Source organism: Leucobacter sp. NPDC058333 (assembly GCF_042726155.1).
Classification (GTDB): domain Bacteria; phylum Actinomycetota; class Actinomycetes; order Actinomycetales; family Microbacteriaceae; genus Leucobacter.
In genome coordinates this window covers 113212-170053 of sequence record NZ_JBHXHV010000003.1, presented here as the reverse complement: position 1 = coordinate 170053, position 56842 = coordinate 113212, and the positions used below count along the sequence as shown (strand labels likewise).

Genomic DNA, 56842 nt, shown 5'->3' with positions numbered 1-56842 from the left:
GGCCCAGTGAAGTCATGGGTTCCAGCCTACTGGCGCGATTCGCGCTACTCCCCCAGCACGCGACGCGTGTAGTCATTCGCGAACACCCGATCCGGATCGAGTGCGGCGCGGGCGGCCGAAAAGTCCGCGAATCGGGGGTAGGCGTCAGCGAGATCGCCGCTGGAGCGGCCGTGCATTTTGCCCCAGTGCGGTCGGCCCTCGTACGCGCGCATAATTGCCTCAACCTCCGTGAAATACGGTTCGGGGTCTTCCCGCCAGTAGCGGTGCACCGCGATATACGCCGACTCGCGCCCATAGGCGGTCGACAACCAGACATCGTCGGCCGCGGCGAAGCGCAGCTCGACCGGAAACGAGATGCGCCAGCGTTTCCGCTCGATCAGGCTGCGCAGCTCGCGCACGGCGGCGGGTAGCGCAGCCGCGGGTATGGCGTACTCCATCTCGCGAAAGTGCACGCGCCGCGGGCTCGTGAAGACCGCGTGCGAATCATCGGTGTACGATCGCGAACCGTAGACCGCCGACGCGAGGCGATTGATTGTCGGGGTGGCACGGGGTACAAGCCACCCCACCCCGCTCACGGCAAGGTGCGCGGCCGATCCCAGCAGCTCGTCTTCAACCCAGTTCCGGATCGCCCGTGGCCGCGCGTGCGGGGCGTGTATCGGCAGGCGAGCGTTCGATTTGGTCGACAACCGATCGGTGTGCGGCCACCAGTACGCTTCCAGGTGATCGACGGCACGAGAGCGGTCGAGCAGATCGTCAATCGCCGCAAACGGTTCTGCGCGTTCGACGGCGTGCAGCAGAAACGCGGGCACACACTGCAGCTCGATCGCCACGAGCACCCCCAGAGCCCCGAGGCCCAAGCGCGCCGCTGGGAGCATCTCGGGGCGCTCGTCCTCCGCTATTCGAGTGATGCGACCGGTACCGTCGACGAGTGTGACCCCGACGATCTGGGTGGCCAGCCCTCCGAACCTCGCCCCGGTGCCGTGGGTACCCGTCGACGTCGCCCCCGCGATTGTCTGCGCGTCGATATCGCCCATGTTTTCGAGGGCGAGCCCGAGTGGCCTGAGTAGCGCGGGAAGATCGCGCAAGCGCGTACCGGCTCCGAGCGTGACGCGTCCACTGGCCGCATCGTGCGCCAGCAACCCAGCGACTCGTGAGACGTCGACGAGCACACCCGACGTCATGGCGATGTCGCTGAAGGAGTGCCCGGCCCCGATCGCCTTCACCGTCGTGCCCGCTGCCGCGGCACGGCGCATCAAGTCGGCCACCTCGGCAGCGTTCGCGGGTGTCTCGACGCTCACTGGGCGGCAGACGGCGCTTCGCCCCCAGTTTCGCACGATCCTGCCGGTCACAGGAACGCCTTCCCCTCGCCGCGATACGTCGGAAGCTCCGCCGCAACCGCCGCGTGATCGCCCCAGTTCCCGTCGACGACGTGCAGCTCATTGACGTGCTCAGAGACCTCCCCGGACTTCGCGTGCCGCAGCCACACGCGGTCGCCCACGCGCAGGCTGTCGGCGGCATCGCCGCGAACCGGCGACTGCACTTCTCCCGCGGCCTCGCGTGTCACAAACTCGAGCCCGGGCGGCCACACCGGAATCGGCAGCCGGTCGACGCCGGGCGGCCCCGATGCGACCCAGCCGCCGCCGAGGAGTGTCGCGATGCGCGGTGCTGGCCGACGTACCACGGAGAGCGCAAAGCCCACGGCTGGAGCAGGCGTGAACGCGGTGTAATGGTCGAAGATGTGCGGCCCGAACAAACCAGATCCAGCAGCGATCTCCGTCACCGACTCATCGAGCCGCGTCGACTCGATTGACCCAGTGCCACCGCTGTTCACGAACTCGAGATCAGCATCAGATGTTCGCAAGATCGAGCGCACGAGCGACACCGCGCGCGACCGGCGCTCGGCCACGTCTGCAATCGACACGCGCTGCATAGCGCGAACCGCCGCCTTCTGAGGCCCAGCGTTTGAGACACCCGCGATTTGCGCCTCGTAGACCATGATGCCCACGAGTGCGAAGCCGGGACGTCCCACGATGGCCGCGGCGAGCTCGCCGAGCGCCGCAGGGTGCCTGATCGGTGACCGGTAGACGCCAACGTGCCCGAGCACGGGCGCGCGCAAGGAAGCATCGAGCTCGACCGCGACGCGAATCTTCGCCCGGCGACTGGGCGGCACCACGGTGTCGACGAGATCGAGCTGGGCGACGTCATCCACCATGATCGTGATCCGCGACGCAAGCTCTTCGTCGGCCGCGAGCTCCGCGAGCGCTCCCCGATCAGCCGTCGGATACGCGATCACGATGTCATCAATCCCGTGTCGCGCAAGCCATATCGCCTCGGTGAGTGTGTAGCCGAGCACCCCAGCAAATCCCGGCAGCGCCAGCACCGCCTCGAGCACCCCACGCACGCGAAGCGACTTGCTCGCCACGCGAATGGGCACGCCCTGCGCTCGCCGCACGAGATCGTGCGCGTTGTGGGCGAGCGCTCCGCGGTGAAGCACTCCGAACGGCGGGTCGAGTTCGGCGGTGGCCCGAGCGATTGCGGGCCAGTATGCGCCGGGATTACCCCACGGTTGCCCGACATCCACAGTCAGATCGATCACTGCACACTCCTTACGTTTCGCACACTCCAGGCGCCCAGTATCGAGCACACCCCACAGACGATAAACAGCGCCGTGAAACCGCCGTTCGCGCCTACGATCAACGCCCCAATCATGGGCGCGAGCGCCTGCGGCACGGCGTTCGCGATGTTCATGATGCCGAGATCCTTGCCGCGAGAAGACGCATCGGGCAGAACCTCGGTCGCGAGCGCCTGATCAACAGCGAGAAAACAGCCGTACCCGAGACCGAGCAGCACCGCTGCGCCACACGCGACCGTGAAATCTGGCCACAGCGCGAGCAGCAACCCGCCGCCCGCCTGCAGCGCTGCGGAGGCCGCGACGAACACCTTCCGCCGCCCCAGAGCGTCAGACAGCCGGCCGCACACGAGCGATGCGATGATCGTCATGACGGTATAGATGAGCGACAACAGCAGCAAATCGTCTTCGGCACCGTCGCGGCCGAGCCCGAACATCAAGAAGTAGAGCAGTAGGCTCGTCCCGAGCGCATTTCCGGTGTTCGTGAGCACGCGCGAGAGCAGCGTCCAGCCGAAATCCGGGTGTTGCCGAGGGCTGATCCAGAATCCCTGAATCACGCGTCGCACACCCCAGGGCTCTCGGTACTCCGGAGCGAGCGGCGGATCGGGCAACCGCAAGGCTGGCACCACCAGTATCACCAGCACTGCAGCGAGCCCCGCGTAGCCGGCAAAGGTGCCGGTGAGCAGCTCAGTGACGAGCAGCAACCCCACGATGAGGCCCACGCCCTGCGGCGCGGACACAAACCCAGAGACGATTCCACGTTGACGAATGGGCACCTGGTCGGCGATCAGAGCGGTGAGGGCCGCCGATAGCGCGCAGAAGCCAGTAATCGCGATCGACCAGCAGACGGCAACCCCAACAAGCGTTGTTTGCACACCAGTGAGGAGCAGGCCGATTGCAAACACCGCGGCGCCAATCGCGATCCATGGCCGGCGGCGGCCGTACCGTGACGTCGTGCGGTCAGAAAGCGCGCCGGTGAGCGGGTATGCAAGCATCGCGCACACGGCCGAGACGCCGCTCACCCCGCCGAACGCCAGCACACTGTCGATCCATCCTTCGGTGTGCACGAGCCGTTCGACCTGGGCGGGCAGCAGCAGCTGCATCGGTGCGAGCTGCGCCATCCAGACGCCGAGCCAGGCGGTCGAGAACACGGCGATCCACCCGGCCGTAACGGCTCGCTGCGGGGAACGCAACGCCTGATTATCCGCGCGCACGGGCTCCGGCGGTCCAGAGGTCGTGCGGCGGCTCATCATGCCTCGCTGACTTCAGGATCGGGTTCGGCCTGCGTCATCAGCGCAGTGACGAGCACTTCGCTCGCGACCGCGGGGACGTCGCCGTGCACGATGCGGGAGATGGTGAGCCCGTCACTCAGAGCAATTACCAGGATGGCGAGCTCCGACACTGGCGCCTTCCAGCGCATCCCCGAGGCTTCCGCTGCAGCGATCAGCAGCTCAGCGACAACCCCCTCGTATTTCAAGTATTGGAGGGCGGCGGCCGGAGATCCGGAACGAGCAGCGTGCAGCGTGAACTCAAGCATGCCGTGTTCGCGACCAGGATGCCGATCAATGGTGGCGAGATACAGGCCGAGACCGTCGCGAAGCACCGTCCCCAGATCGGGGCGGGGGGCTTCGAAACTCGGCGCCGCGAGCGCGCTCATCACGGCCTCCCGCTCCTGCTCGACCACCAGATCAATCACGGCTTCGAGCAGCGCGTCACGGGAAGGGAAGGCGTAGTGCAGGCTCGCGAGGCTCATTCCAGCCTCCGCGACGATTGCGCGAGTGGTGGCGGCCGCGAGACCGTCGCGACTGATGACCACGAGTGCCGCGTCGATCAACGCGCGGCGCCGGGATGCCACTGGAACGCGCATGCCCCTCCTCCGCGAGAATGTGGGTCAACTGTCCCAGAAGCCCGCCGAGAAAGCAAGAGTGGGAGTTCAGGAGCGAGTGCGAGCAGCCCGCGATTCGGGCACCACGAGCGGCGTACCAGTAGCCGGGTCTTCGATCACCCGGCACTTGAGCCCGAAGACGTCGTGGACGAGGTCGACGGTGACGATCTCACGCGGCGGGCCGGCCGCAACGATCTCGCCGTCTCGCATCGCGACGAGGTGCGTCGCGTAGCGCGCCGCGTGGTTCAGATCGTGCAGCACCGCGACGAGCGTGTTGCCCGACGCGTGCAAGTCGGCGAACAGGTCGAGCAGTTCGATCTGGTGGGCAATGTCGAGAAAGGTGGTCGGCTCGTCGAGAAGCAGGATCGGCGTGTGTTGCGCGAGAGCCATCGCCGCCCACACCCGCTGCCGTTGCCCGCCCGAGAGCTCATCGACGAGCCGGCTGCGCAGGTCTTCCACGTTGGTCGCGCGCATCGCCTGTTCGACGGCTTCGAAGTCATCAGTTGACCACTGCCGAATGAAACCCTGATGCGGGTACCTCCCGCGCGCCACGAGGTCTGACACCGTTATGCCCTCGGGGGCGATCGAGCTCTGCGGCAGCAGGCCGATGACGCGCGCCGCCTCCTTTGCGCGGTACGACGAGATCGCTTTCCCATCGAGCACGACACTGCCCGCCGCGGGAGTCAGGAGGCGGGCGAGCGCCCGCAACAGCGTGGACTTGCCGCAGGCGTTCGGGCCGACAATCACCGTGAATGACTGGTCGGGAATCTCCAATGAGAGATCCTTCGAAATTACCCGGCGGTCATATGCGAGCGTGACCCCCTCTGCAGTGAGTCGGGGCGCACTCGGGTCGCCGGGTGCAGGTGCGATGGAGGGCATCTCTATGGTCACAGTTGCTTCCTGGCTTCCTTGATAAGCAGGGCGATTAGATACAGGCCGCCGATCACGACCGTCACAATGCCGACGGGCACGGAGGCTGAGACCACGTGCTGCGCGATCACATCAGCCGCGAGCAGCAGCACCGCACCGACGAGCGCTGACACCCCGATCGGAATGCCCGCGCTCGCCGCAATGCGCCGGGCGATTTGCGGGGCGGAGAGTGCGATGAACGCGATTGGGCCAGTGGCCGCTGTCACGACCGCGATCATCGCTACTCCGATCACGAGCACAGCGAGCCGAGCCGGTTCCGCTCGGACTCCGTGGGCGCGCGCCGCGTCGTCGCCGAGTTCAAGCTGACGCAGTGGCGCGGCTACGAACATCGTGACGACGGCAAGCAGAGCGAGCGGAACGGCCGAAATCATCAGGCGATCCCAACCGACGAGCGAGAGCGATCCCGCACCCCAGATGGAGGCGCTCATCGCCACCTCGGTCTGAGCGCGCAGCAAGAGATAGGAATTTACGCTGTTGAGTGTCGCGGTGATGGCGATGCCCACAATAATGAGGCGGAAACCCTGGACACCTCGCCGCCACGCGAGCGCGTACACGATCACGGCGGTCACGAGCCCTCCGACCAGTGCTCCCATCGACGTCGCGATCAGCCCGCCGCCCACGAGCGTGATCACTACGATCGCCCCGGTGTAGGCGCCCGTCGAGAATCCAATAACGTCGGGGGAACCCAGCGGATTACGCGTGAGAGTCTGGAACAGGGCACCCGACACCGCGAGCGCCGCGCCAAACATAATTGCCGCGAGCACGCGCGGCAGGCGCCACTCGACGACGATCTTGCTGGCGAACCCCTGGTCACTCGTGAGGGCCGCGACAACCTGCGGCAGCGACAGCGGGTAATCTCCGAGGCTGAGTGCGACCAGCGCGACCACGACGATGGCCGCGAAGGACCCGACGCCGACGAGCATCGAGCGCCGGGGCACCAGGATCGACGCCCCCGGTAGCGGGACCCTGATCTTGCCCGCGGGGACCCAGCGCGCGGACGCAGCCGACCGGCCCGTCACAGCGCGCTCGCCCGCTGCCGGCGCACCAGCACGATCAGCACGGGGGCTCCGATGACCGCGGTCACGATACTGACCTGCAACTCCCCTGGTGGCATGATGACTCGGCCGAGCACGTCGGCGGCGAGCAGCAGCACAGGCGCGAGGAGGGCGGAGTACGCGATGATCCAGCGCTGATCTGGGCCCACCAACCACCGCGCAACGTGCGGAATCATCAGGCCTACGAACGCGATGGGCCCCGCCATCGCCGTCGCAGCGCCGCACAACAGTGTGATGGCAACGATGGCGAACACGCGCGTGCGCACTACGCGGGAACCGAGTGACCGCGCAAGATCGTCGCCGAGCGCGACCGCGTTCAACGGACGGCCGAGCAGGATCGCCGCGACGAGCCCGATGATCACGTAGGGCGCGGCGACCGCCATCGTGCTCCACCCCCGGTCCGCGAGCGTGCCAGCTTCCCAGGCGCGCATGGCGTTGTAGCCGCGCGGGTTCGCCAGCACCATGGCAGACGTGATCCCGGTGAGTACCGCACCGAGCGAAACACCGGCGAGCGTGATGCGGGCGGGGCTCACAGTGCCGCGTCCGGCGGAGCCCACGAAGAAGACCACGACCGCGGCGACGAGTGCGCCGCCAAAAGCGAACCAGATGAAATCGGTCGGTGCGGTGACTCCGAAGACCCCAACCGCTATGGCAACGGCAAACGCGGACCCGGCGTTCACGCCAAGGATCCCAGGATCGGCGAGCGGGTTTCGCGTGACGGCCTGGATCAGCGCTCCCCCAACGCCGAGTGCGGCGCCCACCAGAACGCCGAGCACCGTGCGGGGAACGCGCAATTCGAGAACGTCGCGTGCCTCGGCGTTCGAGGCGCCACCGAGCAGTGCCTGCCAGACATCAGCGAAGTCCACATCGCGCGATCCAATCGACAGACTCAGCACGAGCACCCCGACAAACGCGGCGGAGATCGCGACGAATCCGAGCATGCGGCGCCTGCCGAACCCCGCGACGCGCGTCACGGGAGCCGACGCCACACCGGCGCGCACTTGACTGATCACCACAGATGAAGCTTAGGGTGTCCTTAGCTGGATTTCGAAATGCACTGCGATTGAACGGCATAGCTCGCGCCGCGAGAAGACGACACAGTGCCACGGAAAGGACCATCACATGCGGGTCAAGCACCCCCTCATCTCCGCGCTCACGATTGGGGCGCTCAGCGCCCTCGCCCTGACCGGATGCACCGGAGCCTCTTCTGATCACGACGGCGCCGATCCGGGCGCCGCGCAATCGGGCGCCGCAGACGCGAAATTTCCGCAAACTGTTGAGACCGCCTTCGGGGACGTCACGGTGAAGGCAGCGCCGAAACGCATCGTCGCACTCGGGTGGGGCGACGCTGAGACCGCGCTCGCGCTCGGGTATCAGCCCGTCGGAGCGTCCGACTGGCTTGAATTCGGAGGCGATGGGGTCGGCCCGTGGGCCGAAGGGCTGTATGACCAGTCCCCCAAGATCATCGACACGCTTGAGCCGTCGTACGAGGCAATCGCTGCGCTCGATCCCGACCTGATTCTCGACGTGAAGGGAAGCGGCGAAAGCGAACGCAACGCGCGACTCTCGGAAATAGCGCCCACTATCGGAGTGCCGGAAGACGGCAAGAATTACCTCACCGACCAGGAGGAGCAGGTCGAGATGATCTCGACGGCGCTCGGCGTGCCCGATAAGGGAGACGCGCTACTCGACGAAGTCGACGCCGCGTATGAGGCTGCCGCGAAAGCTCACCCCGAGTGGGATGGCAAGACGGTGACCGCTGCAACCAAGACCAGCGAGGGCTGGGGCGCGTATATCGAGGACAGCAATAGAGTCGAGACACTCGAGCGCTACGGCTTCGAGCAGAACCCACAGATCGAGACCCTGCCGCTCAACGCTGAGGGATTCTCGGTGCCGATCTCAAGCGAACAGCTCGACAAGATGGAAGCGGACCTGATTGTAGCCTTTCCGATTTACATCGACACCACCGAAATCACCGACGACGCTCAGTGGAAGAAGCTGAAAGCGGTCAAGGAGGGCCGCAGTATCGTGATCGACGGCGACATCTCGGCCGCTTACTCGCTTGGCTCACCGCAGGCTGCGCTCTACACAGTCGAGCACCTCACGCCGCTCCTCGAACAGGCGCTCCCCGCGACCTAATCGCCACCGCTGCTCGGGAGTTCCGCGCTGGCCGCTGTGGGTGGGCGGTCAGCGCGGGTTTCAAGGTCCATGCGTCGCGCTCCGCACCCGTCACATCTGACGTAGAGCACGAATCCATCAGACGTGAAGTGTCGGGACTCGACGCTCCAGCCATGCTCGTGCGGAGTTGCGGGGGTCGGTTGGGCGTGTGTCGTAGCGTCTGAAATCTTGGGCATATGTCCACTGTGTTGTAATGGCCTTATGCAACTCAACCCTTACGGCGAGTACGCGGTGCTTCTCGCGGCGTCTCTCGCGAACGACTGGCCGCAGGATCGCTCCGGGATTGTGTCGCGCGCACGCGACTTCGGCATGACCGTCGAATTTCCGGAGAACCCGGCCGACCATGCGCGGGTGCGGCGGGTCATCGATGACTGGCTACTCGCGGTCGACGCCGTCGAATCTCGCGAGCGGGCATTGATCCTGAATATGCACATGGCCTCGGCCGCAGCGTACCCGCGGCTCACAGACCACAACGACGAGGGGTGGCACCTGCATTACCGAGCAGACGATGCGCGCGCGCTCTCGCACGTGCTGCTCGCCGTCATCAGCGTGGGCACGGCGCTTCACCTCACGACCCGCGGAATGCACCGTCTGCACCGTTGCGCCGCGGGTGCGGCACCGGGTGACCCCTGCACCGCTGTCGTCGTCGATACAACCCGAAATGGGCGTCAGCAGTACTGCTCAGTGCGCTGCGCCAACCGCGCCGCGGTGCGACGACACCGCGCCAAAGCCCACGACCACTAGCACCGCAGGCCGCGCTGAACGCTGCCGGCAGCGACGAGCAAGCGGCCAGGCATATGTGAACGGGAGAATACGTGGTGGGCGATACCGGACTCGAACCGATGACCTCTTCCGTGTGAAGGAAGCGCGCTACCAACTGCGCCAATCGCCCGTCTGCAGCGAAGTTGAACCCTACGGTTCCGTTTCGTGCCAACCTGAAAGATAATACACGGTTCAGAGTCCCCATTCGCGCCCGACACGGGCCGCGGCAGGTTTCTGCGGTTTCGAGGTTACTCGTTCGGGCGTGTCGTGACGGGCGCCAGGTCGCTGTCGAGATGCTCGTCGAGTTCGGCGCTCACCTCACTGAGTGATGCAAGGTCATCGCGAAGGCCGTTGTACCGATCGATGTCCTTTTGCAGTGACGCCAGGTCTGCATCAAGCCCGGCGCGACGCTGCTGGAGCGCAGCGGATTCGGCCTGCTCGCCGGCTAGATTTTCGACGTACTCATTTCGTTCCACCCGCGCCCGGAACGCATTTGCATCCGCATTAAAGCGATCGACTGCGTCGCCGTAGGCGGCCTTCCGCTTCTCGACGTCATCGCGCAACGCGGTCATCTCATTCTGCAGGGCGTCCGCCTCACTCTGGAGATCGTTGAAGACGGTGTGGTACTTCTCAAAGTCGTCGATCAACGCTGAACGATCCGTGAACCACTGCGCGTAGTGATCTTCCAGCCAACTCGGCAGATCGCGCACCTCTGTGCCGAGCACCGAGTGCAGCTCATTTGCGAACGCCGCGTCAGAGAGGTGCTCGTAGACCACCATGCGCGCTTGTAAATCAGGGTGCGTCGGAGCGAGATCGTCGTAGACGTCGCGCAGGCGGGAGGCGAGCAGCGTGCGATCCCCGTCTTCCAAACGCGAGAAGGTCGCGTGCAGCAGCTCGTGAGCCGCGGTGATCTCAACAATACCGCTGACTCGATCGTCGGTGACATCGAAGAGGTGGATGCGGTCGGAGGTGTAACAGCCGAGCACGTGACCCTGCTCCGAGTGGTCAACTTCCGAGCATTGCGCGTTGAAGTGCTGACTACCGTCGACCGTCGGATGTGTCGCGATGAACACGCGCCGACCCGAGTCGGTCAAGTCGAGATCCTTCACGAGCTCGCTAACGCGCGGTGTCACCTCGTACCCGATTGCCGCGAAGTGATCTTTGATCTCTTGCCGATGCATAACGCCGACTACAGCGAGTGCGACGACCGCGAGGAACACCGTGAAGCCGACCCATCGCTTCACTATCGCTCCCGCGCCTTCCGCCATGGAACCACAGTATCCGGGCGCGCGGTACGGCACGCGAAATGTTGCAACTTCGCCGTGATCATTTGGCACTTCGGGGCGGCGCGCCCGGGATGGCGACACCGATTTGCACCCCTGCCGAGCCTTCCCTATAGTTGTACAGGTCGCGGAAACGCGGCGGAATGCGGATGTAGCGCAGTTGGTAGCGCATCACCTTGCCAAGGTGAGGGTCGCGAGTTCGAGTCTCGTCATCCGCTCTAGGAACCCGGTTAGCTTGAATAAGGCACGCCGGGTGACTTATGGTAACAAAACTACGGTGGCGTGGCCGAGAGGCGAGGCAGCGGCCTGCAAAGCCGTATACACGGGTTCGAATCCCGTCGCCACCTCGTCTACAACTAAATAGCCTGAATAGGCGCGATTGGCGCAGCGGTAGCGCGCTTCCCTGACACGGAAGAGGTCACTGGTTCGATCCCAGTATCGCGCACTCCTGAACACCCTTGAGAAATCGAGGGTGTTCTTTTTTGTGTGTGCCGCTGCGCCTTTCTGCCTCACCGTCAAATCCGCCACTAAGCTCCCACCATCAGGGATCGCGCCGGAGATACGGGCGCTTGCATCATCACAGGGGATGGCATGACGGGTTCAATTCGAGTTTGCGCGAACTCAGCGATTGTGGGCGCGGTTATCGTACTCATCGCCTCGCTCGCCGGTTGCTCAGAGGAGCTCGCTGCGGAGGACCAGATTTTCATCACGAACTCGGCCACCAGTCCGCTCGAACGACTCGGCGCGGATCACGTGCAATTCGTACCCGTGGATGCGCAACTTTCGCTCCCGGAGGTCATGAGTTCGGAGGCGGGTATCGATCACCAGGTGGTCGTGCTGCAGTGCGCGCCGACCGACGACGGCATGACGGTGTTCGGAACAGTGTCGCTGAGTAATTACGAGAATCGCTTGGATTCGGCATCGATTCGCGAGTCGCTCGCCGCATCGATTCCGGGCTGCACGTCACGCGTGTAGACCTTCATGCCAACAGAACCGGCGCCGTGGTCTCGCCCCCGCCTCGCTGCGCCCTCCGCAACAGGTACGTCAGGGCGGTGAGCAGCGGGAACTCGACAAGCATCCCCAACACGATCGCGGCGGTCACCAGTGGTTGATCCGGCAGCGCGATCGCCGTGACGGCCAGCATCAGTGGCGCGTTGCGAGCGGCCGTCGCCATCGTGAGCACGACGCGATCTGCGTACCCGAGGCGGAAGAGACGCGACAGCGCTTCGCTGAGCTCGTAGACCACGAAGAAGAACAGCACCACCGCGAGCAGTACCCGCACGAGCGCGGAGAGGTTCGCGAGCATCGTGCCGATGTGCGCCGCAAACAGGCACAAGATGAGCGATGCGACGATGAACGGGATCGCACGGTCAACGACCGCAATGATCCGATCTTGCCGGAACTTCGCTGCCCGACGCCCAATCCGATGCCCCACCCGGGAAGCAACCCGCGGCGCGCATCGAAGCACCGCCCACAGCGCCCCGCGCAGCACGATCGCGACCGCGGCGGGCAACACGAACCACTGCAGTAGCGCGGGGCCAATCTGAGCGAGGCTCGCCTCGATCTGCGTGCCCGTCAACACACTCAACCACACGGGATACAGCAGGAGCTGCAGCGTGAGCTGAATCGGGATCAACGCTGCACCGGTTGCGGTGTCGCCGCCCGCCATTCGAATGAAGCCGAGAAACCAGTCTGTGCAAGGAAACAGACAGTAGATGAACACCCCGAGCCTGATCGCCTCCTGCGGCACGAGCAACAGCGTCAGCACGTATGCCAGGGCGGGTATGAGCACGAAGTTCGCTCCCAGTGCCAGCAGTACCGTTCGCGGGGCGCGACGGAGCGAACCCCAACCTTCGAACCGAACGGTGAAGAAGAGCGCGCCGACCATAAGCAACACGAGCGGGTCCACACCGTGCGAGAGGCGCTCCCCCGCCTCAGGCACCAACGCGCCGATCAGTGCACCCGCTGCCACCGCAGCAAGCAGCAGGAGGGTCGGCGAGCCCGAGCGAACCAGTGTTCGCAATCGATCACCCATATCGCTCAGCACCCGCACTGTACGTCGCAGCACGAGAGATCGTCCGTGAGCATCCCCGCGCTTCGCCACGCCTCGAGCGCGCTCGTATCTTTACCAGCGCGCTCCCCGATGACTCGGGCAATGTGCGCAAAGCGCTGTCGAAACTTGTAGACGAAGCAGAACTTCAGCCCGCCGTGTCGAATCGCCGGGCCAGACAGGAATAGGCCCGGCGCGATCGTCGACTGGTCGTCTTCATCGAGCTCGGGCCAGCCATCCTCCCGCGTCGAAAACAGGTGTTCAACCGGCCCGAGCCCCGACCCGAATCCTGTCGCGGCAATGGGCATCGTCGAACTCCGGATCGTCTCCCCTGAGTTCAGACGGGTCGCGAACCCGCTATCGGTGCGCTTTACGCCTACGGCGCGATCTTTCACGAGCGTGAGCCGACCGGACGCCAGCGCTTGCTGTAACAAGATGCGCGATCGCGGCGCAAGGCGATATGAGGGGTCCGAACCCCGCCCTGACTCCCACGGGCTCTGGGCGTCGACTACCGTCACCCGCGAGCCGTGCTCAACGTGGTGGCAGGCAATATCGATCCCTGACTCGTAGCCGCCGATCACCACAACGTCGCCGTCCCGCGTCTCCCACGCTTTCCGCGCGCTACTGTGCGCCACAAGCGCGCCCCCGCTGATGCGCGGCGCCAGCGGCTGACCGAACTCGCCACCGGCCCACACCAGAGACCGTGCGAAGGCCGGACCGCGCGCGCTGAGCACTCGGAAGCCGTCACCGTGCCGGGTGACGGAGGTGACCTCGGTGCCGTCGAGAACTGGTACCCGAAAATGTGCCACGACGCTTCGCAGATATTTCGCGTACTCCGCACCCGTCGGGTAATCCACACCGAGGCTGAAGGCCGGCGAGGTCTCGTAGTGCACAGCGTTGAGATCTGTTGCGCCAAAGCCATTTCCCGTAAACGACGGCGTCAGGAAGGTTTGCTCGGGAACCCAATCGAGAAAAGTCTGGCCGACCTGCCCACGCTCCAGTACACCGAAGCTGAGCTGCTTGACGGCTGCAAGCGCCAGTGCGGTGCCCACCCCCGCCGGGCCCGCGCCAATAACAAGGCAGTCGAGAGCGTGCGGCGTATCTGGCGCGGTCGAACCGAAACCTGAGGAGTGTTCGGAGGCAGTGCGTGTGGATCGTGACGGGGAGGATGCCATTTCGGAGAAACCTTCTACGTGTCGCGTGACTCATTGATAACGATTATCAATAGTGTACGCGGAGACGGCTCCAATTTCGCAACCGCTTCACCCCGAAACGCAATTCGGTCCCCCAGTGCACACCAGCGCTGAGGGACCGAAGTTTCGCACGCGTGCGTGCTGGTGAGACCTATTCGTTACCGATGGCGCCGTCCGCGCTATCGCGCGCATCAGCGATCTTCTCGGAAAACTTGCCGCCGGTGATCTTGTCAGCGAAGCCCGCAACACCATCGAGCACCTTGTCGCTGATCTCTTCAGCCTGCTCGCTCTTCGCGACCTCTTGGATCTTTTCGGAGTTCTGGTTCACAAATTCGCCGGCCTTACCAGCGAGATCAGACGCCTTCTTACTCAGGTCTTCGATGCTCATGCCATGTTCCTTTCATCGAAGCGCCCAAGTGGCGCCTCTGCACACATTATGGCCCCACAGGCGATGCCGCGAAAGAGCCAACATCTTTCGCGGGACGCGGACTGTCTCACGCGGTCGCAAACGGCCCTACTCCCCTACCTCGCTGCGGGCAACCCGACGAGGATGCATTGCCTGCACCCGCGGCAGGGCGGAGAATGGCTCTGATCAGGTCTCGAAGATGAGATCGCCCTCGACAGAACGGATGCACCATGGCCCCCATCGGATCGCTGCACAGTGTCGTGTTCGACTGCCCCGAACCGCACACGCTCGCCGAGTTCTACCGCTCGATACTCGGCGGTACGATCGACGCCGAGGGCGACACCTGGGTCAATCTCATCATCGACGGACTCAGCACGAAGCTCGCGTTTCAGCAGTCCCCGAACTTCGTAGCGCCCGTGTGGCCGAGCGACGACGGCGACCAGCAAGCGCATCTCGATGTGCAGGTCGCCGACCTCGATGCCGCCCATCACGAGCTGCAGACACTCGGTGCAGAGCATCTCGAATCACACGACACGTTTCGCGTCTATCTCGACCCGGTGGGCCACCCGTTCTGCACGGTGTCATAGCCCGAGGGTTCAGGTCAGCTCAGGTCAGTCGCCACGCATGCCGTGCTCGCGCGCGACCACGGCCACGGCGGTGACGAAGCGATCCCGATCGAGCACGTGCCCCTCGCGTCGCATGCCCGCGTTCGTCACCCGAAGCACCCGCTCAGTCGCCAGGAAGCTCTCGCGCCCCTCGCGATCCCAGCCACCCGTGCCCACGGACACAAATCCGTCGTGCCGCTTCGTACTGAGATAGCACGCTGCGGTCGTTTGCGCGTCAATGCGAGCAATGATGAGCACCGGCCGATCCTTGCCGCGACCATCGTTTTCGGCGTACGGCACCCAGGTCCATACGATTTCGCCCGGATCGGGATCACCATCAGGATCGGGTTCATAGCTCAGTCGAAGTGAACGAATCTCAGCCGAAGTCAGCTCACGCGTGGCCGAATCGCCGCGTTGGCCCGGGCTCGGCGAGCCGGCACTCGACGCGCCCCGCGGCTGAGTAGTCGAGGACTTCGCAAACGCCGTAATGAACGAGCGCAGAAACCCGCCGACGATGCTCCCCCAGTTCGGCTGTTTCCCTGTCATCGGGCGCTCTCAGCTCGTCGCACACCACTCATGGCACCGGTCACCGCTATACGATTTCGCTTGCGGAGAGCGCATTCAGTCGCGACATGCATCGCAGATACTTCTTGCGATACCCGCCGTCGAGCATGCCGCCGCCGAACACGGTCGTGAGTGGCACACCGGTCGCGCGAATCGGGATCTGCGCGTCGTACACGCGGTCGATGAACGCTACAAAGCGGAGCGCGGATGACTGATCCGTGAGAACGTGCACGTCACGGAGACCGATGCACTGCACGCCGGTGAGCAGGCCGCTGTAGCTCGACGGGTGCACCGTCGCGAGGTGCTCGATGAGCGCGGAGAAGTCGTCGTCGGTCATGCGCTCGTGGGCGGCAGCGACGTCGGCGAGGGCGAACTTGTACTCGTCGTCGCTGAGCGCGACGGCTTCACCCTCGAGATCGCGTTGCCGGTAATCGACGCCGTCGATGCGAATGGTGACGAACCGATCGGACATCGCCTGGATCTCGCGCATAAAGTCTGCGGCGGCGAAGCGGCCCTCGCCGAGTGCATTTGGCGGCGTGTTCGACGTCGCCACGAATTTCGTGCCGGTCGCGGTCAGGTCACCAATGAGGCGCGTCATGAGCATCGTGTCGCCCGGATCATCGAGCTCAAATTCGTCGATGCAGATGAGGCGCGCGCCCTGCAGCACACCGACGGCGCCGTTGTACCCGAGCGCGCCAACGAGGGCGGTGTACTCGATAAAAGTGCCGAAGTACTTTCGCCCGGCCGTCGCGTGCCACGTGGCGGCGAGCAGGTGAGTCTTGCCCACGCCGAACCCACCATCGAGGTAGATGCCCGGCTTCGAAGTCGCGGGAGTCGCCGGCTCTGCCTTCTTCCGCCCAAAACCGAAGAAACCACCGCGTGACACCGCCGCGGGAGGAGCCGCAAAGGCGCGAAGCATTTCTCGCGCCTCATCCTGCGACGGATAGTCGGGATCGGGGCGATACGAGTCGAACGTCGCGCGATCGAACTGTGGCGGTGGTACCAGTGTCGCCACGAGTTCAGTGCCGCTGATCGTGGGGCGCCGACCGACGAGGCTGGCGGTGCTGTGCTGTGTGTCTGAGACCATCGCCGACAGTCTACGCCGCGAGGCGGCTTAGCCGCGCCAGGGCGGGTGCGGCAATGCTCGAGCGAAGGCGCGAGTGACGCCTTCCCAACCCGCGGTGTCGACGTTCCAGAGCTTGACGTGCTCCGCTCCCGGCTGCAACCGGAGCTGCACGAGATCGGGGCGCAGCGCCGCGAGACGCTCTGCACCAGCGGAAGGAACGAAGGTGTCTTGCTGGCTCGCATGAATCAGCACGGGCACGCGCAGCTCAGCCGCGAACGTCTCGGGGTGGAGCTCGTCGATCGGCAACCCGCCCGATTCCCCGGCGCGCACCCACCCGCGCGCAAGCATGCCGACGCCGATCCCCGCGATGGCCCCCGGCACCGATTGCGCCGCGGCGTGATACCGCAGCAGCGCGTTCCAATCGACCGCTGGCGAGTCGAGAATCAGACCATCGATTCGGTCGCGGTGAGCCCCGCGTGTTGCGGCAACGAGACACGCAGTGCCGCCCATTGACCAGCCGACGAGCGTCACGCGCTCAGCGCCGCGGCGCAGCACCTCAGCGATTGCCGCGTCAACGTCCCGGCTCTCGGAGAATCCGACGCCGTACCGCCCACGCACGCCCGGCGGTGCGCCCGGGTCGTTTCGATAGCTAATGATCAAGCTCGTGACGCCGCTCTGCGCGAGCGACGTCACGCCGCGCAGCGTTTCGTGCGGCAACGCGCCGCGGCCGTGTACGTGCACTGCCCAGCGCCGCTTTCGCCGTAGGCGCGGGTACACGATCCAGGCGTCGGCGTCACCGAGGTCTGTTGGGTACGTGACGTGCTCCACCCTGAAGCCCAGCTCCTCTGGCTCGGTGAACCACCAGCCGGTGATGCGCCCGCGGGTTCCTACCGCGAGGTCTCCGCGATCTACCCTCACGAGTTGACGCACTGCCGTGTCGCCTTCCGACGCGAGTACCGCGCCGACTCTGGCGTGCCCAGCACCCTGACCGAAGATGAACGAGTACTTCCCCGGCAGATCGGCGTCAACTCCGTTCAGCCAGATAGCCGGGGAGCCTGCGTAGTCGCCGAGCTCGACCACTGTCACCGGTGATTCGGGTACCGAAGCCGGAGTCACGGCGCGGCGCGCAAGCGCAATCCCGCCAACGAGCGCCCCCGCGGCACCCGCGAGCGCGGCACCCGCGAGTACGCCGACCGCCCCGATCCCGAACGCGCGATTCCACCGTGGCTGCTCCATTCGTGACCGTCCCCTGTTCCCCGCATTGCGGCGTGGCATCTGCATGTTGTTCACAGCAAACTCTAGTGTCGCCAGTGTGATGGCAAGCGTCAGTGGGGCCCCTGTCGACTTCGACACGGCGGCGGAGCAGATCCGCGGTGCGCGGCTGCGTGGGGAACTGGTTTCTCAGGAGATTGCCGCGCCAGAGCGGATCGCACCGCAATCGATCGCGCTCGCGGCTGGCGTTGCCCGCGGCGTTCGGCGCGATGACGCCGCAGACACGGCGCTCGAGTCTCCCTACGGCGCCGGCCGCATCGTGCTCATGCACGATCCCGACGCGTTCGACGAGTGGGGCGGCACGTATCGCATCGTGTGTTTTGCCCAGGCACCGCTCGAACTCGAGATCGGCGTCGACCCCTTTATCTCTGATGTGGCCTGGTCGTGGCTCGTCGACGCCCTTGATTCGCGCGGCGCCGGCTACACCTATCTCTCTGGCACCGCCACAAAAACGCTTTCGACGAGCTTCGGGGCCCTTGAGGCTCGCGGCGATTCCGCCCAGATTGAGTTGCGCGCGTCGTGGACGCCCCGGGGAGACGATTTCGCTCCGCACGCGGAGGCGTGGTCTGAGTTGCTGTGTTTGTTGGCCGGGCTACCGCACGCTGAGGGCATAGACTCCATCGCGGCACGGCGCTCACGCCTGGCCGCGGAAGGGGCATGAACAGCATGACGGTCTCCCAGTCGGAGCTCGATATCCAGTGGACGATGGTGGACGACTCAGACGGTCTCGCTGAAGCAGCCACCGCACTCGCGACAGGCACCGGCCCGGTCGCAGTTGATGCGGAGCGCGCATCCGGCTACACGTACGGCGGCGAAGCGTATCTGGTCCAGGTCCACCGCCAGGGCGCTGGCACGTATCTGATCGACCCAATCAATATTGCCGACTTTCAGCCGCTCCAGCGCGCAATCGCGGACACCGAGTGGATCTTTCACGCGGCATCTCAGGATCTCGCCTGCCTCGCAGCAATTGGCCTCGTGCCGAGCCGCATCTTCGATACCGAACTCGCGACGCGGCTGCTGGGATTTGAACGCGTCGGCCTCGGCTCGATCGTCGAACAGCTGCTCGACATCTCGCTCGAAAAAGCCCACTCGGCCGCGAACTGGTCGCAGCGCCCGCTCCCCGAAGAGTGGCTCGAATACGCGGCGCTCGATGTCGTGTTGCTCCCCGAACTGCGCGACGCCGTCGCTACTGAACTCGACGCACAGCACAAAACCGAATTCGCGCTACAGGAGTTCGAGGCAGTGCGGACAAGGCCAGAGAAGCCGCGCCCCGAGGAGCCCTGGCGAAAGCTGTCTGGCGGGCACGGCCTGAAGACGCCGCGCGCCTTGGCACTGGCCCGCGAACTCTGGGAAGCCCGCGACGCGCTTGCTCGTGAACGGGACGTCGCCCCCGGCCGCTTGATCCCCGATTCATCGATCGTCGCTGCCGCCAGCGCAAATCCCCGCTCAAAGGGCGATCTCGCGCGGATACCGACGTTCAAGGGTCGGGCGAGCAGAACTGAAATCGACCGCTGGTGGGCGGCGATCCTCCGCGGAAAGACGACCGAGGACTTGCCCGGTCAGAAACGTCGCGACCCAGATTCGATTCCGCACCATCGCGGATGGGTGCAACGGCACCCCGACGCTGCCGCGCGATTGGAAGCTGTGCGCCCAGCCATCGAGGCTGAAGCGCAGGCGAGGCACATTCCGCTCGAGAATCTCCTCACGCCCGACACGCTTCGCAGACTCGTGTGGCGCCCGCCGGCCGACCGCTCTGCCGAGGCGATTGCACTCCGTCTCAGCGAGCTCGGCGCACGCGACTGGCAAGTTGGCATCGCTGCACCAATTATTGCCTCGGCTTTTGTAGAACACCCATAAATGTCTCCCCGCGATGTCGGGGAAAATCGGTGCGGTTACTCGGGTGCGGTTTCGCGTGACACTCCGTCTCTCTAGTATGGAAACAACGCAGATCACCAATGCTGATGGAGGCGAAGTGGCCGCAATGAGAGATGTCGTGTTCGTAGACGGAGTCCGCACCCCGTTTGGTCGAGCAGGCGACAAGGGAATATACGCGGGAACGCGTTCAGACGACCTGGCGGTGAAGGCCTTGCAGGGCCTCATTGAGCGCAATCCAGAGCTGCCGCTCGAGCGCATCGATGACGTCGGAATCGCAGCAACAACGCAGCAGGGCGACCAGGGGTTGACACTCGGTCGCACCGTGTCGATGCTCGCGGGCATCCCCGTGACGGTGCCCGGCTTCGCGCTCGATCGAATGTGCGCTGGCGCGCTCACCGTCGCGTCGTTCATGGGCGCCGCGATCGGCGCTGGGCAGTATGACCTCGCGATCGCGGGCGGTGTCGAGCACATGGGCCGCCACCCGATCGGCCTCGATGCAGATCCGAACCCGCGCTTTGTAGCGGAGAAGCTGGTCAGCCCCGACGCCCTCAACATGGGGCTTACGGCTGAACGACTGCACGACCGCTTCCCGTCGCTCACGAAAGAGCGCGCCGACCGGTTCGGAATGCTGAGCCAGCAGAAGGTGCAGGCCGCTTACGACCGCGGTGACATTCAGGCCGATCTCATTCCTGTGGCAACTCGCTCGGAAACCGGCTGGGGCCTCGCGACCGAGGATCAGGGCCGTCGCCCCGAGACGACGATGGCGGGTCTTGCCACGCTCAAGACGCCGTTCCGCCCGCACGGGCGAGTCACGGCCGGTAACGCCTCGCCGCTCACCGACGGCGCGACCGTGTCGCTGCTCGCCGGCGCCGACACCGCGAAAGAGCTCGGACTCTCAGCGAAGATGCGTCTCGTCGGCTTTGGATTCGCGGGAGTTGAACCCGAGGTCATGGGCCTCGGACCAGTGCCTTCGACCGAGAAAGCACTGAAGCGCGCCGGGCTCACAATCGACGACATCGGCCTCTTCGAGTTGAATGAGGCGTTCGCGGTGCAGGTACTCTCGTTTACCGATCACTTCGGTATTGCAGACGAGGATCCGCGCGTGAACCCGTGGGGCGGGGCCATCGCGATCGGGCACCCGCTGGCGGCCTCGGGCGTGCGCCTGATGCTGCAGCTTGCGCGTCAGTTCTCACAGCGCCCCGACGTGCGCTATGGCGTCACCGCCATGTGCGTAGGGCTGGGCCAGGGCGGCACCGCCATCTGGGAGAACCCGCATTTCGACGGCAAGAAGGGCAAGTAGGCCATGACCGACTACCGCAACATCGACTTCTCCCCGCTCATCGCAGCGTCGGAGGACGAGGTCATCACTGAATCGCTCGTGCGCGACGTGACCCTGCCCTCGGGCGGCACTCTCGCACTCATCACGCTCGACAACGGTCGTGATCACACCCGACCGAACACGCTCGGTCCGCGCACCCTGCAGGCGCTCGGCATCGTGCTCGACGAACAGCGCACGCGCGCTGCTGCGGGTGAGATCGTGGCGGTCGCAGTCACGGGCAAGCCGTTCATTTTCGCAGCGGGAGCCGACCTCTCGAAGGTGTCGACGCTCGCCACTGAGGAGAACGCGCGCCTCATGGCGCAGTTTGGGCACTATGTCCTCGGCAAGTTCGGCGAGCTCGGAGTGCCGTCGTTCGCCTTCGTGAACGGCCTGGCGCTCGGCGGCGCAATGGAGATCGCGCTCCACTGCAACTACCGCACGCTCGATTCGTCGGCAGCGGCGCTCGCCTTCCCCGAGGTCTTCCTCGGCATCATCCCCGGCTGGGGCGGCGCGACCATCGTGCCGAACCTGATCGGCATCGAGCAGGCACTCGAGATCATCGTTTCGAATCCGCTGAAGAACAACCGCATGCTGAAGCCGCAACAGGCCTACGACATGGGCTTGTTTGACGCGATGTTCGGCGCTGCGAGCTTCTTGGAGCGATCGATCGGCTGGGCCGACGGCGTCCTGAACGGCTCCGTAAAGGTTGATCGCAAGCACGTTCCGGGCAAACTCGAACGACTCACCAAGTGGCCGGCCGCAATCAAGATTGCGCGCGACACCTTGAAGGCCCGTATCGGCACCGCAGCGAAGGCCCCGTTCATCGCGCTAGACCTGCTGAGCGCGGCGAAAGACAATGACCTCGCGCGCGGCTTCGAGCGCGAAGACGACGCGCTCGCCGAGCTCATATCCGGTGACCAGTTCGCCGCATCGGTGTACGCCTTCGATCTTGTGCAAAAGCGCGCGAAGCGTCCCGCCGGAGCACCCGACAAACAGCTCGCGAAGCCCGTACGCAAGGTCGGCGTCATCGGCGCAGGACTCATGGCCAGCCAGTTCGCGCTGCTCTTCGCCCGCAAGTTGAAGGTCCCGGTGTTGATCACCGACCTCGATCAGTCGCGCGTCGACAAGGGACTCGATTACATCCGCGGCGAGGTCGACAAGATGCTCGAGAAGGGTCGCCTCTCCCCCGACGATGCGAACCAGATCAAAGAGCTCGTGCGTGGTACTACGGATAAGTCTCTCTATGCCGACTGCGACTGGGTCATCGAGGCAGTGTTCGAGGAGCTCGGCGTCAAGCAGCAGGTGTTCGCCGAGATCGAGGCGATCGTGCCCGAGACGACCGTACTTGCCACCAATACCTCCTCGCTCTCCGTCCACGAGATCGGTGAGAAGTTGGCCCACCCAGAGCGTCTCGTGGGCTTCCACTTCTTCAATCCAGTGGCCGTGATGCCCCTTATCGAGGTCGTACGGACGCCCGATACCGACGATTCGACGCTGTCGACCGCTATGGTCGTCGCGAAGAAGCTGGGCAAGAGCGCCGTGATTACGGCTGACCGCCCGGGGTTTGTCGTGAACCGCCTGCTCGCCAAGGTGATGGGCGAGGCGGCGCGCGCACTCGACGAGGGCACGCCACTCCCGGTGGTCGAGCGTGCGTTCGCTCCGATCGGTCTCCCGATGGGCCCGTTCGAACTGATCGATCTCGTGGGTTGGAAGGTCGCTGCCCACGTGCAAGACACGATGGTCGCCGCGTTCCCGGATCGGTTCTACGCCTCCGAGAATCTGCATCGTCTCGCGGATGTCGACGGCCCGCTTATGAAGTCAAAGCTCGGAAAGGTCGAAGACCTCTCGAAGGCCGGGAAGAAGGCCGTCACACTCGGCAAGACCGCGGTGTCCGAGGAAGAGATTCTTCGCCGCGTCGAAGACGAACTCGCCGGTGAGATCAAGATCATGCTCGACGAGGGCGTGGTCGCAGCGGCTGAAGACATCGATCTCTGCCTGATTCTCGGCGCTGGCTGGCCATTCCAGGCAGGCGGCGCGACGCCATACCTCGACCGCTCCGGCGCGAGCGAACGTGCGTTTGGTGGCGCGTTCCACGAGCCGCGGGTCGCTGGCGCTCACTAGCGCTCGAACTCGGCGCTGCACGCGCCAGGCACGCATACGGGGTGGGTCGGATTCAATCCGGCCCACCCCGTATGCGTTGGTCGTCAGCGTGCGTTGGTAGTCAGCGTGCGTTGGTAGTCAGCGTGCGTCAGTCATCAGCGTGCGCCGGCCGCCGGTCGCGCGATCGGCACGCGAGTGCCGCGCACCTGCTCGGCGACCGTAGCCGCGATCTGTTCGGAGGTCAGACCGGCCTCCGCGAGCAACTGAGTTCGCGAGGCGTGGCCCGGAAACTCGTCCGGGGTGCCCAGCTCACTGACGGCGGTATCGACGCCGGCGTCGCGAAGTGCCTGGCGAATGCGGGTGCCAACGCCACCGACGCGGATCCCGTCTTCAATCGTGACGACGAGTCGGTGTGAGCGGGCCGCTTCCACGATCGACCCGGCGACGGGCACCACCCAGCGCGGATCGAGCACCGTTGCCGTAATGCCCTGCTCGGCGAGCTGCGCCGCCGCGTCGAGGGCGGTCCGTGCCATAGGCCCTACCGTAACGAACAGTACATCGACGTAGCTCTGACTGCTTGCGCCGCTGTCTTCTCCCTCGCCGTCGCGCAGCACATCTACCCCGTCCGTGAGACGACGCAGCGCCGGTAGTTCGTCTCCGATCGCCCCCTTAGGATAGCGCAGCACGGTCGGCCCATCGTCAATCGCAACCGCCTCGCCGAGCGCCTCAGCGAGTGTCTGCGCGTCGCGCGGAGCGGCAATGCGAATACCGGGAACAACCTGCAGCGTCGCGAGATCCCAGACGCCGTTGTGACTCGCACCGTCAGGGCCCGTGATGCCCGCCCGATCAAGCACAAACGTCACACCGGCGCGGTGCAGCGCCACGTCCATGAGCAGCTGGTCGAACGCCCGATTCATGAATGTCGCGTAGACCGCGACGACCGGGTGGAGCCCGCCGTACGCGAGCCCGGCAGCGCTCGTGACCGCGTGCTGCTCAGCGATGCCGACGTCGATCACTCGCCCGGGGTGCTTTGCCGCCAGAGCGTCGAGCCCGGTCGGCGCGAGCATCGCAGCGGTGATCGCGATAATGCGGTCGTCGGCCTCGGCGAGTTCGACAATGCGCTCGCGAAACACCGATGTCCAGCTTCGGCCCGCGACGATCTCCAACGGTTCGCCGCTGCCGGGATCAATCTGACCGATTGCGTGGAACTGGTCCGCGAGATCGTTCTCGGCGGGGGCATACCCGCGCCCCTTCTCCGTGATCACGTGCACGAGGGTCGGCCGACCGTACCCCTTCGCCTGTCGCAGCACCTCTTCAAGCGCGCCGAGATCGTGACCGTCTATCGGACCGAGGTACTTGATGTCGAGATTGGCGTACAAATCTTGGTTGTCTGACGCACGACTCACGAACCCGCGCATGGCGCCGCGGGCCGCGCGGTACACGGTGCGCCCCGGATTGCCCAGCCGCGAGAAGAGCTTCTCACTGCCCTCCTGAAGATCGCGGTACGCGCCCTTCGAGCGCACGGAGTTCAGGAAACGCGCCATGCCGCCGATGGTCGGCGCGTACGAGCGCCCGTTGTCGTTCACCACGAGTACGAGATTGCGGTCGTTGTCGTCGGTGATGTTGTTGAGCGCTTCCCAGGTCATGCCGCCCGTGAGCGCACCATCGCCCACCACGGCGACGACGTGTCGGTGCTGCTGGGACGGGTCGCTCTGTGCGCGCCGAGCGAAGGCGCGTGAGATCCCGTCGGCCCAGCTCAGTGAACTCGAGGCGTGGGAGCTCTCCACGATGTCGTGTTCAGACTCCGCCCGCTGCGGGTAACCCGCGAGACCGCCGCGGCTCCTGAGGCCCGAAAAATCCTTGCGCCCGGTGAGCAACTTATGGACGTAACTCTGATGGCCCGTATCAAAGACAATCGGATCACGCGGCGACTGGAACACGCGATGCAGCGCAATCGTCAGCTCAACCACACCCAGGTTGGGCCCGAGATGACCTCCGGTCTGCGAGACCGCCGAGATCAGAAATTCGCGAATTTCGGCAGCAAGCGTTTCGCACTCGTCGGGGGTGAGAGCGTCGAGATCACGCGGGTTTTCAATTCGATCCAGGATCGCCACCCGTGACCTCCATTCCGCTCGACCGGTCAGGTCGAAGCATCCCCACAGTCTACTCGTGGCGTCGGTGCCGAACCCGCGCGGGAAACGACCGCGGGCCCGGGCGCGCAATGCGCCCGGGCCCACGGTCGTGATCCGAACCTTAGACCAGCGAACGCAGCACGTACTGAAGAATGCCACCGTTACGGTAGTAGTCAGCCTCACCCGGGGTGTCGATGCGCACGACGGCGTCGAATGCCGTCTGCGTGCCGTCTTCGCGAGTGGCCGTGACCGAGACAGTGCGCGGCGTCGAACCCTCGTTCAGCGCCGTGATGCCCGAGATATCGAACGTCTCGGTGCCGTCGAGACCGAGGCTGTCGGCGCTCTGCCCCTCGGGGAACTGCAGCGGCAGCACGCCCATGCCGATCAGGTTCGAGCGGTGAATGCGCTCGAAGCTCTCGGTGATGACGGCCTTCACGCCCAGCAGGCGGGTGCCCTTCGCAGCCCAGTCGCGCGATGAGCCCGAGCCGTACTCCTTGCCGCCGAGCACCACGAGCGGAATCTCAGCCGCCTGGTAGTTCTGCGACGCATCGTAGATGTACGACTTCGGCGCGCCCTCCTGCGTGAAGTCGCGGGTGAAGCCACCCTCGACACCCGCGCCGTCGTTCTCGGTGGCGAGCAGCTGGTTGCGCAGACGGATGTTCGCGAACGTACCGCGAATCATCACCTCGTGGTTGCCGCGGCGCGAGCCGTAGGTGTTGAAGTCCTTCGGCGCGATGCCGTTCGCGACGAGGTACTGGCCGGCGGGCGTTTCCGCCCGGAAGCTGCCCGCGGGGCTGATGTGGTCGGTCGTGACCGAGTCGCCGAGCTTCGCGAGCACGCGTGCGCCCGTGATGTCGACCACGGGAGTCGGCTCGAGCTGCATGCCCTCGAAGTAGGGTGCCTTGCGCACGTAGGTCGACTTCTCGTCCCAGGCGAACGTGTTGCCATCGGGGGTCGGCAACGACGTCCAGTGCTCGTCACCGTCGAACACCGTCGCGTACTTCTCGATGAACATGCCCGAATCGATCGACGCGTCGGCGATCTTCTGCACCTCGACCGGGTCCGGCCAGATGTCGCGCAGGAACACGTCGTTACCCGCCTCGTCCTGGCCGAGCGACTGCGTGTCGAAATCGAAGTCCATCGTGCCGGCAAGCGAGTACGCAATGACGAGCGGGGGGCTCGCCAGGTAGTTCATCTTGATGTCCGGGTTGATGCGACCCTCGAAGTTGCGGTTGCCCGAGAGCACCGCGGTGACCGCGAGATCATGTTCATTGACCGCGTTCGAGATCTCCTGGTTGAGGGGGCCCGAATTGCCAATGCAGGTGACGCAGCCGTACCCGACCGTGTAGAAGCCGAGCTTCTCGAGATCGTGGTTGAGGCCCGACTTCTCGTAGTAGTCGGTGACGACCTTGGATCCGGGAGCGAGCGTGGTCTTCACCCACGGCTTCGCCCGAAGGCCGCGTGCTGCTGCGTTGCGGGCGAGCACGCCAGCGGCGAGCATTACCGACGGGTTCGACGTGTTGGTGCACGAGGTGATCGACGCAAGTGTCACCGCGCCGTGGTCGATTTCAAACTCGCGACCCTGCTCGTCCTTGACCTTCGCGGGGTTTGCTGCCTGCGCGTAGTTCTTGAGGTCGGTCTCGAACTGCGCCTTCGAGTTCGTGAGCTCGATGCGATCTTGCGGGCGCTTCGGGCCAGCGATCGACGACACCACGGTGCCGAGATCGAGCTCAAGGTACTCACTGAACTCGGGCTCGCGCGAGGCGTCGTGCCACATGCCCTGAGCCTGCGTGTACGCCTTGATGAGCTCGATCTGCTCTTCGGGGCGGCCGGTGAGGCGGAGGTAGTCGAGCGTGACGTCGTCGACGGGGAACATCGCGGCCGTCGACCCGAATTCGGGACTCATGTTGCCGATAGTGGCGCGGTTCGCGAGCGGAACCGAGCCGACGCCCTCGCCGTAGAACTCAACGAACTTGCCGACAACGCCGTGCTTGCGCAGCATCTGCGTGATGGTGAGCACGACGTCCGTGGCGGTCACGCCGGCCGGAATCTGGCCAGAGAGCTTGAAGCCGACAACGCGCGGGATGAGCATCGAGATGGGCTGGCCGAGCATCGCGGCCTCCGCCTCGATACCGCCGACGCCCCAGCCGAGCACGCCGAGACCGTTCTGCATCGTGGTGTGCGAGTCGGTGCCGACGCACGTGTCGGGGTACGCGAAGACTTCGCCATCGATGTCACGGGTAAACGTGACGCGTGCCAGGTACTCGATGTTGACCTGGTGCACGATGCCGGTTCCGGGCGGAACGACCTTGAACTCGTCGAATGCACCCTGGCCCCAGCGCAGGAACTGGTAGCGCTCGCCATTGCGCTGGTACTCGATTTCGACGTTGCGCGCAGCCGCGTCCGCGGAGCCGTAGACATCGGAGATCACCGAGTGGTCGATAACCATCTCGGCGGGAGCCAGCGGATTGATCTTGTCGGGTGTGCCACCCAGCTCGACGACTGCTTCACGCATGGTCGCGAGGTCAACGACACACGGCACACCGGTGAAGTCCTGCATGATCACGCGGGCCGGCGTGAACTGGATCTCGGTATCCGGCTGAGCTGCGGGATCCCAGTTGCCCAGCGCCTCGATGTGAGCGCGAGTCACATTCGCGCCATCCTCGGTGCGGAGCAGGTTCTCCAGCAGCACCTTCAGGCTGTACGGCAGCCGCTCATGACCGGGGACCTGGTCGATTCGGTAGATCCCGTATTCCTTCTCGCCGACGGCGATGGTGCTCTTCGCTTCGAAGCTGTTGACGGCTCCCATGAGCTCCTCCAATGTGTCTCGATGTCAAGATAATTCTACACCGACTTGAACACACCAATTGTCACCCGGGCGGGGTGTTTTGCCCAGTGTTTACGCCAGATTCGCTCGATGAATCATCTGATGATCCCGGAAGCTTGTTGAGCACCATCCACGTAAAGACGACAACGAGCGCGAAGAGCGGCACTCCCATGACGAGCCTCGCGATGCCCAGCGCGTCGGTCGCGGCGGCCCCGTCTGGTTCGCGAGCTGCGAAGTACAGCGGCACCTGCACGGCAAGTCGAGCGATAAAGAGTCCGCTCCACAGCAGCGTCAGCCACATCGCGACGCGCTTCAACACTCGCTCGCCCCGCCACGCGGTGAGGTTGCCGCGAAGAGCACCCAGCGCAACCCCGATGAGAGGCCATCCAACGGCGACGGAGATCAATAGCGCAAGCGACCATACGATGTTCGTCACAAACCCGGGCACGTAGTAGTCCGCACCGCGGCCCGTAAACAGAGTCGCCGCGACGGCAATTGCCACGCCTGCAGCGCCCGAGAAGACCGAAATCAGTGGTTCACGGCGAACGAGGCGAATAATTACCGCGATGATCGCGAGCGCCGCGGGCGCAATCGCTGAGACGCGAGCATCCCGAGTGATCGTGAAGATCACGAGAAACAGCAGACCGGGGACGAGAGTTTCGGCAATGCCGCGCCAGCCACCGATGGCGTCGAGTACGCCGCGACTGGTGAGCGCCTCCCCCGACATCCCGGCGCGCACGGTGCGACCGAGGGCACCGCCGAACGGTGTCGCCGGCGCCGCAGTTTCACCATTCGTTCCGGCACCGTCGGCCGGCGAGGGTGGAGTCAGCGGAGTCAGCGGAGTCGAGGGCACTGTCGACGCGTCGCTCGAACGGCCCTGCTCGTCGCGGTTGGGGAGCTGCGGAGACTCGCTCACACCGCGAGCGTTTCAGCGGGCGGCGTCTGCCGCTGCCCCTGCACGCCGGCTGGAACCTTCAACGGCAGCAGTTCGCTCGGCGGCATCGGCTGATCGCCGCGCACGACGACGAGTTCACGGAAGAGGTCAAAGACGCGCTCTCGTGACTCGGCGTCTTGGGCGGCCTTGCCCATGATCACGCCGCGCAGCATCCAGCGCGGGCCATCGACCGCGATAAACCGCGCGACTCGGGTGCCCTCCTGGTCAGCGGGAGCGGGCGTCTCGACAAGTAGCTCCGGGCCAAGCACGCCGTCTTCTTCGACAACGGTGCCGCCCTGCGCGGTCATTTGCTTCGTAAGGTCTGCGCGCACACCGGCCCACAGGCCAGTCGTCTTCGGGGCCGCAAATGCCTGCACCTGCAACAGGGACTCGGCGTACTCCAGCGACACGGCAATCACGCGGTTTGCGCGCTCGTCAACCTCGAGGCGAAGCTGCAGTCCCTCACGCGGCGCAACCTTGATGCCGCCGAGGTCAACGTAGGGCCGCATTGCTGGCACCTCTGCCGCGTCAAACGGCCCGGCCGTCTCGCGATCTGCGGGCGCTGACTTCGTCTCGTCGATCTCCGCTGGCGCTGCATCGCTGACGGCGACGTCAGTCGAATCCGGTTCGGTGCTCTGAGTATCTTCGCTCATTGTTTTCTACTCCTTCGTCGCGACCCTCGGGCCGAACTCGTGCGGCGGTGCGCCCGCCACGAAACTTGTTTCTGCTGCGCGCGGCGTTAGCCGCTCACTCCGGTCGAACCGAAGCCACCGGTGCCGCGCTCGCTCGACGGCAGTTCGGAGACTGGCACGAACACCGCCCGCGTCACCGGCATCACGATGAGCTGAGCGATGCGGTCGCCCGGCGCTACCGTAAAGGTCTCGCTGCGATCAGTGTTCAACAGCGTGACCTTAATCTCACCCCGATACCCGGCATCGACGGTTCCGGGCGAGTTTACGACAGTGATGCCGTGTTTCGCGGCCAGACCGCTGCGCGGCACTACGAAGGCCGCATACCCGTCGGGCAAAGCGATGGCCACGCCAGTGCCGACAAGCGCGCGCTCGCCAGGCCCGAGCTCGATTGCTTCCGCAGCGCGCAAGTCGGCGCCAGCGTCATTCGCGTGGGCATAGTTCGGCGGGAACTCCGCCACAATCGGTACGTCAACCACATCAGTCACCCGCACAGGCTAGCGGATTCGGCCGCGGATGCGCTCCGAGTTGCTCACAGATACGCCCCCGCCGCCGTACGGCACTCTCAGATCGCTGGCCACGAGATAATAGAGGCATGACTCGCGACGCCAGCACAACTACGCCTGCAATTGACTACCGCGAGCGGCTACTTCCCGGCGCAAGCCTGTTCATTGCACTGGTGCTCGTGATTCCGGCGGTCGCACTCGTCTTGACCCCGATCAATGCTCAGTGGGCTATTCCGACGGGGATCATCGTGTACGTAATCCTTGCGGCGACGTTTCTGCTCCTGAGCCCATCACTCGTTGTTGCCAACGGCCGGCTCACCGCTGGCCGTGCCGAGATCCCTGTGAGTCAGCTCGGCGAGATCGAACTCTTGGGCGCAGATGAACTCCGTGCCGCGATCGGGCCCGGCTGCGACGCCCGAAACTTCTTGCTGCTGCGCGGCTGGATTCATCGCGGTGTACGGATCGCCAACATCGACCCCGCCGATCCGGCGCCGTTTTGGATCCTGACCACACGCCATCCCAAGAAGCTCGCCGACGCCCTCACTGCCGCGCGCGCAGCGTGAGCGACTGCAGCACCGCGCTGTAACGCACGAACGGCCGCCCCGACATTCCGGGGCGGCCGTTCGTTGAAGCGTCTGAGATGCGAGCTAGTGCGCGCACTCACGACAAATTGGCCCGAGATCCGTCTCGTGGTCAATCTGCGAGCGATGACGCACGAGGAAGCAGCTCACGCAGGTGAACTCATCGTCTTGCTGGGGCAGCACAATAACGTCGAGCTCGACGTCAGAGAGATCGTTGCCCCCGAGATCAAAACTCGGATTATCGGCGTCCTCGGAATCGAGACCAGACGCGCCTTTCGCCGGTCCACGTTCTTTCAACGCCTCGATCGACTCGGCATCTTCTTCAGTCTTGCGCGGGGCGTCGTAATCCGTTGCCATTCTCTCCTACGTTCCCGGGCCGGGTTATCGGCACCTTATCCATCGAGCGGCCATAGTCTGCCTCACGATGCGCTTCCGACGCAAACTGTTCACCACAAAGTTCTCTGAGCGCGAAGTTCTGACCCCTCCCGTTTCGCCACGCGCCGCCTCAATGCCGCCCGCCAGCGTTCGGGTGTGACACGCTGGGTCGCGACTCACGAAGGGATGCGCCGATGGACGAATTGCGCTTTGTGCGCCGAGATGACCGGACGCTGATCGTCGCCAACGATGCCGGCGATGAGTTTCGCTTTGTCGTTGATGACGCGGCTTTAAGTGAGATGCGCCATCTTGCTCGGAAGGAACGCCACCCTGGCAAGGTGGGCCCGCGCGAGATCCAGGCACTCATTCGAGCCGGCAAGACGCGCGCCCAGGTGGCGAGCGAGACCGGCCTCGACGACGTCGACATCGAACGCTACGAGGAGCCGGTGCTCGCCGAGCGCCGGTACATTCTTGAGCGCGCTCACGCGGTTCCCGTGCGCACCGACGCTCATGGCGAAGGCGATCAGACATTCGGCGCGGTCATCGCCGAGCGACTGATCGTGCTCGGTTCAGAGACCAACGAGTGGGCATCGTGGCGCGATGAAGATCGAGGTTGGATGGTGAGCCTCGAGTTCATCTCGCACGACGTCGCACACCGCGCCGTGTGGACGTTCGACCACCGTAAGGCGCTGCTCTCCCCCATCAACCCTGACGCGGTGAACCTCTCGAAGCAGGGTGACGTCGGAGATCGACTGATCCCGAAGCTGCGCGCCGTCGACTCGTCAGAGCAGGTCGGGCGCTTCGACTCGGGAGCGTTCGACGCCGACGGTCTGCCGGCTGGAAACGCCTCTAGCGGTGATGCCGGCGAAGCTGAAACTCACGACCAGGCCACCGCGGGTGACACTCAGCGCGAGGACCAGATTGCCGCCCCCGCGGATCCAAACGCCGAGTTTGCGCGACGCCGCGAAATCGACCAGCGTGCAATCTCGTCAGATGCAGACGCCCCGGCCGATCTCAGCCAGACCGCTGATTTGCTCGACGCCCTGCGGAAACGCCGCGGCGAACGGGATCACGGAAAGCGTCAGGGCTCGGAGGCCGGGGCCGAACTGCAGCCCCAGGAACTCGACCTCGCTGCGTTGCGCGTTGACGAGGCTACTGACGATTCACCCGGGCCTTCCGCGGGAGCTACGGCTGCTCCCAGAGGCGATGCGCCCAGCGCCCGTTCAGCCGAACCACGGTCGCCACAGGGCAAATCACCTCAGGCAGCCGCCCCGGGTCGCGCTACAGGCCCCTCGGCGGTGACCCCGCGGTCAGCTGACGGCGAAGCTGCTCCCGCTGCTCCCCGCAGCATTTGGAGCACTGCCGGTGTCAGCGGTACGCCGAAGCAGTCGGAAGCCCGCTCAAGCGAGCCTGCGGTGAAGCCTGTCGAAGACGCGCCAGAGCCAGAGCGCACCCCGAATCCGAAAAAGGGTCGCGCATCGATTCCCAGCTGGGACGACATCCTGTTCGGAACGCGCAGCGACGAGGATCCCTCGAACTAGATCGCGAACCGCGATGAGTGGCCCGCCAGAATCAACCGAGTCAGGCGGGCCACTCTCGTGTTCGCCCGCTGCGCTACCGGCGACGCGACGCCGCGGCCTGTACCGCCGCCGCGAATCCGGTGCCTGTGAGGGCACCGCCCAGGGCCAATGGCACCCCGCGCTCCTCGTCAGTGAATGACCCGTGCTGTCCAACCATCGCCAGTGCTCGCGGGTCGTCAGTCGCTGAGTAATACGCAACCTGCTTGCGCGCCGCGATCAGTACGTCACCGAGTCGTGGTGCGACGTCCGCGTGCACCGGGCCGAAGCAGCCGCTCGCTATCGCCTCCGCGCGCGTAGCGATCCAAGCTCGATTCCCTTCGGCTCGCCGCCACGCGTCCGCGACCGCGTCAGCATCGGCACCAGCGTGGAGGTACAGGGATCGGAACCGCGGCTCTCCCCCGATTTCTGCGACGTCCGCAAGCAGCGCCGGGTCGGCGTCGAGCATGATCTGCTGGTGCTGGGCAACGTCGACCATGCCATGGTCGGCTGTGACGGCAACGCCCACCTCACCCGGGAGGCCGCGTAAGAAACCGTCGAGCGACGCATCGAATTGCTCGAGCCGGCGCACCCACTGCGCGCTCTGCCAGCCAAACTCGTGCGCCGCTTTGTCGAGCTCGTCGACGTAGAGATACACGACCGCTGGCGGACCCTCGCGGAGTACGCGTGAGGCGAGCGCGAATCGATCTTCAATACGCTGCCCGCCGAGATACTCAGCACCCGACAGAATCGCCTCTGTGAGACCTCCAGAGGCGTGCGCGGGTCGACCGATGGCTACTGCTCGCGCCCCCACAGCCTGCGCCTGCGTAAACAGCGGCTCGGCGCGCTGCCAGGCCCGCCTATCGGCGATGCCGTGCCAGTCGCGGAGCGTCGTCACGAGACCCAGCTCAGGGTGCCTGATGCAGTAGCCAATGAGCCCGTGCTCGCCGGGAAGCCGCCCCGTAACAAGCGTCGTGAGGGCCGCCCCCGTTGTCGACGGCGCGACCGTTTCGATGCGCTTTCGCGGCAGCCTCGCGAGTGCTGGGGCATGGCCGATTCGGCCAGCGAGCTGCGCACTTCCGAGACCATCGGCAACGATCATCACGAAGGATCGAAGCGTCGGCAGCGTCGGTGAATTGGCAAACTCGAGTTCACTGGGCAGATCGGACTTCAGTCCGCGCGCGACCGCCGCGATGCCGCTTGGCAGAATCGCGGCAAGCCTCGCGCCGTTGTCGGCGGTCGTCGGTAGCATGAACTCCATTATGACCGACCCCCGCAGTACGCCCGCCGGAGCCACCGACGCACCCCACGAACTCGCCGGCGAACGCATCGAAGACATCGACATCTTGCAAGAGATGGAAGGCTCGTTTCTCGAGTACGCCTACTCGGTGATTTACTCGCGTGCGCTGCCAGATGCCCGCGACGGGTTAAAGCCCGTGCAGCGCCGCATTCTCTTCATGATGCAAGACATGGGTCTGCGTCCCGAGAAGGGTCACGTGAAGTCTGCCCGCGTCGTTGGCGAGGTGATGGGCAAGCTGCACCCGCACGGTGACTCGTCGATCTACGACGCGCTGGTGCGACTCGCGCAGAGCTTCGCGATGCGGCTTCCCCTCGTCGACGGCCACGGCAACTTTGGCTCGCTCGACGACGGGCCCGCTGCGTCACGGTACACCGAGGCGCGGCTCGCCGGTGCCGCGCTCGCGATGACAGAGTCGCTCGACGAGAACGTCGTCGACTTCGTACCCAACTACGACAATCAGATCATGCAGCCCGAGGTGCTGCCGTCGGCCGTGCCCAACCTCCTGGTGAACGGCGCGAGCGGCATCGCAGTGGGTATGGCCACGAACCTCGCACCCCACAATCTCATTGAGGTAGTGGATGGCGCCAAGCACCTGCTGCACAACCCCGACGCGACGGTCGACGAGCTGATGGAGTTCATCCCCGGCCCAGATCTCCCGGGCGGTGGCACAATCGTCGGTCTTGAGGGCATCAAAGACGCATACCGCACCGGCCGAGGTGCGTTCCGCACGCGCGCAAAAGCCTCGGTCGAGCAGCTCGGCCCACGCCGCACCGGCCTGGTCGTCACCGAGCTCCCGTATTTGGTCGGCCCCGAGCGCGTGATTGAGAAGATCAAACAGGGCGTCGAAGCGAAGAAGCTCTCAGGCATCTCAGACGTCGCCGATCTCACTGACCGCAAGAATGGCCTCCGTCTCGTCATCACGCTGAAGACCGGTTTCTCCCCCGAAGCTGTGCTCGAACAGCTATACCGCTACACCCCGCTCGAAGACTCGTTCAGCATCAACTCCGTCGCGCTCGTCCAGGGGCAACCGCAGACGCTTGGTTTGCGCGAGATGCTGCGTGTCTTCCTCGATCACCGCATCTCCGTCGTCACACGGCGCTCCGAGTACCGCCTCATGAAGCGTCGCGAGCGCCTGCATCTCGTTGAGGGCATGCTCATCGCGATCATGGACATCGACGAGGTCATTCAGGTCATTCGCACGAGCGATGACGCCGAGGCGGCGCGCAGCCGTTTGATGCAGGTGTTCGAGTTGTCGGAGGCGCAGGCCGAGTACATCCTCGAACTCCGTCTGCGCCGTCTCACGAAGTTCTCTCGCGTCGAGCTGGAAGCCGAACGTGACGAGTTGCAGGCTGAGATCGACAGCCTGCTCGCGATCCTCGGCGACAAGGCCCGCCTGCGCGGCGTTGTCGCCGACGAAATGGACCTTGCCGCAGAGGCTTTCGGCACACCGCGCCGCACCGCGCTTACCGGAGCCGTGCTGCGGCCCACTCGGGCTTCGACGGCGGCAACCTCGCTCGAGGTCGCGGACACCCCCTGCACGGTGCTGCTCTCGGTAACGGGGCGTGCGCTGCGCATCGAGCGCGACCCAGAGGCCGCAGAGAGCACGCGCCCGGCACCTCGCGCGACTAAGCACGGCGCCGTACTTACGAGTATCGACGGCACCGTACGTGGTGAACTCGGCGCGGTGCTCTCAGATGGCACCCTGCAGCGCTTCACACCGGTCGACCTGCCAATGGTTCCAGCGGCGAGCATCGCTTTCTCGGCGGGCGCAAAGCTGCTCGACTACATCGGCGTCACCGACAAGAAGCTGCGAGTCGTGGGCATCGTCCCGCTCGACTCTGACACGCCGATCGGTATCTTCACGAGTCAGGGCACGGTCAAGCGCGTGGTGCTCACCGATCTCCCGGCAAAGCCAAGTTTCGAGATCATCGGCCTGAAACAGGGTGACACCGTAGTCGGCGCATTCGTTGCACCCGACGGCACCGAGTTCGCGGCCGTCTCGAGCGATGCTCAGCTGCTGCGCTTCCCGGCCACAGCGGTGCGCCCGCAAGGCCGCCCAGCTGCCGGCATGGCGGGTATGCGCCTGGGCGCCGACGCCCGCGTCGTATTTGCCGGCGCGGTGCCAGAGGGCGCCGAGGCCCGCGTCGTTACGATTGCCGACAGCTCAATCACGCTTCCCGGAACCGACGTCGCGACGGCGAAGGTCTCGGACTGGGCCGAGTTCCCCCCGAAGGGACGCGCTACCGGCGGCGTCCGCGCGCAGCGCTTCCTCAAGTGGGAAGACCAGATCGCATGCGCGTGGGTCGGCACGGGAGACCCGCGAGCGCTTGCGGCCGATGGCACGGCGCGTAAATTGCCGACCGAGCTCGGCAAGCGCGACGGTTCAGGTCAGCCTATTGACGGCTCTGCCGCATTCGTAGGTGTCGCTCCGTAGTCCGCGTACAACGAAGTGAGGCGGTGGCCGGCTTTCGCCGCCACCGCCTCACTGTGTTTCGTAGTGGCCCCGTCTGAAACTCAGCGCGAGCCGAAGCGCGAGCCGAAGCTCATGCGTCGATGCGCTCACGATCCATGTCATCAGCGTTGTCGATGATGAACTCCTTGCGCGGCGCGACGTCGTTGCCCATCAGCAACTCGAAGATCTGTGCCGCGGCGTGTGCGTCTTCGACGCGCACACGGCGCAGCGCGCGGTGTTCGCGATCCATCGTCGTCTCAGCGAGCTGATCGGCGTCCATCTCACCGAGACCCTTGTATCGCTGAATCGGCTCCAGATACTTCTTGCCGCGCTTTTTCAGGTCGGCGAGCAAGGTATTGAGCTCACGCTCGCTGTAGGTGTAGATCACATCGTTTGGCTTGCGTCCCGCGTTCTGCACGATCACGCGGTGCAGCGGCGGAACGGCCGCGTAGACGCGCCCGGCCTCGAGCATCGGCCGCATGTAGCGGAAGAACAGCGTGAGCAGCAGCGTACGGATGTGGGCGCCGTCAACGTCGGCGTCGCTCATCAGAATCACCTTGCCGTAGCGGGCAGACTCCAGTTCAAAGTCTCGGCCCGATCCGGCACCGAGCACCTTGATAATCGCGCCGCACTCAGTGTTATTCAGCATCTCGGCAACTGAGGCCTTCTGCACGTTCAAAATCTTGCCGCGAATGGGCAGTAGCGCCTGAAATTCGCTATCGCGGGCAGGGCGCGCCGTGCCGAGCGCGCTGTCGCCCTCCACGATGAAGAGTTCGGTCTCGGCGACCGCCTTCGAACGGCAGTCGATGAGCTTCGCGGGTAGCGAGGAACTCTCGAGTGAGCTCTTGCGCCGAGCTGTATCGCGCTGCGCACGCAACGAAATACGGGCCTTCATTTCCGAGACCATCTTTTCGAGCAGCGCGCTCGACTGGGTCTTGTCGGCCTTCTTCGTCGACTCGAACCGGGCGGTCATGCCCTGAACGATGGCTTTCGAGACGATGGCGCGCACCGCGGCCGTACCGAGTACCTCTTTCGTCTGCCCCTCGAACTGAGGCTCTGGCACACGAACGGTGAGAATCGCGGTGAGCCCGGTCAGAATGTCGTCTTTGTCGGGCTTATCGCTGCCCGCCTTCAACTTGCGGGCGTTCGCCTCGATCTGCTTCCGGAAGAAGCGCGTCAGCCCCTGCTCGAATCCGGCCAGGTGCGTACCACCCTTGGGGGTGGCGATGATGTTGACGAAACTCTGCACTTCGGTGTCGTAGCCAGTGCCCCACCGCATCGCGATGTCGACCTCGCACTCGCGCTCAACCTCTCGGGAGACGAGGTGCCCGCTGGCCTCGTCCATTACCGGCACGGTCTCGGTGAATTTACCCGTGTCGGTGACGCGCCACGTGTCGGTGAGTGGCGCGTCGACGGCAAGAAATTCGACGAACTCTGAGATGCCACCCTCGTAGGCGAAACGGTGCACCTGGGGCGATCCATCTTCTCCGAGAGACTCCGCGCGCTGATCGGTGATCTCGATCGCAAGCCCGGGCACGAGGAACGCGGTTTGCCGCGCGCGAGCGACGAGCGATTCCGGTTCGAATCGAGCGGAGGCGAGAAAGATCTGGGGGTCGGCCCAGTACCGCACACGGGTACCCGTTACGCCCTTCTTCACCTTGCCTGCGATGCGCAGCTCTGACGCTTCTTCAAACGGAGTAAACGGGCTGTCGGGACCATCACCAGCGAACACACCGGGCTCGCCGTGTCTGAACGACATCGCCCACGTTTTGCCATCGCGGTCGACCTCTACGTCGAGGCGCGACGAGAGGGCATTCACGACTGACGCGCCCACACCGTGCAGGCCGCCCGAGGAGGCATAGCCGCCACCGCCGAACTTGCCGCCGGCGTGCAGCTTCGTGTACACGAGTTCGACGCCCGTGAGACCGCTCTTCGGCTCGATGTCAACTGGAACACCGCGCCCGGTATCGGTGACCGTTACGCTGCCGTCGTCGTGCAGGGTGATGCCGATGGCGTCGCCGTGCCCGGCGAGCGCCTCATCGACTGAGTTGTCGATGATTTCCCAGAGGCAGTGCATGAGCCCGCGCGAATCGGTCGTACCGATGTACATGCCCGGGCGTTTACGAACCGCCTCAAGCCCCTCGAGTACGGTCAGGTGCCGCGCGGAATAGTTGGAATCTGCCACTGCTCAGATCTCCTCAGGTTGATGACGGATCAACACTAGGGCACGCCGCCGACACTCTTGCGGAAGGGGTGCGGCGAGTGGAGAATGGGCCGACTTCACTACGCGGTCAGCGAACCCACCCAACCGGATGGGGGTATTCCGAGCAGAGCGTGCTTTGATGGTCACGTAGTGAATGAAGATGAAGAGGAGGTTGCCATGACGACACTCGAGCAGGAACGCACCAATGAGGTCGAGTCCGCGGATCGTCCCCTGAGCGCGCTGGATCGCTGTGACAGCTGCGGTGCGCAGGCATACGTCCGAGTGCTGCTGGGCGGAAGCGAATTGCTCTTCTGCGCGCACCACGCGAACAAGCACGAATCCAAGCTGCGCCCGATGGCCGAGGTCTGGCACGACGAGACCCACAAGCTCACCGCATAATCTGCGCGACAGAAAAGGGCCCCGGCGATGAATATCATCGCCGGGGCCCTTTCGTGTACACGCTGCCACCTCGTGCGGCAGCGCGCATTACGACCTAGTCGAGGTAGTCGCGCAGCTGTTGGCTGCGCGACGGGTGACGCAGCTTCGCCATCGTCTTCGACTCAATCTGACGAATACGCTCACGGGTGACGCCGAACGTATCGCCGATTTGGTCGAGGGTCTTCGGCATGCCGTCGCCGAGACCAAAGCGCATACGAATCACGCCTGCCTCGCGCTCGGAAAGCGAGTCGAGCAGCTGCTCGAGCTGCTGCTGCAGCATCGTGAAGCCCACAGCGTCGGCGGGAACTACCGCCTCGGTGTCCTCAATGAGGTCACCGAACTCGCTGTCGCCGTCTTCACCCAGCGGCGTGTGCAGTGAAATCGGCTCGCGACCGTACTTCTGCACCTCGACGACCTTCTCAGGCGTCATGTCGAGTTCGCGGCTCAACTCTTCGGGCGTGGGCTCGCGGCCCAGGTCCTGCAGCATCTGACGCTGCACGCGGGCCAGCTTGTTGATGACCTCGACCATGTGTACCGGGATGCGGATCGTTCGAGCCTGATCTGCCATCGCGCGAGTGATCGCCTGACGAATCCACCAGGTGGCGTACGTCGAGAACTTGAATCCCTTGGTGTAGTCGAACTTCTCGACCGCACGGATGAGGCCGAGATTGCCCTCCTGAATGAGATCCAGGAACTGCATGCCGCGGCCGGTATAGCGCTTGGCAAGTGACACGACGAGCCTCAGGTTCGCGCCGAGCAGGTGGCTCTTCGCACGCTGACCGTCACGAGCCACCCACTTGAGCTCGCGCTCAAGCTTCTTGGGCAGACCCTTTTCGGTCGAGAGCTTCTCTTCAGCGAAGAGGCCAGCCTCGATACGCATCGCGAGCTCGACCTCTTCGGCCGCGTTCAGCAGAGCGACCTTACCGATCTGCTTCAGGTAATCCTTGACCGGATCGGCAGTCGCTCCGGGGATTGCCGTCGTGATCGTCGGGACGTCTTCTTCGTCACGCGCCTTCAGCACGATCGCTCCCGTGGGGAGCGGCTCGGTGACCACCGGAGCGGCCTTCTCTTCTTCGGCGGCCTCAGCCTCTTCGTCGACGTCTGGCGCGTCGAGATCAATCTCGTCGGCCGCGCTCTTCTTCGTGGCGCGCTTCGTCTTCGCCGCCGCGGGCTTCTTCGCAGCAGCGGCAGTAGCGGCTGGCTTCTTCGCCGCCGCGGTCTTCTTCGCCGCTGGCTTCTTACGCGGGGCTGCCGCGGTCTCCGTCACTTCACCGACCTCCTCGGTGTCGACAGCCTTCTTCTTCGCAGCCGTAGTGGATGCGCGAGTTGTGGTCGTGGTTGCAGTTGCCACGTAGCCGCCTCTCTCATTTCAGATTTCGGCCTGTGTCGCCAACAGATTTCGTCGACGAGTGCTCACAGCATGAAAACCCATGTCAAGCCCGGCCTATTCCCGCGAGCGAGAATGTGCGACCGGATTGCATGGGCAGCAAGACAATTATTGCACGTCTGGCACGGAGTTCTTGCCAGGTGGCAGACGAAGTGATATTTAACCGACACTCAAGATGTCGAATGAGATCACTTCGGGGACGTATCGTCGTCCAGGCCACGGCGCCGGTGCTCGGCGAGATACCTTTCGAGCTCGCTCGCCAGCTGATCCGCGGTCGGTATTGATCCGTCTTCGGAGACAAGCGGCGACCGCGGGCTCTGATCTTCCATGTAAGTGTCGTAGCGCTGCTCGAGAGTGCGTACCATCTCGGTCGACTCCTCATTGTCTGCGATCTGGCTGTCAACCTGAGCGTTGAACTCCCGCGCGAGTCGCCGCACCTCATCTGTCGGCAGAATGAGCCCCGTTGCGGCCATGATTCCGTCAAGGGCCGCATAGAGCGCATCGGGGTATTCGGTATTTGCCAGGTAGTGCGGGATCAAGAGCGCAAATCCTGCGACCTCCTCCCCCAAACTGTGCAGTCGATACTCGAGCACGTGTGACGCCGATGCCGAGAGCTTCGTCTTCGGCTTCCAGACGGAGCGAGCCTCAATGAGGTCGTCGCGTGACCCGCTCACCGTCGTCGAGATCGGGCGAGTATGCGGAACGGGCATCGGGATCGCGTGCGACCACACCGTGATCGAAACCTCGAACTCGTGCACGAGCAACAGCACCGTGTCGATGAATTGATCCCACTTGAAGTCTGGCTCGAAGCCGCTCAACAGCAAGAACGGCGAACCGAGCTCGTCGTGGAGCAGCGCCAGAGTGAGTTCCTCGGGCGCGTAGTCGACGAAGTGGTCTTCGTCGAAAGTAATGACTGGGCGACGGGCGCGGTAGTCAAGGAGGAGGTCAGCATTGAAGCGCACGAGCTCCTCGGGCGCGCCGTGCTCCCAGAGGTACTCTTCGAGCTGTGCGACAGCGCCGCCAGCATCGGTCAGCCCCTGCATGGCAACAATGAGTGGTAGCCCGCGAGGTACCTGTGCGCGGCGTTCTGCATAGTCAGCGGAGAAGATCGATTCGGTCACCGTTCCATCCTACGAACGACGCGCGTCGTACTGTTCGTTTCCGTCACGCCCACAGCGAAACCCACCGCCTAGTGGCGCGGACTCACAGGTGTAGGCTGGACAAGGCACGCCCGGCATCTCATGGGCGACCTTCACATTGCGAGCTTTCCGAGGGAGACCCCACTTGGCCGATCAGCAGTTTGACATCGTAGTTTTGGGCGGCGGCAGCGCCGGCTATGCGGCGGCGATCCGCGCAACCCAGTTGGGTTTCAGCGCGGCTGTCATTGAAAAAGACAAACTGGGCGGCACGTGTTTGCACCGCGGCTGCGTTCCGACGAAGGCGCTCCTGCACTCTGCAGAGATTGCAGACGTAGCCCGCGAGGGTGAAGCGTACGGCGTCAACTCAAGCGTTGCGAGTATCGACATCGCCGGCGTGACCCGGTTCCGCGAGAACCTCGTCGCTGGTAAGTACAAGGGCCTCCAGGGCCTCCTGAAGGCCAACAAGATCACGATCATCGAGGGTGAGGGCAAACTTGTCACCCCCGACGCCGTTCAGGTGGGCGCAGACCGCATCGTCGGCAAGCACATCGTGCTTGCGACCGGCTCCTTCTCCCGTTCACTCCCGGGCCTGGCAATTGAAGGCCGGGTCATCGCGAGCGAGCACGCACTCGAGTTGCAGGAGATCCCGAAGCGCGTGGCCATCCTCGGCGGCGGCGTCATCGGCGTGGAGTTTGCCAGCGTCTGGAAGTCGTTCGGCGCCGAGGTCACCATCATCGAGGGCCTGCCCCACCTGGTCCCGAACGAGGAAGAATCAATCTCGAAGCAGCTGGAGCGCGCATTCCGCAAGCGTGGCATTGGCTTCAAGCTTGGCGTCCGCTTCAAGTCCGTGACGCAGGACGCCGACAGTGTCACCATCACCCTTGAAGACGGGGCGACCGTCGAGGCCGACTACCTACTCGTAGCAGTTGGCCGCGGCCCCGTCACCCAGGGCCTCGGCTTCGAAGAGGTCGGCGTCAAGATGGATCGCGGCTTCGTGCTCGCGAACGAACGCCTCGAGACAAACGTTCCTGGTGTCTACGCGATCGGTGACATCGTTCCTGGCCTGCAGCTTGCGCACCGCGGCTACCAGCAGGGCATCTTCGTTGCTGAGCAGATCGCCGGGCTGAACCCGGTCGTCGTGCAAGACGTGAACATCCCGAAGGTCACCTACTGCGACCCCGAGATTGCTTCTGTCGGCCTCACCGAGACGAAGGCGAAAGAGCAGTACGGTGATGACAAGGTCACAACCTATGAGTACAACCTCGCGGGCAATGCGAAGAGCTCCATCCTTGGCACGGCGGGCAGCGTGAAGGCTGTGCGCGTCAACGACGGCCCCGTCGTCGGCGTCCACATGATTGGCGCACGCGTCGGTGAGCTCGTCGGAGAGGCACAGCTCATCGTGAACTGGGAAGCGTACCCCGAAGATGTTGCACCGTTCGTTCACGGTCACCCGACGCAGAACGAGACCATTGGCGAGACGATGCTGAAGCTCGCCGGCAAGCCGCTACACGCTATCTAAGCGCGGCGAAGACATTGAACAACGAACGGAGAAATGCACGATGAGTGAATCGGTGGTCCTCCCCGCACTGGGCGAGAGTGTGACCGAAGGGACGGTGACGCGTTGGTTGAAGAACGTTGGCGACACCGTCGAGGTCGACGAACCCCTGCTCGAGGTGTCGACCGACAAGGTTGATACCGAGATTCCCTCGCCCATCGCGGGCGTGGTGGAAGAAATTCTCGTGCAGGAGGACGAGACCGCTGAGGTCGGCGCCGTTCTGGCGAAGGTCGGCGACGGCAGCGGTTCAGCGAGCGCTGCTCCCGCAGCAGAGCCTGCGGCAGAACCCGCTCAGGCTGAAGCGCCCGCAGCAGCGCCCGCTCAGGCTGAAGCGCCCGCTCAGGCTGAAGCGCCTGCGGCAGAACCCGCTGCCGAGAGCGCACCCGCGGCGCCCGCCGCTGCGTCGGGTGACTCGCAGGCCATCGTGCTGCCCTCACTTGGCGAGAGCATCACCGAGGGAACGGTCACTCGTTGGCTGAAGAACGTCGGCGACGCCGTCGAGGTCGACGAGCCGCTGCTCGAGGTCTCGACCGACAAGGTCGACACCGAGGTTCCCTCCCCCATCGCTGGCATTCTGCAGGAGATTCTCGTGCAGGAAGACGACACCGTCGAGGTGGGCGCAGAGCTCGCTCGCGTCGGCAGCGGCGCTGCGGCACCGGTCGCTGAATCCCCGGCGCCCGAGGCGCCGGCGGCGACCGAAGCACCGGCACCCGCGGCACCTGAGGCACCGGCTCCCGCCGCCACCGCTTCTGCCGGGTATGAATCCCCCGCTCCGGAGAACGAGCAGGCTGATGCAGCTCCCGCTGCACCGGAAGCACCAGCTCAGGCGGCAGCTCCTGCGCCAGCGGCAGCAGCCGCTCAGGCAGCGGCAGCTCCGCAAGCAGCCGAGTCGACCGATTCGAATGCTGGCTATGTCACTCCGATCGTGCGCAAGCTTGCCCACGACCGCGGCGTCGATCTCGCTTCGGTGACGGGCACTGGCGTCGGCGGACGCATCCGCAAGGAAGACGTGCTCGCTGCCGCGGATCGCGCGGCAACGCCGCCGGCGGCTGCTTCCACGGCGGCTCCTGCGACCGCAGCACCGGCTCCGCAGGTGTCGGAGCTCCGCGGTACGTCTCAGAAGATGAGCCGTCTGCGCAAGGTCATCGCGGAGCGCGCTGTGGCCTCGCTGCAGAGCACTGCGCAGCTGACGACCGTCGTCGAGGTCGATGTCACGCGCATTGCGCAGCTGCGTCAGGCGAAGAAGGACGAGTTCCTCGCCAAGACCGGTTCGAAGCTGTCGTTCCTGCCGTTCTTCGCACTGGCGGCCGCTGAAGCGCTGCGCACGTACCCGATCATCAACGCGACCGTCGATGGCGACTCGATCTCCTACCCCGAGACCGAGAACATCAGCATCGCGGTCGATACCGAGCGCGGGTTGTTGACTCCCGTACTGCGCGACGCTGGCGCGAAAAACCTGAGCCAGATCTCGGGAGAAATCGCAGATCTTGCGGCGCGCACCCGTGACAACAAGCTGACCCCCGATGAGCTCAGCGGTGGCACCTTCACCCTGACCAACACCGGTTCACGCGGCGCGCTCTTCGATACGCCGCTCGTGTTCCTGCCGCAGGTCGCCATCATGGGCACCGGTGCGGTTGTGAAGAAGCCCGTGGTCATTTCGGGCCCGGAGGGCGACTCGATCGCGGTTCGCTCGACCGTGTACCTTGCCCTGTCGTACGATCACCGCATCGTCGACGGCGCGGACGCCGCTCGGTTCCTCACTCAGGTGCGCGAGCGCCTGGAGGCTGGCCAGTTCGAGGCGAACCTCGGCATCTAAGGCCCAGAACCGCTCGGCTATCGACGCCTGAGAGCCGCGCCCGTCATTCGTGACGGACGCGGCTCTTCGCGTATCTCGACGCGACCCTTCACCGCCGCGGGCGTGATCCGGCGCTCAACCGCCTCAATCATGAGCTCTATCGCGCCGGACGCGTCCCAATAGGATCCCCGAGCCGCCAGCTCACCGACCACCCCGTCGACTGCATCACACAGCAGCCCGGCGATGCCCACGGTGTCGGCCCGCCGAATCATGCGATGCAGCTCGTGCAGTGGCGTACCCAGCGTGCGACAGCCAGCGTCGTGCCCGCGCCTCCTGTGCCGCGCCTCTGCTCCAGGCTCCACCCCACAGCGCCCAGATTCTCGCCGCTGCACTCCGGCTTCGCACCACTCGAGAACCTCTCGCGCCAGGGCTGCGGCGGCACCCGTGCGCGATGCAGGCTGGCGGCGGCGAGGCCTTCTCGGGGAACAGAAGATCCGACACCGTTCGATCGAGCTCACGTGTTGCAATGCCGCCTCCTGACCTGACGCAGTTCGCCTGCTCATTACGCGCAAACGACTTCCCCCAACTGTGCCCGTAGGCCACCGGGGTACTTCAGCGGGCTCAGAATCTGTGGAATGTTCAGTCTCAAATGCCACCTCAGTTCACCTGTGAGCGGAAGCGGAACACCAGTTCGCCTCCTCGGTCAGCGCGGTGGCCCAGACACGATATCCTGGGTACATGGCAGCAGAACAGGCGAAGCGCACCGGACGTATCAGGCAGATGTTCGACATCTACCGCACCACTAAGGTGCACGATACGAATCTCCCGTGGATCCTACTGCTGTGCTTTGTCGCGCCCATCGTCGTGGCGGTGCTGCTCGCGTGGCTGCTGCCCGGCAGCTGGTTCTCGTGGGTGTTGTGGCCCGTGACCGGCATTCTCGTGGGCATTCTGCTCGTGATGATCGTGTTGGGCCGCCGCGCTGAGCGCACGGCATACGAGCAGATCGAAGGCCGCCCCGGCGCTGTCGGCGCCGTCGTGCAGAGCGCGCTCCGTCGCTCGTGGCGTGGCTCGGAAACCCCGATCGCGATCAACCGCAACCAGGATGCGATCTACCGCGTCGTGGGGCGCGGAGGCGTCGTCCTGATCTCTGAAGGATCCCGCCAGCGTACGCAGCGCATGGCTGCTGACGAAGAACGCAAGGTGAAGCGCGCGCTTCGCAATGTCGAGGTCGTACATCTGTACGTTGGCCCCGACGGCGGCGGCATTCCGCTCGCTAAGCTCTCGCGTGCCCTCGTCAAGCTGAAGCCGGTCATGAACCGCAACGAGGTCGGCGCCGTGTACACGCGCCTGTCGTCACTGCAGAGTGCCCCCGTGGGCATCCCGAAGGGTATGGACCCGAACCGCGTGCGTTCGCAGCGTCCGCGCTAAGCATGTCGAACCCTGCTCCCCAGCGATTCGGCGAACTCGAACCGAGCAAGTGGCCGGGTGAGCGCCTCGGTCTCCCCGACGAGGGTCCGCGTTCTGTCGCCCGTGTCGGTCGCCGCGTGCTCGCGATCCTCGCGGACTGGGCTCTCGCGGCCCTCCCGGCGTACCTGCTCGTCGGCGGACCGCACCCAGAGTTGTGGAACGTGCTCTTCTTCGCGATCCTGCAAATCGTGTTTATCCCGACGATCGGGGGCTCTCTCGGGCACCGCTTGTTGGGCTTGCGCGTCGTACCGCTCGCCGGCGGTTGGGTGGGCATTTGGCGGCCCATCGTGCGAACGATTCTGCTGTGCCTCGTCATTCCGGTGCTCGTGTGGGATTCAGATCAGCGCGCGTTCCACGACAAGATCGCGGGAACCGTGCTCATTCGCGGGTAGCGCCGATTTCACCGAACCTTCTCGCGGCTTGGTCCCGTATCACACGGTGCACTTGCCGTAACACTCGCGAAACACTGAACTCACGGTTCTGAAATCATGCTGAAGTAAGGTGGAGGCACACGATCGGCGCGGTGAAGATCCGATATCCGCGGCCGAAATGAACCCGAGGAGCAGAATGTTCACCACCCCGCAGGAAGTCATCGACTTCATCAAGGAAACCGACGTGAAGTTTGTCGACATCCGTTTCACCGATCTGCCGGGCGTCCAGCAGCACTTCAACATCCCCGCTGCCACGGTCGACCTCGAGTTCTTCGAAATCGGTCAGATGTTCGACGGTTCCTCGATCCGCGGGTTTGCCGGCATCGCCGAGTCAGACATGCAGCTCATCCCCGATGTCTCGACGGCCTACCTCGACCAGTTCCGCGCTGAGCGCACGCTGATCGTGATCTGCGACATCTTCAACCCACGCACCGGCGAGATCTATTCGAAGGACCCGCGTCAGATCGCGAAGAAGGCGGAGCAGTACCTCGCCTCGACCGGCGTCGCCGACACCGCGTTCTTCGCGCCCGAAGCTGAGTTCTACATTCTCGATTCGGTACGGTACGAAACCACTCCGCGCCGCACCATGTACGAGATCGATTCGGAAGAAGCGAGCTGGAACTCGGCGCGCGAAATCGAGGGCGGCAACCTCGGCAACACGACCCACGAAAAGGGCGGCTACTTCCCGGTCTCCCCCGTCGACAAGCAGGCGGATCTGCGCGACGACATCTCGCTCCGACTCATCGAAGCTGGGCTCCAGCTCGAGCGTTCACACCACGAGGTCGGTGCTCCCGGTCAGGCGGAGATCAACTACCGCTTCGACACGCTCGTCAAGGCAGCCGACGACGTGCTTAAGTTCAAGTACGTCGTAAAGAACACCGCAGAGCTGTGGGGCAAGACCGCAACGTTCATGCCGAAGCCGGTTTTCGGTGACAACGGTTCGGGCATGCACACCCACATGTCGCTCTGGAAGGGCGGCGAGCCCCTTTTCTACGACGAGAACGGCTACGCGCAGCTCTCTGACATTGCTCGCTGGTACATCGGCGGGATCCTGCACCACGCGCCCGCGCTGCTCGCGTTCACGAACCCGACGATCAACAGCTACCGTCGCCTGGTCAAGGGCTACGAAGCGCCGGTGAACCTCGCCTACTCGGCAGGCAACCGTTCGGCTGCTGTGCGCATCCCGCTCACCGGATCGAACCCGAAGGCCAAGCGCATCGAGTTCCGCGCCCCCGACGCATCGGGTAACCCGTACCTCGCGTTCGCGGCGCAGATGATGGCTGGCCTCGACGGCATTCGCAACCGTATTGAGCCCATGGACCCCATCGACAAGGATCTCTACGAGCTTCCCCCGGAGGAAGCGAAGAACATCCCGCAGGTGCCCGGTTCGCTCGAAGAGGCGCTCACCGCGCTTGAGGGCGACCACCAGTTCCTGCTCGAGGGCGGCGTCTTCACCGAAGAGCTCATTGAGACCTGGGTGTCTTACAAGCGCGAGTATGAGCTCGCCCCGATGGCACTGCGTCCGCACCCCTTCGAGTTCGAGCTCTACTACGGCGTGTAATCACGTCGCTCACTCGTAACGGCACAGCGCCCCTCCTGGTTTCGCACCGAGAGGGGCGCTTTGCTATAACTGTGAGCGGGTGGGCACGACGAAATCTTTATTGAGGAGCGATCGATGACCACCGAGATCCACTTAAAACGCGTCTATGAAGCTGCGAGCCCGACCGATGGCGCTCGTGTATTGGTCGACAGGCTGTGGCCGAGAGGTGTCTCGAAGGATCGCGCCGCACTCGATTCTTGGGCGAAGGAGGCGGCCCCGAGCACTGATCTTCGCCAGCGTTGGCACGCAGACGCCGACGCGGACAAGCCCAGCCATTTCGCGCGGTTCACTGTCGAATATCAACGCGAACTTGAGCAGGCTCCCGCCGCCGATGCACTGGAACGTCTCGTCGACCTGGCACGCGAACATTCTCGCCTCACGCTTGTCTACGGCGCCCGCAATGAAGCGACGAATCACGCCGTGGTGCTTCGCGAGGCACTGCTGTCGCGACTACAAATGCCTCCTCGCTGACGCGAGCGGGGCACACTCCAGCGGTGCGACGGCGTCGTCGCACCGGATCGAAGGGACTAGGACTCGAGTTCGTCCTCGAACTCAGCGCCGTCTTCAGCGAGCAGCGCCTCGAGGAACCTTTGCAAATACTGCATAACAATCAGATTACGCTTGAATAACGTTTTCCGCGAGCGTTTTCGGTGAACAGCGTCCGAATATTGCGTATCTATCGCTGCGGAAAGCGTGCGTCGTCGTCGTAGCCGAAAAATTCCCGCTCAAACACGGCGCGCGCCCGGCGTGACACGGCGAACCAGCGTTCTTCAAGTTCCGACGTGTGGGTGCGCGACAGCCCCAGTACCCCCGCGATGCCGGCGAGGTCGTGCCAGTCTGTCGGCAAAGAATCGGAAGCCCGACCAGACCACAGCTTCACGGCGGTACGCGCCTGGCTCGCGAACCGCCAGGAATCGAGCAGGTGCTCCACCTCGTCAAGTGCGAGCAAATCGTTCGCGCCGGCCGCGCGCAGCGCAGCGACGGTCGACACCGTGCGCAGATCCGGGTGCTGTGCTCCCGCCTGCAACTGCAACAGCTGCACGAGCCACTCGACGTCGCTGATGCCGCCCGGGCCCAGCTTGAGGTGCCGCTTCGGGTCAGCGCCCCGAGGCAATCGTTCGGCCTCCACGCGCGCCTTGATCCGCCGCACCTCCCGCACCTGCTCATCGCCGAAGTGCGGCGGATACCTGATCTCGTCAGCGAGGGCCACGAAGTCCGCACCGAGCTGCGCATCCCCGGCTACCGGTCGAGCTCGCAGCAGCGCCTGAGCCTCCCACGTCACCGACCAGCGTGCGTAGTACGCGCGATACGCGTCAATGCTTCGGGCGATCGGGCCGTTCTTCCCCTCCGGGCGCAGATCAAAATCAAGATCGACGGGGAAGCGCGGGTCGGCGACCGCTCGGCGCAGCTCGGAGATGAGCCGAGTCGCTTCCTTCGCCGCTCGCTCGGCGCTAACTCCCTCGGGCGCACGGTACACCGCGATCAGGTCGATGTCCGATGCGAAACCGAGTTCGCGACCGCCGTAGCGCCCCATGCCGATCAGCGCGAGTTCAAGTGAGAGCGGTGCCTCCCCCACGACCGAGCCCACGACACCGGTTTCGCTCGGCACGCCGCCGCCCGGCACGAGACTTCCCGGCACGGCAGCAGCGGGATCCGGCACTGCACCATACGGCGCGGTACCGCCGCGCACCGCGAGCAGCAGCGCGTCGAGCAGCGCGGTGTGGGCCGCATCGAGACCCGCCGCCACCGCTGCGTCGTCGATCACGCCGACCACCCTGCCCATCGCGAGGCGCAGCACCTCTCTCCGGTGCACGGCGCGCAGCGCGGTCGCGGCCGAATCAATGCCCGCCCGGCGCGACGCGATCGCGCGCATCTCCTCGAACAGCGCCTGCAGCTGCATCGGCTGCAGTGACGCATCGCGCTCAAGCCAAGCGACCGCCTCCGGGATCGATTCAAGCAGTTCAGCCGCGTAGCGAGAGTTCGCGAGTACGCGCGTCAGCCGCTCAGCTGCCTCCGTTCCGTCGCGCAACAGGCGCAGGTACCACGGGGTCTCAAGGTTCGCCTCGCTGACGCGCCGAAATGCCAAGAGGCCGAAGTCGGGGTCCGTGCCATCCGAGAGCCACTGCAACAGCACGGGCATCAGATTGCGCTGAATCATCGCGCGTCGTGAGGTGCCCCGCGTCAGCGCCGCCATGTGCCGCATCGCCCCGTCAGGGTCGCGGAAACCCACGCTGGCGAGACGGGCTCGGGCCTCGTCGCTGCCGAGCACGAGCTCTTCCTCAGGCAGCGACGCCACCGCACTCAACAGCGGCGCGTAGAAAATCTTGAGGTGAAGTTTTCGCACCTCGCGCTTTGTCGCCGCCCAGCGCGAAGAGAGCTCGACTCCGGTCGCCGCCAGGCCACTCGCGCGCGCCAGCACGCGCAGCTCGTCTTCGTCGGTGGGCATAATCGCGGTACGACGCAGCTCGCGCAGTTGGAGGCGGTGCTCAAGCACGCGTAGAAAGCGATAGTCGGCGGCAAGATTCTCGCCATCGCTTCGCGCAATGTAGCCCCCGTCGACGAGCGCCCGGAGCGCTGGCAACGTACCGGCAACGTACAACCGATCATCATATTGCCCGTGCACCAGTTGCAGCAGCTGCGCACTAAATTCGATGTCGCGCAAACCGCCCGGGCCGAGCTTGAGCTGCACTTCGAGCTCACCGTCGGAGATGTGCTCGGTCACGCGCTCACGCATGCGCTGCACAGACCCGACAAAGTCCTCTCGAGACGACGACGCCCACACGAGTGCCCGGGTCTGCTCGACGAACTCACCCGCGAGTTCCAGGTCGCCGGCGAGCGGCCGCGCCTTCAGCAGGGCCTGAAATTCCCACGCCTTCGCCCAGCGGTCGTAGTAGTTGCGCATTGACCCGAGCGTGCGCACGAGCGGGCCGTGCCGCCCCTCGGGCCGGAGGTTCGCGTCGAGCTGCCACAGCGGCGGTTCGATCGCCGGGTCGTGAATGCCCCGCATGACTTCGCTCGCGAGCCGGGTGCCGAGGCGGATCAGGCCATCATCATCGAGCACCTCGCTGTCGGCACTCTGCACGACAAAGATGACGTCGACGTCAGAGACCACGTTCAACTCACCCGCGCCGCATTTGCCCATTGCGATGATGCCGAGTCGCGCCGCTTCGAGTCGCTCGGGCGCGATCTGCGGGCCTGAAACTCCCGCCGCAATCGACGCGCGCGCGACGATCAGTGAGGCTTCAATCGCCGCCGCTGCGAGCCCAGACAGTGACTCTGCCACGGCCTCGAACACCTCGGTGGCGCGGCCCGCGCGACCCTCTTGCAGATCGAACAGCATGAGCTGCGCGAGCAGTTCCCGGTAGCGAGATCGAAGTGCGATCCACCCCGCTTCAGCGACGAGGGGCTCGCCCGTCTCCGGATCGCGAACAGCCACGATCATTTCTTCGAGCGCGTGGGCCGCTGACACGACGGAGCCACCCTCGTGCAAGATCTCGGGAAGCCGCGCCGGGTGCCGCGTGAAGAAATCACCGAGCGCCGGCGAGGCACCCGCAAGCACACAGAACCTCGCGAAATCGTCGAAGTCGATTGCCGCTAGCAGCTCACGGTGCTGCTCTGCGAGACGTCGCGCGCACTGCAGCGCAGCGTCGGGGTCCGCCGCAGTAGCGAGGCTTGCGAGCAGAGGCGGAATGGGCTGACCCAGCCCATCCGCGAGCTCTGTGAGCGCGTCGCGGGATCCGCCAAGGTCATGAAACCCCGCCCGTGCGATCTCCGAAAGCGTGACGGTGGAATGCTCGCGTGCCATTTGTCCAGACTAGACGTGTCTCGAGTGTCGGGGCAGCACGCTGGAGCGCGATCCACCCCTTCCGCATAGCCGCCCAGCGTCACTCAGATGGTGTCGAGCATCGATGACAGCTCGTACGGCGTCACCTGGCTGTGGTATTCGGCAACCTCGCGACGCTTGTCGCGAATAAAGTAGGCGAACACCTGCTCCCCCAGCGTCTCAGCGACGAGTTCCGAACGTTCCATGACCGCGAGCGCGTGGTCGAGGCTCGCGGGCAACGGGTCGAAGCCCATCGCACGACGTTCGCCGTCGCTGAGCGCCCAGACATTGTTCTCAGCCTCGGGCGGCAGTTCGTATTCTTCCCGAATGCCCTTGAGCCCCGCAGCGAGCAGCATAGAGAACCCGAGGTACGGGTTGACCGCGCTGTCCATGCCGCGGTACTCGACACGCGCGGCGTCGCCCTTCCCGGGCTTGTACATCGGCACACGCACGAGAGCTGAACGGTTGTTGTGGCCCCAGCTCACGAATGACGGCGCCTCGTCACCGCCCCAGAGCCGCTTGTACGAATTGATGTACTGATTCGTTACCGCGGTGATCTCGGGCGCGTGGCGCAGCAGTCCGGCGATGAAGCGGCGGCCTGTCTGGGATATCTGGTACCGAGCACCCGGATCGTAGAACGCATTGGTGTCGCCTTCCAACAGGGACAGGTGCGTGTGCATGCCCGAGCCGGGCTGCCCTGCGAGCGGCTTCGGCATGAACGTCGCATGCACGCCCTGCGAGATCGCAACCTCTTTTACCACCGTGCGGAACGTCATGATGTTGTCGGCCGTGGTGAGCGCGTCGGCGTATCGCAGGTCGATTTCGTTCTGACCCGGGCCGGCCTCGTGATGGCTGAACTCAACTGAGATGCCGAGCTCCTCCAGCATGTTCACACTCTCACGGCGGAAGTCGTGCGCCGTGCCTCCCGGAACGTTGTCGAAGTAGCCCGCGCGATCGACCGGCACCGGGCCGCGGTCGCCGAACTCCTTGGACTTCAACAGGTAGAACTCGATCTCGGGGTGCGTGTAGAAGCTAAACCCCTGCTCGGCCGCGGTCGCGAGCGTGCGCTTCAGCACGTTGCGCGGGTCAGCGACTGCCGGCTCGCCGTTCGGAGTGCTGATGTCACAGAACATGCGCGCCGTCGGAGAAGTCTGGCTGCGCCAGGGCAACAGCTGGAACGTCGACGGATCGGGAACCGCGAGCAAATCGGACTCGTAAGCACGCGTGAGCCCCTCGATGGCGGATCCGTCGAAACCGATCCCCTCGCTGAAAGCGCCCTCGACCTCGGCGGGCGCCAGCGCGACCGACTTCAGCGTGCCAGAGACATCGCTAAACCAGAGTCGAACGAACCTGACACCGCGCTCCTCAATGGTGCGCAGAACAAAATCGCGCTGCTTGCTCACGCCTACTCCGTTCGTTGATGCTGCATGCGGCAGGGGCTCACGCGCTGTGCGTGATCCGCCTCCGCTGGTGACGTCAGACTATCTCTCGCCCGTAACAAACGTGTTACAGCGGGCTAGTCTTCCGCGGCTTCCTCTTCGCGCCACTTGCGGGCGCGCTCGGCGACGATTTCGTCGGCGCGAGCCGCCTCCTCGCGCGTTGCAAACGGGCCGACACGATCGACAGACAGCGACTGCGGTCCTTCCTCAATCTCACCCGTTCGAGAATTGAACCAGTAGGTTTCCGCCGGATCGTCGATGCCCCACTCCTGCTTGCCCATGTCGGCCTCCCATTCGCGCGTTCGCGCACTCTCGACCGCTGCGTTCGGAACAGCCGGTCACACTTCCTAGACTAGAGCCATGCCCTTCGACGCACACGGATTCTTGATTCCTGGCACGCGGCCCGCACCACGCGCGGTGCCGACTTCAATCGCGCGACCGCCCTACGTCGGTTTGGCCGCGCCGCCCGCCTACGTTGGCGACAACACGTATACGTCGGCCGAGGTCGAACTCATTCGCGCTGCCGGACGCATCGCGTCGGGGGCCCTCGATGCCGTCGCCGAGGCCGTGCGTCCCGGCGTCACCACAGCCGAGCTGGATCGCGTCGCGCACGAATACGTGATCGCTCACGGCGCGTACCCGTCGACCCTCGGGTACCGCGGATTCCCGGCGTCGTCGTGCACCTCAGTGAACGAGGTCATTTGCCACGGCATCCCGGACAACACGGTGCTGCGCGAGGGCGACCTCGTCAACGTCGACGTCACCGCGTACCTCGACGGCTTCCACGGCGACACGAACCGCAGTTATCGTGTCGGCGTCGTTTCCGAAGAGGTCGATCAGCTCATCGAGCGCACGCACGAAGCGATGATGCGCGGCATTCGCGCCGCGAAGCCTGGGCGCGCTGTGAACGTGATTGGGCGAGTCATCGAAACGTATGCCAAGCGCTTCGGCTACGGCGTCGTGCGCGACTTCACCGGCCATGGCGTCGGTTCGTCGTTCCACACCGGACTCATCATCCCGCACTACGACTCGTCCCCCGCCTACAGCGACGTCATTCGCCCTGGCATGGTGTTTACGGTCGAGCCGATGCTGACGCTCGGCACGCACGAGTGGGACCAGTGGGAGGACGGCTGGACCGTCACGACTCGCGACCGCAGCCTCACCGCGCAGTTCGAACACACTGTCCTGATTCACGAGGACGGATTCGAGCTGCTCACGGTTTCTGAGTAGCCGGGCCGAACCCGGCGAGAGTATGAAGGGGAATGGGCCAGATCATACGCCGGGTTCTGTTCCGATCGGCGGACCGATCGGCGACGATCATCTCTCTCGGAATACCGTTGCCGGCATTCTCTAGCGGCCTACCCGAGGACTCGGCGGGGCGCGTCATCATCCTCTGTCTGGCCTTGCTCCGAACGAGGTTTACCTGGCCGCCCGTGTCACCACGAACGCCGGTGGTCTCTTACACCACCCTTTCAGCCTCACCCGACACGGCGAACCGTGCTGGGCGGTCTACTCTCTGTTGCACTTTCTCGCGGGTTGCCCCGGGTGGGTGTTACCCACCGTTCTCCCCTGCGGAGCCCGGACGTTCCTCGGCGATTCCGCTACCGAAGTACCGGAATCGACGCGATCGCCTCACCGGCCCATTCCCGCGCACCAGCTTAGCTGAGCGCGCTACTCTTCGTCGACGCGCACGAGAATCGCGCCCGTACCCGGGCAGAACACGAGTTCGTCGGGTGCCGCCGCGCGGATGTCGCTGAGCTCTGCCGGTGCCAGCGCCATATTGCTCGCCTCTGACACGTTGCCGCGCAGCCGCGCAGCGCCAATGCCAATGCGAGCGCGGAGCTCCTCGTACAGGCCCAGGATGTCGCGCTGAAGCTCTGCGGCGAGACCCGCCCGCTCTTCAGCGTTTGAGGCGAGCTCGCGATCGATGCGCTGCTCGGCCGAAGTCAGGCGCGCCTCAATCTCGGTTCGGCGCGCATCCACTCCGGCGAGCAACTGCTCTGCGCTTGCAAATGCCGCGAGCGCACGCTCTTGGACCTCCATGAGTTCAAGCTCGCGGTCTTCAAGCTCGGACTTGCGTCGCGTGAGTGTCTCCAGCTCAGACTGCAGCGCCTGCGCCTCTTTGCTCGAGGTGCTCGCCGCGAGCAGTTGCTCGTCGCGATCCCGACGCTGCTGCACGAGCGCGACGTCGGCCTCGATGCGCTCGAGATCGGCGTTCTGCGTGTCAAGTTCACGCTGCGCGGCCATGAACTTCGTACGCGCATCAGCTGCGTCACCGCTCAGGCCGGCGAGTTCAGCTCGCTCCGGCAGTGTCGTACGCTTCCGGCGCAGCCGCGCAAGCGTGTTGTCGAGGTCTTGGAGATCAAGCAGGATTCGCTGCTGACGCGGGCTGGCCTTCATAGGAGCCAGCCTACCGCGACGACCACCGCACGACCCTCACTCGCCTTCGGCGCCGACCGAGAACGTCCACGGATCGGTGCGCAGCGCGCTGACGCGAACTTCGACACCGGGCAACCGGGCAGCGAGCCGCTCGGCCGCGCCCGCGAGCCACAGCGACTCGCTCGCCCAGTGCGCGACGTCTACGAGTGCGGGTCCGCCCGCAACCGCGGCGGTCTCGATCGCTTCTTGGGCGGGATGATGCCTGAGGTCTGACGTGAGATAGACATCCGCCGCGCGTACGAGCGGGTGATCGAGGAGACTGTCCCCGGCACCACCGAGCAGAGCGACGCGTCGAACCTGGCGATCAGGATCTCCCGCGACCCGCACGCCCGAGACGGTTTTCGGCAGCACGGCGCCGACCCGCTCGGCGAAGGCGCGCAGCGACTCGGGCTCGGGTAGGTCGCCCACCCGTCCAATACCAATCGTGGGGTCGCTCGCGTGCCGCTCGATCGGCACCGCGCGGAGCAGACCGAGACGCTCAGCGATCACGTCGGAGACTCCGCCGGCTGGCTGGTCAGCGTTCGTGTGCGCCGCAATGAGCGCGCAGTGAGCCCTGATCAGGCGAGCAAGCAGCGCTCCCTTCGCAGTGTCTTCCGCGAGCGT

At 64.9% G+C, this 56842-nt stretch carries 50 protein-coding genes, 4 tRNA genes and 1 other RNA gene (2 of these 55 running past the window's edge); 22 read left to right on the top strand and 33 right to left on the bottom strand.

Going from position 1 to position 56842, the window contains the following annotated elements:
• From ACFWHR_RS11290 to ACFWHR_RS11255, 8 genes are all read right to left on the bottom strand, one after another.
• A protein-coding gene (locus ACFWHR_RS11290; RefSeq protein ID WP_382448400.1) for a hypothetical protein crosses the window boundary here: on the bottom strand, positions 1-16 show its 5' portion. 242 nt of this gene lie to the left of the window's left edge; only the first 16 of its 258 coding nucleotides appear in the window; the start codon lies at positions 14-16; its stop codon lies off the left edge, out of view.
• Positions 17-44: 28 nt separating this feature from the next.
• Positions 45-1349: a D-arabinono-1,4-lactone oxidase gene (locus ACFWHR_RS11285; protein ID WP_382448399.1), complete on the bottom strand. Its 1305-nt coding sequence runs from the start codon at positions 1347-1349 to the stop codon at positions 45-47.
• A complete protein-coding gene (locus ACFWHR_RS11280; RefSeq protein WP_382448706.1) occupies positions 1346-2587 on the bottom strand; it encodes an alanine racemase in 1242 nt (413 codons plus the stop codon). Before ACFWHR_RS11280 ends, ACFWHR_RS11285 begins: the two co-directional genes overlap by 4 nt.
• 5 nt (positions 2588-2592) lie before the next feature.
• Positions 2593-3822, bottom strand: a complete 1230-nt coding sequence (locus ACFWHR_RS11275) for an MFS transporter (RefSeq protein WP_382448398.1) — start codon at positions 3820-3822, stop codon at positions 2593-2595.
• A gap of 56 nt (positions 3823-3878) precedes the next feature.
• Positions 3879-4496: a TetR/AcrR family transcriptional regulator gene (locus ACFWHR_RS11270; protein WP_382448397.1), complete on the bottom strand. Its 618-nt coding sequence runs from the start codon at positions 4494-4496 to the stop codon at positions 3879-3881.
• Positions 4497-4562: 66 nt separating this feature from the next.
• The gene (locus tag ACFWHR_RS11265) at positions 4563-5393 is read right to left on the bottom strand and encodes an ABC transporter ATP-binding protein (RefSeq protein ID WP_382448705.1); all 831 of its coding nucleotides are present in this window, start codon (positions 5391-5393) and stop codon (positions 4563-4565) included.
• Between the two features lie 8 nt (positions 5394-5401).
• Positions 5402-6463, bottom strand: a complete 1062-nt coding sequence (locus ACFWHR_RS11260) for a FecCD family ABC transporter permease (protein WP_382448396.1) — start codon at positions 6461-6463, stop codon at positions 5402-5404.
• Entirely contained in the window at positions 6460-7515 is a 1056-nt protein-coding gene (locus ACFWHR_RS11255) for an iron chelate uptake ABC transporter family permease subunit (RefSeq protein WP_382448395.1), read from the bottom strand. The genes ACFWHR_RS11260 and ACFWHR_RS11255 overlap by 4 nt, the downstream gene beginning before the upstream one ends.
• Before the next feature lie 106 nt (positions 7516-7621).
• Between ACFWHR_RS11255 and ACFWHR_RS11250 the strand changes: the two genes are divergently transcribed.
• Positions 7622-8638 (top strand): iron-siderophore ABC transporter substrate-binding protein, encoded by a 1017-nt coding sequence (locus ACFWHR_RS11250; RefSeq protein WP_382448394.1) that lies wholly within the window; start codon positions 7622-7624, stop codon positions 8636-8638.
• Positions 8639-8878: 240 nt separating this feature from the next.
• Positions 8879-9421, top strand: a complete 543-nt coding sequence (locus ACFWHR_RS11245) for a CGNR zinc finger domain-containing protein (protein WP_382448393.1) — start codon at positions 8879-8881, stop codon at positions 9419-9421.
• Positions 9422-9493: 72 nt separating this feature from the next.
• Here the strand turns inward: ACFWHR_RS11245 and ACFWHR_RS11240 are convergent.
• Positions 9494-9569: transfer RNA gene (locus tag ACFWHR_RS11240), tRNA-Val, on the bottom strand.
• A gap of 118 nt (positions 9570-9687) precedes the next feature.
• Entirely contained in the window at positions 9688-10707 is a 1020-nt protein-coding gene (locus ACFWHR_RS11235; protein ID WP_382448392.1) for a hypothetical protein, read from the bottom strand.
• Between the two features lie 160 nt (positions 10708-10867).
• Between ACFWHR_RS11235 and ACFWHR_RS11230 the strand changes: the two genes are divergently transcribed.
• The 4 genes from ACFWHR_RS11230 (at position 10868) to ACFWHR_RS11215 (ending at position 11697) form a co-directional block, all read left to right on the top strand.
• Positions 10868-10940 (top strand) — tRNA-Gly (locus tag ACFWHR_RS11230).
• A 58-nt stretch (positions 10941-10998) separates the two neighbouring features.
• Positions 10999-11069: transfer RNA gene (locus ACFWHR_RS11225), tRNA-Cys, on the top strand.
• A gap of 26 nt (positions 11070-11095) precedes the next feature.
• Positions 11096-11167, top strand: a tRNA-Val gene (locus tag ACFWHR_RS11220).
• 146 nt (positions 11168-11313) lie between these two features.
• Complete coding sequence (locus tag ACFWHR_RS11215) at positions 11314-11697, top strand: hypothetical protein (protein ID WP_382448391.1); 384 nt, start codon at positions 11314-11316, stop codon at positions 11695-11697.
• Between the two features lie 4 nt (positions 11698-11701).
• On the opposite strand, the gene ACFWHR_RS11210 is transcribed toward ACFWHR_RS11215, so the two are convergent.
• The 3 genes from ACFWHR_RS11210 to ACFWHR_RS11200 form a co-directional block, all read right to left on the bottom strand.
• Positions 11702-12790 carry an arsenic resistance protein gene (locus tag ACFWHR_RS11210; protein ID WP_382448390.1) on the bottom strand — a complete coding sequence of 363 codons (1089 nt, stop codon included), beginning with the start codon at positions 12788-12790 and terminating at the stop codon, positions 11702-11704.
• Complete coding sequence (locus tag ACFWHR_RS11205; RefSeq protein WP_382448389.1) at positions 12763-13947, bottom strand: NAD(P)/FAD-dependent oxidoreductase; 1185 nt, start codon at positions 13945-13947, stop codon at positions 12763-12765. Before ACFWHR_RS11205 ends, ACFWHR_RS11210 begins: the two co-directional genes overlap by 28 nt.
• A 169-nt stretch (positions 13948-14116) precedes the next feature.
• Positions 14117-14353, bottom strand: coding sequence for an Rv0909 family putative TA system antitoxin (locus ACFWHR_RS11200; RefSeq protein ID WP_382448388.1), 237 nt, complete (start codon positions 14351-14353; stop codon positions 14117-14119).
• A gap of 248 nt (positions 14354-14601) precedes the next feature.
• Between ACFWHR_RS11200 and ACFWHR_RS11195 the strand changes: the two genes are divergently transcribed.
• A complete protein-coding gene (locus ACFWHR_RS11195; RefSeq protein ID WP_382448387.1) occupies positions 14602-14958 on the top strand; it encodes a VOC family protein in 357 nt (118 codons plus the stop codon).
• Positions 14959-14982: 24 nt separating this feature from the next.
• Here ACFWHR_RS11195 and ACFWHR_RS11190 read toward each other — a convergent pair whose 3' ends face one another.
• Genes ACFWHR_RS11190 through ACFWHR_RS11180 form a run of 3 tightly spaced genes read right to left on the bottom strand, consistent with a single transcriptional unit; the run spans position 14983 to position 17842 of the window.
• Positions 14983-15522 (bottom strand): type II toxin-antitoxin system PemK/MazF family toxin, encoded by a 540-nt coding sequence (locus ACFWHR_RS11190; protein WP_382448386.1) that lies wholly within the window; start codon positions 15520-15522, stop codon positions 14983-14985.
• Positions 15523-15568: 46 nt separating this feature from the next.
• Entirely contained in the window at positions 15569-16627 is a 1059-nt protein-coding gene (gene zapE / locus ACFWHR_RS11185) for a cell division protein ZapE (protein ID WP_382448385.1), read from the bottom strand.
• 27 nt (positions 16628-16654) lie between these two features.
• Positions 16655-17842 carry an alpha/beta hydrolase family protein gene (locus ACFWHR_RS11180; protein WP_382448384.1) on the bottom strand — a complete coding sequence of 396 codons (1188 nt, stop codon included), beginning with the start codon at positions 17840-17842 and terminating at the stop codon, positions 16655-16657.
• Positions 17843-17921: 79 nt separating this feature from the next.
• Here ACFWHR_RS11180 and ACFWHR_RS11175 point away from each other — a divergent pair, with 79 nt between their 5' ends.
• The 4 genes from ACFWHR_RS11175 (at position 17922) to ACFWHR_RS11160 (ending at position 23192) form a co-directional block, all read left to right on the top strand.
• On the top strand, positions 17922-18539 hold the full coding sequence (locus ACFWHR_RS11175) for a DUF3000 domain-containing protein (protein ID WP_382448383.1): 618 nt from the start codon (positions 17922-17924) through the stop codon (positions 18537-18539).
• Positions 18540-18544: 5 nt separating this feature from the next.
• The gene (locus ACFWHR_RS11170) at positions 18545-19735 is read left to right on the top strand and encodes a ribonuclease D (protein WP_382448382.1); all 1191 of its coding nucleotides are present in this window, start codon (positions 18545-18547) and stop codon (positions 19733-19735) included.
• 115 nt (positions 19736-19850) lie between these two features.
• Positions 19851-21053: a thiolase family protein gene (locus tag ACFWHR_RS11165; protein ID WP_382448381.1), complete on the top strand. Its 1203-nt coding sequence runs from the start codon at positions 19851-19853 to the stop codon at positions 21051-21053.
• A 3-nt stretch (positions 21054-21056) separates the two neighbouring features.
• Positions 21057-23192: a 3-hydroxyacyl-CoA dehydrogenase NAD-binding domain-containing protein gene (locus ACFWHR_RS11160; RefSeq protein WP_382448380.1), complete on the top strand. Its 2136-nt coding sequence runs from the start codon at positions 21057-21059 to the stop codon at positions 23190-23192.
• A gap of 134 nt (positions 23193-23326) precedes the next feature.
• Here ACFWHR_RS11160 and dxs read toward each other — a convergent pair whose 3' ends face one another.
• From dxs to dut, 5 genes are all read right to left on the bottom strand, one after another.
• Positions 23327-25285, bottom strand: coding sequence for a 1-deoxy-D-xylulose-5-phosphate synthase (gene dxs / locus ACFWHR_RS11155; protein WP_382448379.1), 1959 nt, complete (start codon positions 25283-25285; stop codon positions 23327-23329).
• 139 nt (positions 25286-25424) lie between these two features.
• On the bottom strand, positions 25425-28112 hold the full coding sequence (gene acnA / locus ACFWHR_RS11150) for an aconitate hydratase AcnA (RefSeq protein WP_382448378.1): 2688 nt from the start codon (positions 28110-28112) through the stop codon (positions 25425-25427).
• A 61-nt stretch (positions 28113-28173) separates the two neighbouring features.
• Positions 28174-29046, bottom strand: a complete 873-nt coding sequence (locus ACFWHR_RS11145; protein ID WP_382448377.1) for a DUF3159 domain-containing protein — start codon at positions 29044-29046, stop codon at positions 28174-28176.
• Positions 29043-29717 (bottom strand): DUF3710 domain-containing protein, encoded by a 675-nt coding sequence (locus tag ACFWHR_RS11140; protein WP_382448376.1) that lies wholly within the window; start codon positions 29715-29717, stop codon positions 29043-29045. Before ACFWHR_RS11140 ends, ACFWHR_RS11145 begins: the two co-directional genes overlap by 4 nt.
• Positions 29718-29803: 86 nt before the next feature.
• Positions 29804-30241, bottom strand: coding sequence for a dUTP diphosphatase (gene dut, locus ACFWHR_RS11135; protein WP_382448375.1), 438 nt, complete (start codon positions 30239-30241; stop codon positions 29804-29806).
• A 107-nt stretch (positions 30242-30348) separates the two neighbouring features.
• Here dut and ACFWHR_RS11130 point away from each other — a divergent pair, with 107 nt between their 5' ends.
• Positions 30349-30822: a DUF3093 domain-containing protein gene (locus tag ACFWHR_RS11130; protein ID WP_382448374.1), complete on the top strand. Its 474-nt coding sequence runs from the start codon at positions 30349-30351 to the stop codon at positions 30820-30822.
• An 84-nt stretch (positions 30823-30906) separates the two neighbouring features.
• On the opposite strand, the gene ACFWHR_RS11125 is transcribed toward ACFWHR_RS11130, so the two are convergent.
• Positions 30907-31197 carry a DUF4193 domain-containing protein gene (locus ACFWHR_RS11125; protein ID WP_382448373.1) on the bottom strand — a complete coding sequence of 97 codons (291 nt, stop codon included), beginning with the start codon at positions 31195-31197 and terminating at the stop codon, positions 30907-30909.
• Positions 31198-31409: 212 nt separating this feature from the next.
• Between ACFWHR_RS11125 and sepH the strand changes: the two genes are divergently transcribed.
• On the top strand, positions 31410-32756 hold the full coding sequence (sepH, locus tag ACFWHR_RS11120; RefSeq protein ID WP_382448372.1) for a septation protein SepH: 1347 nt from the start codon (positions 31410-31412) through the stop codon (positions 32754-32756).
• A 73-nt stretch (positions 32757-32829) separates the two neighbouring features.
• Here the strand turns inward: sepH and ACFWHR_RS11115 are convergent, their stop codons facing one another.
• Complete coding sequence (locus ACFWHR_RS11115) at positions 32830-34023, bottom strand: alkaline phosphatase family protein (RefSeq protein WP_382448371.1); 1194 nt, start codon at positions 34021-34023, stop codon at positions 32830-32832.
• Between the two features lie 10 nt (positions 34024-34033).
• Here ACFWHR_RS11115 and ACFWHR_RS11110 point away from each other — a divergent pair, with 10 nt between their 5' ends.
• The gene (locus ACFWHR_RS11110; RefSeq protein ID WP_382448370.1) at positions 34034-36505 is read left to right on the top strand and encodes a DNA topoisomerase (ATP-hydrolyzing) subunit A; all 2472 of its coding nucleotides are present in this window, start codon (positions 34034-34036) and stop codon (positions 36503-36505) included.
• Positions 36506-36614: 109 nt separating this feature from the next.
• On the opposite strand, the gene ACFWHR_RS11105 is transcribed toward ACFWHR_RS11110, so the two are convergent.
• Positions 36615-38708, bottom strand: a complete 2094-nt coding sequence (locus tag ACFWHR_RS11105; RefSeq protein ID WP_382448369.1) for a type IIA DNA topoisomerase subunit B — start codon at positions 38706-38708, stop codon at positions 36615-36617.
• Between the two features lie 195 nt (positions 38709-38903).
• On the opposite strand from ACFWHR_RS11105, the gene ACFWHR_RS11100 reads away from it, so the two are divergent.
• Positions 38904-39125: a hypothetical protein gene (locus ACFWHR_RS11100; RefSeq protein WP_382448368.1), complete on the top strand. Its 222-nt coding sequence runs from the start codon at positions 38904-38906 to the stop codon at positions 39123-39125.
• 94 nt (positions 39126-39219) lie between these two features.
• On the opposite strand, the gene ACFWHR_RS11095 is transcribed toward ACFWHR_RS11100, so the two are convergent.
• Together ACFWHR_RS11095 and ACFWHR_RS11090 are read right to left on the bottom strand one after the other, a co-directional pair.
• Entirely contained in the window at positions 39220-40515 is a 1296-nt protein-coding gene (locus ACFWHR_RS11095) for an RNA polymerase sigma factor (RefSeq protein ID WP_382448367.1), read from the bottom strand.
• A 224-nt stretch (positions 40516-40739) separates the two neighbouring features.
• Positions 40740-41672 carry a proteasome assembly chaperone family protein gene (locus ACFWHR_RS11090; protein WP_382448366.1) on the bottom strand — a complete coding sequence of 311 codons (933 nt, stop codon included), beginning with the start codon at positions 41670-41672 and terminating at the stop codon, positions 40740-40742.
• 163 nt (positions 41673-41835) lie between these two features.
• On the opposite strand from ACFWHR_RS11090, the gene lpdA reads away from it, so the two are divergent.
• Entirely contained in the window at positions 41836-43209 is a 1374-nt protein-coding gene (gene lpdA / locus ACFWHR_RS11085; RefSeq protein WP_382448365.1) for a dihydrolipoyl dehydrogenase, read from the top strand.
• 40 nt (positions 43210-43249) lie between these two features.
• The gene (gene sucB / locus ACFWHR_RS11080) at positions 43250-45061 is read left to right on the top strand and encodes a 2-oxoglutarate dehydrogenase, E2 component, dihydrolipoamide succinyltransferase (protein ID WP_382448364.1); all 1812 of its coding nucleotides are present in this window, start codon (positions 43250-43252) and stop codon (positions 45059-45061) included.
• A 17-nt stretch (positions 45062-45078) separates the two neighbouring features.
• Here sucB and ACFWHR_RS11075 read toward each other — a convergent pair whose 3' ends face one another.
• Complete coding sequence (locus ACFWHR_RS11075; protein ID WP_382448363.1) at positions 45079-45312, bottom strand: hypothetical protein; 234 nt, start codon at positions 45310-45312, stop codon at positions 45079-45081.
• A gap of 466 nt (positions 45313-45778) precedes the next feature.
• Here ACFWHR_RS11075 and ACFWHR_RS11070 point away from each other — a divergent pair, with 466 nt between their 5' ends.
• The 4 genes from ACFWHR_RS11070 to ACFWHR_RS11055 all read left to right on the top strand — a co-directional run bounded on the left by ACFWHR_RS11070 (position 45779) and on the right by ACFWHR_RS11055 (position 49009).
• Entirely contained in the window at positions 45779-46468 is a 690-nt protein-coding gene (locus tag ACFWHR_RS11070) for a DUF4191 domain-containing protein (RefSeq protein WP_382448362.1), read from the top strand.
• Positions 46469-46470: 2 nt separating this feature from the next.
• The gene (locus tag ACFWHR_RS11065; RefSeq protein WP_382448361.1) at positions 46471-46899 is read left to right on the top strand and encodes an RDD family protein; all 429 of its coding nucleotides are present in this window, start codon (positions 46471-46473) and stop codon (positions 46897-46899) included.
• Between the two features lie 175 nt (positions 46900-47074).
• On the top strand, positions 47075-48499 hold the full coding sequence (gene glnA, locus ACFWHR_RS11060; protein WP_382448360.1) for a type I glutamate--ammonia ligase: 1425 nt from the start codon (positions 47075-47077) through the stop codon (positions 48497-48499).
• A 114-nt stretch (positions 48500-48613) separates the two neighbouring features.
• A complete protein-coding gene (locus ACFWHR_RS11055; RefSeq protein ID WP_382448359.1) occupies positions 48614-49009 on the top strand; it encodes a DUF488 domain-containing protein in 396 nt (131 codons plus the stop codon).
• Positions 49010-49214: 205 nt separating this feature from the next.
• On the opposite strand, the gene ACFWHR_RS11050 is transcribed toward ACFWHR_RS11055, so the two are convergent.
• From ACFWHR_RS11050 to ACFWHR_RS11040, 3 genes are all read right to left on the bottom strand, one after another.
• Positions 49215-52343: a bifunctional [glutamine synthetase] adenylyltransferase/[glutamine synthetase]-adenylyl-L-tyrosine phosphorylase gene (locus ACFWHR_RS11050; protein ID WP_382448358.1), complete on the bottom strand. Its 3129-nt coding sequence runs from the start codon at positions 52341-52343 to the stop codon at positions 49215-49217.
• 83 nt (positions 52344-52426) lie between these two features.
• The gene (gene glnA, locus ACFWHR_RS11045) at positions 52427-53764 is read right to left on the bottom strand and encodes a type I glutamate--ammonia ligase (protein ID WP_382448357.1); all 1338 of its coding nucleotides are present in this window, start codon (positions 53762-53764) and stop codon (positions 52427-52429) included.
• A gap of 113 nt (positions 53765-53877) precedes the next feature.
• Positions 53878-54081 (bottom strand): methionine aminopeptidase, encoded by a 204-nt coding sequence (locus ACFWHR_RS11040; protein WP_382448356.1) that lies wholly within the window; start codon positions 54079-54081, stop codon positions 53878-53880.
• A 79-nt stretch (positions 54082-54160) separates the two neighbouring features.
• Here ACFWHR_RS11040 and map point away from each other — a divergent pair, with 79 nt between their 5' ends.
• Complete coding sequence (gene map / locus ACFWHR_RS11035) at positions 54161-55030, top strand: type I methionyl aminopeptidase (protein WP_382448355.1); 870 nt, start codon at positions 54161-54163, stop codon at positions 55028-55030.
• Between the two features lie 29 nt (positions 55031-55059).
• Here map and rnpB read toward each other — a convergent pair.
• The 3 genes from rnpB to ACFWHR_RS11020 all read right to left on the bottom strand — a co-directional run.
• An RNA gene (gene rnpB, locus ACFWHR_RS11030) (RNase P RNA component class A) lies at positions 55060-55443 on the bottom strand.
• Positions 55444-55471: 28 nt separating this feature from the next.
• Positions 55472-56200, bottom strand: coding sequence for a zinc ribbon domain-containing protein (locus ACFWHR_RS11025; RefSeq protein WP_382448354.1), 729 nt, complete (start codon positions 56198-56200; stop codon positions 55472-55474).
• A 36-nt stretch (positions 56201-56236) separates the two neighbouring features.
• Positions 56237-56842, bottom strand: the 3' portion of a protein-coding gene (locus ACFWHR_RS11020) for a Nif3-like dinuclear metal center hexameric protein (RefSeq protein WP_382448353.1). Its footprint extends 240 nt past the window's final position; the window shows 606 of its 846 coding nt (coding positions 241-846); the start codon falls outside the window, past its right edge; its stop codon occupies positions 56237-56239.

What these genes read in the sequence shown, in the direction of transcription:
- ACFWHR_RS11270 (WP_382448397.1), bottom strand. Translation starts at nt 4,496, where the DNA reads ATGCGCGTTCCAGTGGCATCCCGGCGCCGCGCGTTGATCGACGCGGCA.
- ACFWHR_RS11265 (WP_382448705.1), bottom strand. Translation starts at nt 5,393, where the DNA reads ATGCCCTCCATCGCACCTGCACCCGGCGACCCGAGTGCGCCCCGACTC.
- ACFWHR_RS11250 (WP_382448394.1), top strand. Translation starts at nt 7,622, where the DNA reads ATGCGGGTCAAGCACCCCCTCATCTCCGCGCTCACGATTGGGGCGCTC.
- ACFWHR_RS11245 (WP_382448393.1), top strand. Translation starts at nt 8,879, where the DNA reads ATGCAACTCAACCCTTACGGCGAGTACGCGGTGCTTCTCGCGGCGTCT.
- ACFWHR_RS11235 (WP_382448392.1), bottom strand. Translation starts at nt 10,707, where the DNA reads ATGGCGGAAGGCGCGGGAGCGATAGTGAAGCGATGGGTCGGCTTCACG.
- ACFWHR_RS11215 (WP_382448391.1), top strand. Translation starts at nt 11,314, where the DNA reads ATGACGGGTTCAATTCGAGTTTGCGCGAACTCAGCGATTGTGGGCGCG.
- ACFWHR_RS11205 (WP_382448389.1), bottom strand. Translation starts at nt 13,947, where the DNA reads ATGGCATCCTCCCCGTCACGATCCACACGCACTGCCTCCGAACACTCC.
- ACFWHR_RS11200 (WP_382448388.1), bottom strand. Translation starts at nt 14,353, where the DNA reads ATGAGCATCGAAGACCTGAGTAAGAAGGCGTCTGATCTCGCTGGTAAG.
- ACFWHR_RS11195 (WP_382448387.1), top strand. Translation starts at nt 14,602, where the DNA reads ATGGCCCCCATCGGATCGCTGCACAGTGTCGTGTTCGACTGCCCCGAA.
- ACFWHR_RS11190 (WP_382448386.1), bottom strand. Translation starts at nt 15,522, where the DNA reads ATGACAGGGAAACAGCCGAACTGGGGGAGCATCGTCGGCGGGTTTCTG.
- zapE (WP_382448385.1), bottom strand. Translation starts at nt 16,627, where the DNA reads ATGGTCTCAGACACACAGCACAGCACCGCCAGCCTCGTCGGTCGGCGC.
- ACFWHR_RS11180 (WP_382448384.1), bottom strand. Translation starts at nt 17,842, where the DNA reads ATGGAGCAGCCACGGTGGAATCGCGCGTTCGGGATCGGGGCGGTCGGC.
- ACFWHR_RS11175 (WP_382448383.1), top strand. Translation starts at nt 17,922, where the DNA reads ATGGCAAGCGTCAGTGGGGCCCCTGTCGACTTCGACACGGCGGCGGAG.
- ACFWHR_RS11170 (WP_382448382.1), top strand. Translation starts at nt 18,545, where the DNA reads ATGACGGTCTCCCAGTCGGAGCTCGATATCCAGTGGACGATGGTGGAC.
- ACFWHR_RS11160 (WP_382448380.1), top strand. Translation starts at nt 21,057, where the DNA reads ATGACCGACTACCGCAACATCGACTTCTCCCCGCTCATCGCAGCGTCG.
- acnA (WP_382448378.1), bottom strand. Translation starts at nt 28,112, where the DNA reads ATGGGAGCCGTCAACAGCTTCGAAGCGAAGAGCACCATCGCCGTCGGC.
- ACFWHR_RS11140 (WP_382448376.1), bottom strand. Translation starts at nt 29,717, where the DNA reads ATGAGCGAAGATACTCAGAGCACCGAACCGGATTCGACTGACGTCGCC.
- ACFWHR_RS11130 (WP_382448374.1), top strand. Translation starts at nt 30,349, where the DNA reads ATGACTCGCGACGCCAGCACAACTACGCCTGCAATTGACTACCGCGAG.
- ACFWHR_RS11125 (WP_382448373.1), bottom strand. Translation starts at nt 31,197, where the DNA reads ATGGCAACGGATTACGACGCCCCGCGCAAGACTGAAGAAGATGCCGAG.
- sepH (WP_382448372.1), top strand. Translation starts at nt 31,410, where the DNA reads ATGGACGAATTGCGCTTTGTGCGCCGAGATGACCGGACGCTGATCGTC.
- ACFWHR_RS11115 (WP_382448371.1), bottom strand. Translation starts at nt 34,023, where the DNA reads ATGCTACCGACGACCGCCGACAACGGCGCGAGGCTTGCCGCGATTCTG.
- ACFWHR_RS11110 (WP_382448370.1), top strand. Translation starts at nt 34,034, where the DNA reads ATGACCGACCCCCGCAGTACGCCCGCCGGAGCCACCGACGCACCCCAC.
- ACFWHR_RS11100 (WP_382448368.1), top strand. Translation starts at nt 38,904, where the DNA reads ATGACGACACTCGAGCAGGAACGCACCAATGAGGTCGAGTCCGCGGAT.
- sucB (WP_382448364.1), top strand. Translation starts at nt 43,250, where the DNA reads ATGAGTGAATCGGTGGTCCTCCCCGCACTGGGCGAGAGTGTGACCGAA.
- ACFWHR_RS11075 (WP_382448363.1), bottom strand. Translation starts at nt 45,312, where the DNA reads ATGATTCGGCGGGCCGACACCGTGGGCATCGCCGGGCTGCTGTGTGAT.
- ACFWHR_RS11070 (WP_382448362.1), top strand. Translation starts at nt 45,779, where the DNA reads ATGGCAGCAGAACAGGCGAAGCGCACCGGACGTATCAGGCAGATGTTC.
- ACFWHR_RS11065 (WP_382448361.1), top strand. Translation starts at nt 46,471, where the DNA reads ATGTCGAACCCTGCTCCCCAGCGATTCGGCGAACTCGAACCGAGCAAG.
- glnA (WP_382448360.1), top strand. Translation starts at nt 47,075, where the DNA reads ATGTTCACCACCCCGCAGGAAGTCATCGACTTCATCAAGGAAACCGAC.
- ACFWHR_RS11055 (WP_382448359.1), top strand. Translation starts at nt 48,614, where the DNA reads ATGACCACCGAGATCCACTTAAAACGCGTCTATGAAGCTGCGAGCCCG.
- ACFWHR_RS11050 (WP_382448358.1), bottom strand. Translation starts at nt 52,343, where the DNA reads ATGGCACGCGAGCATTCCACCGTCACGCTTTCGGAGATCGCACGGGCG.
- ACFWHR_RS11040 (WP_382448356.1), bottom strand. Translation starts at nt 54,081, where the DNA reads ATGGGCAAGCAGGAGTGGGGCATCGACGATCCGGCGGAAACCTACTGG.
- map (WP_382448355.1), top strand. Translation starts at nt 54,161, where the DNA reads ATGCCCTTCGACGCACACGGATTCTTGATTCCTGGCACGCGGCCCGCA.
- ACFWHR_RS11025 (WP_382448354.1), bottom strand. Translation starts at nt 56,200, where the DNA reads ATGAAGGCCAGCCCGCGTCAGCAGCGAATCCTGCTTGATCTCCAAGAC.